Source organism: Variovorax sp. 01N429, from assembly GCF_056399425.1.
This window is the reverse complement of the sequence record NZ_JBFTRG010000004.1, coordinates 340,046-394,342: the sequence shown is the minus strand read 5'-3', so window position 1 is coordinate 394,342 and position 54,297 is coordinate 340,046. Positions and strand designations below refer to the sequence as shown.

Below are 54,297 nucleotides of genomic sequence, written 5' to 3'. Positions count from 1 at the left end.
CCCTCGATGTCGAACAGGCCGTCCTCGCGCTCCCACCCCGTGCATTCCACCCGGCGCGTATGCAGCAACGCGCGGGGTGCCGCGGGCGAGAGCTGCTTCATCCCGCCGCCGCCTCCGCGGCAGGCAGCACGGGCTGCCGCGCTGCGGCCGGCTCCAGCGCGCCACTGGCCCGAAGTGCGGCGATGCGCGCGTCGTCGTAGCCCAGCACCTCGGCCAGCACCTCGTTCGTGTGCTGACCCACCGCGGGCGCGGCCTGCGGGTCGGCCAGGGGCGTGGCGGAGTAGAGAATCGGCAGTCGCACATTGGGAATCCAGCCCAGCGTGGGGTGCTCGACGCGCGTCACCAGCCCGCGCTCCTTCGCCTCGGGCGACCGCAGCGCATCGCCGACGCTGCGCACCTCGCCGCACGGGATCTGAGCGGCTCGCATGCGCGGCTGCCAGTACGACCACGGATGCTGCACGAACAACTCTTCAAGAAGCTTGAAGATCTCCTCGCGCTTGCCCATGCGGCCATTGCGGTCGGAATAGACCGGGTCGTTCGCCATGTCCTGTCTCTCGAGCACCTGCTCCGCCAGGCGATGAAAGATCTTGTCGTTGCCGCAGTTGATATAGAAGGGCTTGTCCTGGCTCATGAACACGCCCGACGGGCAGGTGTCGGGGCTGGTGTTGCCATGGCGTTGCGGATGCGCGCCGGTGTAGAGGTGCTGCATGGCGGCGTAGCCGGTCATCAGCACCGCGTTGTCGAAGAGCGCGATCTCGATCTGCTGCCCTTGCCCGGTACGCGCACGGGCCAGCAGCGCGCCAAGAATGGCATTGCAGGCCATCATCGCGGTGCTGATGTCCACCACCGGCGACAGCGTGCGCACGCCCTGCCGGTCGGGATAGCCGTTCATCGAGATGAAGCCGCTTTCCGCCTGCGCGATCGGATCGAATCCCAGACGATCGCTGAAGGCGCCCTCGCGCCCATAGGCCGAGACGGAGCAATAGATGATCTGCGGATTGATCTTCTTCACGCTTGCATAGTCGAGGCCGAAGCGCTCCATCACGCCGGTGGAGAAGTTCTCGCACAGCACGTCGGCCTGTGCGATCAGTTCCTTCACCACCGCCACGCCGTCCGGGCTCTTGAGGTTCAGCGCGACGCTGCGTTTGTTGCGATTGCCCCATGCATAGGGCGCGCCCTGCGCTGGGGCCTCGGCGGGCACCGGCGGGTAGTGACGGAATTCATCGCCGCGGCCGGGCGTCTCCACCTTGATCACGTCCGCGCCCATGTCGCCAAGAATCATGGTGGCGAAGGGGCCGGCGAGGAAGTGACTGAAGTCGATCACGCGGATGCCCTCCAGCGCCACGGGCGCATCGGCAGGGCGCGGCGTATGCACCGGGAAGTCGTTTTCGAGGCGTTCGAACATGGAAGACGGCCTTAAAGTATCATTGGTAAGACCATTATACTTGCGAGATTCTCGCGCCGTCAACGCATTCACCCGAGGAGCACGCATGTCAGAGTCCGACCCGTCGGTGCAGCGCCTGCTGGCACTACAGGCCATCGTCGAAACCAAGGCGCGCTACTGCCGCTACATTGACACCAAGCAATGGCCAAGGCTGGCCTCGCTGTTCACGCCCGACTGCCGCTTCGAGGGATTGGGCTCGGCGCCCGCCGGCGCCGATGTGGCCACGTTCGTGCAGGGCGTCTCGACGCGCCTGGCGAACACCATCTCCGTGCACCACTGCCACATGCCGGAGATCCGCTTGCTCGGACCTGGTCACGCGCGCGTGATCTGGGCGATGGAGGACTACGTCGACTGGACCGACGGCAGCACGGTGAAGGAGGCGCCGGGCAGCCGTGGCTTTCGCGGCTACGGCCACTACGAAGAGGAGTACCGCGCGGTAGACGGCGAATGGAAGATCAGCTTCCTGCGCCTCACGCGGCTGCGCATCGATCCCGTCGACGCGGCGCAGCCCTCGGCGTTGAAAGGCCAGCGGCAGGCGAAACCCGACTGGCTCGACATCGACTGAGGCCCCTCAGACCACCGCGCCGCGCGCGATCAGCGCGTCGATTTCGCTCGCCGGCAGGCCCCACCCTTGCAATGCGGCCTTCGCATCGACCCCCGCCGCGACGCCGGCCTGAGGCATTGCGCTCGGCGTACGCGAGAAGCGGGGTGCAGGCGCCGGCTGCACATGGCCGTCAATCTCGATGAAGGTCTGGCGCGCCACGTTGTGCGGATGGGCTGCGGCCTCGCGCAGATCCAGCACGGGCGCAAAGCAGACCTCGGACGACTCCATCAGCGCGCTCCACTCGTCGCGCGTGCGCCTGCGGAATATCGCGGCCAGTCGCTCGCGCAAGGCGGGCCAGTTCGCGGGGTCGCCGCGATCCGGCAGGCGATCGCGGTCCATGCCTGTGATGCGCAGCAACTCTGCATAGAACTTCGGCTCGGCCGAGCCGACGGAAACGTATTTGCCGTCCTTCGTCTCGTACACGCCATAGTGCGGCGCCGCGCCGCCGAGCGTCGAGCGCCCGCGGCCCGGCCACTTGCCGCCTGCCATGTAGCCGTAGAAATAGGTCATCAGCGACGCGGCTCCGTCGACCATCGCGGCATCGACGACTTGCCCCCGGCCCGAGCGCGCGGCCTCGATCAGCCCGCAGGCGATACCGAAGGCGAGATACATGCCGCCGCCGCCGAAATCACCCGCCAGGTTCAGCGGCACCACGGGAGGTCCCTCCGCCGGCCCGATCGCGTCGAGCACGCCGGCCAAAGCGATGTAGTTGATGTCGTGGCCCGGCGCCTGCGCGAGCGGGCCCTCTTGGCCCCAACCGGTCATGCGGCCGTAGACCAGGCGCGGATTGAGCGAAAGGCATTCGTCGGGTCCGAGGCCCAGGCGTTCCATCACGCCGGGACGGAAGCCCTCGATCAGCGCATCGGCCTCGCCGATCAGCCGCCGCGCAAGCGCCACGCCATCCCCGGTCTTGAGGTCCAGCGCGATCGAGCGCCGGTTGCGGTCAGTGAACCAGTAGCGCTGCGGCATCGGCCGCGCAGCGGGTTCGGGTCGGTCGATGCGCAGCACCTCGGCCCCCATGTCGGCGAGCATCATCGCGGCGAAGGGGCCGGGCGCGAGGCCCGCCATTTCAACGACCCGCAGCCCCGCCAATGGGCCCTGGCGCACGGCGGCCATCAATGCGCCCCGGTGGCACCGACCGGCACGACCGTCTCCATCTGCCGCGATGCGCGCGTACGCACACTGCCCGGCACTGCGCGCACGCAGGTGCCGGTGCCGTCCACGCGATAGCCGCCGCCGGGCAGTTCATCAAGCAGGCCGCCGGTCGCGGTGAGCAGCATGTCCCACAGCTCGACCCAGGCGCCATCGCGCTCCTCCTCCCACACGTAGCGGGTGACGCGATAGGTACGGCCGCGCGCGTCTTCGACGTCGAACTGGCGCTCGGCCACGGTTCGGGTGGCGGGGGTGGTATTCATCGGCTTCATCATACACAGGCAGTGGTCTTTTGGTAAGACCTATAGACATTTGGGCCAATTCGATCGATCATGCGGGACAAGGAGACAATGTCATGTATCGCCGTACCCTCATCGCGGGCGCCCTGCTCGCTGCCCTCGCTGCAAGCGGCCCCACGCTGGCGCAAGATCGCTGGCCGGATCGCCCCATCAAGTTCATCGTGCCCGCCGCGGCGGGCGGCACCAACGACGTGCTCGGCCGCTACGTCCAGGAGCCGCTGCAGAAGATGCTCGGCCAGCCGGTGGTGATGGAATACAAGCCTGGTGCGGGCGGCGCGATCGCCTCGCAGTATGTCGCACAGCAGCCGGCCGACGGCTACACCTTCCTCTTGCATGGCAGCGGCCTGGTGACGGTGCCGCTAGTGCAGCGCAAACCGAGCTACGACGCGGTCAAGGGCTTCGTACCGGTCTCTCTGCTAGGCACTTCGCCGATGGTGCTGATGACGAATCCATCGATGCCGGACACACTCGCGCAATTCGTGCAGCAGGCCCGGGCCAAGCCCGGTTCTCTCGAGTGGGGCGCCTCGGCCTTGGGCGGCGTCGGCCAGCTCGCGATGGAGGCCTTCCACGGGGCGGCCGGCATTCGCAAGATGGTGATGGTGCCTTACCCCGGCGCGGGGCCGGCCGCCCAGGCACTGCTCGCGGGCCAGACCAAGTACATGCTCTCGACGCCGTCGTCGGTCACCGCCGGCTTCGTGAAAGACGCAAAAATGCGCATTCTGGGCGTGTCCACCGCCCAGCGCAGCCCGCTGCTGCCCGACGTGCCGAGCATCTCCGAAGTGGTGCCGGGTTACGACACACAGACCTGGTTCGGCCTGGTGGCGCGCACCGGCACACCGCCGCAGGTGATCGCGAAGATGGCCGACGCGGTCGCCAAGCTGCTCGCGCAAGCGGACATCCAGGAGAAGTTCCGCGCGGTCTACGTGGTCCCGAAGAGCGGCACGAAGGCGCTGGGCGACATCATCGTTTCCGACCACACCTTGTGGGCCAAGGTGGTGAAGGACAACAACATCACGATGGACTGAGCACCGCGGCCTCGCCCGCCAGCCCCTCCAGCCCGAGCTTTCTCGCAGCAACGGCCGCAGCCAGGCCGCCAGCGCCGCTGCCGACCACGATCACATCCACTTCGTCGAGACGCTCGCTCATGACGCCCGGCTCCCGTGTACAAGCAGCGTGACGATGCCGGCCAGCAGCGCACGCCCATCGTCTCGCAGAGGCAATCGTGCATCGGCAGAGTAGGCCTCCAGCATCGCGGCCTCGTTGGCGAAGCAAAGCTCGGCGATGCCGTCGACGCAGAGACTTTCGTGACTCGCGGCCTCTCCATCGGGGCCGAATCGCCCTGTCACCAGGCTCTGGACATAGCCGTCCACCCGCGGCAGCTTCTTCACGAGGTCGGCATGCCGTCCGAACCAGGCGTCGCGGAACGCATCAGGACTGGCCGCCGCACGGCGCAGCAGCATCCACCGGCGAAAGCCGCCCTCGACCGCGCCGCGCACCGGCGCTATCGGGATGTTGGATAAGGCATCGAAGGCATACAAACGCTCGCCCGTTTCATCGACTGCAGCCGCGAAGGCGCGCCAATCCGCACCGGCCTGGGCCCGCGCCTGCGCGGCCGAATCGCGGAAGTTGCATTCGACGATGGTGTGGATACGCTCGGCATCCGGCACGATCGGCCGCCGCGCCCGATCTTCCGTCACCGAATCGGTCGGGATGTAGCGCAGCACGCGGTAGACATGTACCTGCGCATCCGGCAGGAGCGGCAACGCGGCGCGCACGGCGGCGTCACCAGCAAGGCAAAGTATGTGGGTCGACATGAGGGGCGAGTCGATTTGGTTGCGTCATTGTATGGTTCTACCATTTGCATCACAATGCCGATCATGAAAGCCATCGTCTGTCGCAACTTCGGCTCCGTCGACCAGCTCGACTACGCCGAAATCCCCGCCCGCCCGCTGCTGCCGCACGAAGTGCGCGTCCGCGTGCATGCCGCGGGCGTCAATTTCCCCGATTCGCTGAAGGTCGAAGGCTTGCATCAGATCAAACCGCCGCTGCCCTGGATACCGGGCAGCGAAACGGGCGGCGTGGTCGAGGCGGTCGGCGCGGAGGTGCGATCCGTCAGCCCCGGCGACCGGGTGATGGGCGTGTCTGACGCGCGCGGCGGCGGCTTCGCCGAGCAGATCGTGCTGGATGCGGGGCGCGTGTTCGCCCTGCCCCCCGCCATGAGCTTCGAAGAGGCGGCTGCCACGCCGGTGGTCTATGGCACCACGCTTTATGCGCTGAAGCAGCGCGGCCGGCTCACGCCCGGCGAGTGGTTGCTGGTGCTGGGTGCAGCGGGGGGCGTCGGCCTCGCCACCGTGCAGCTCGGCAAATCCATGGGCGCGCGCGTGATCGCCGCGGCGAGCACGCCCGAGAAGCGCGCCCTGTGCCTCGAGCACGGCGCTGAACACGCCATCGACTACACGCAACCCGGCTGGCGCGAGGAGGTCAAGGCGCTCACCGGCGGACACGGCGTGGACGTGGCCTACGACCCTGTGGGCGGCGATGCTTTCGACGAAGCGGTGCGCTGCATGGCCTTCGACGGCCGCTACCTCGTGATCGGCTTTACCTCCGGCCGCATCCCCGAGATCAAGGTGAACTACCCGCTGGTAAAGGGCTTCGACATCCTGGGCGTGCGCTACGACGTATGGCGCGACGGTAGCTGGCCCGAGGCGCGCGCCAACCTGCAACAGGTGCTGGCCCACTATGAGCAGGGCCGTGTGCGTCCACTCGTCTCGGACAGCTACCCGCTGCGACGCGCCGTCGAAGCGATGCGCAGCATCACCTCGCGCGGCACCACCGGCAAGGTGGTGCTGGTTACTGGCTGACGGCCATCAGGTGGATCGCTTCGAGAGGCGATTGTGCTTCTTGTCGCGCTCGCTGATCAGGTATTCCGTCACCGTTCGCAGGTGCTCCGCCATGGCGTCCGACGCCGCTTGCGCATTGCGCTTGCGCATCAGGTCGAGCACGCGCTGACGCACCACCATGATGTCCTTGTTGGGCCGCGGGTCCACGCTCGCGAGCATCGCGCGGTACACCTCCGACAGGGCATCCACCATCATCAGCACCAACGGGTTGTGCGTGGCCTGCGCGATGAGCCGGTAGAACTCGATCACCGACTGCGTGTTGCGCGAGGCCCGCCCCAGGCGGAACAGGTCGGCGTGCAGATCGATGTCGCGCTGGATCGCATCGAACTCCTCGTTGGTCGCGCGCGGACAAGCGAGGCGGATCGCGACGCAGATGACCTCGGTGCGCGCCTCCATCACGTTCTCCAGCGAGGCCTGCGCGAGCGACACCATGTCCTGCACCGTCTGCGCGAGCCCGCCGCTGCCGCCGCTCTTGATGAAGAAGCCGCCCTGGATGCCCTTGCGCGCTTCCACGATGCCCGACACCTCCAGGCTGCGCAGCGCATCGCGTGCCGCCGCGCGACCGATGCCGAAGCGCTCGGCCAGTTCGCGTTCGCCTGGCAACTGGTCGCCCGGCTTCAGCTCGCCGCTCATCAACTGTTCGCGAATGCGATCGCACACGGCCTCGAAGCCACGGCGGGTGCGCACGGGTTGAAAGAGCGATTCGTTTGTCATGAAAGATCCTTTTGAGGGTTCTGAAGTATTGCATATTCATTGGTTGAACCATAAGATGATTCGCCATGGACCTGGACCTCACCCCCGAACAGCGTGCCTTCCGCGACGAGGTGCGCACCTTCATTCGCGAAAAACTACCTGCGGAGATCCGTGACCGCCTTCGCGCCGGTCACCCGCCGCGCAAGCAGGACACCGTGATCTGGCAGCGCATCCTCAACGAGCGCGGCTGGGCCGCGCCGCACTGGCCCAAGCGCTACGGCGGCGCCGATCTCGGCTCGATGGAACGCTTGATCCTTCTGGACGAGACCTACCGCGCGCCCGCCCCACTGCCGCAGGTGTTCAACGTCGGCATGCTCGGCCCGGTGCTGATGAAGTTCGGCACGCCTGCGCAGTGCGACCATTTCCTGCCGCGGCTGGCGAACCTCGACCTGTGGTTCTGCCAGGGCTTCTCGGAACCGGGCTCCGGCTCCGATCTCGCGTCGCTGCGCACCGCAGCGCGCCGCGAGGGCGACCACTACATCGTCAACGGCCAGAAGATCTGGACCACCACGGCGCATCTCGCCGACTGGGTGTTCGCACTGGTGCGCACCGATCCGGAAGCTCGCAAGCAGGAAGGCATCTCCTTCCTGCTGATCGACCTGCGCACGCCCGGCATCACGATCCGGCCGATCCGTTCCATTGACGGCGAGCACCACCTTAACGAGGTCTTTTTCGACGAGGTGCGCGTGCCCGTCGGCAACCTGGTCGGCCAGGAGAACAAGGGCTGGGACTGCGCGAAGTTCCTGTTGTCGAACGAGCGCACCGGCATCGCCAACGTCGGCCTGTGCCGAGAGCGGCTCGACTACGCACGCGAGGTCGCCGGATGTCACACGCAGGCCGGCAGGCCGTTGCTCGACGATCCGAAGCTTCGCGCCGATATCGCCGCGCTGGAAGCCGAGACACGCGCCCTGGAGATCACCAACTGGCGCTTCCTGCTCACGAACAGCGAGCAGCAACGCCTGCCCGCCTTCGCCTCGGTGCTGAAGCTCAAGGGCACCGAGCTGCAGCAGGAGATCAATGCCTTGCTCGCGCGCATCGCCGGCCCGGGCGGACTGGAGCGCCGCTCCGCGGACGAGGTCGCGCATGGACCGATCACGCCACGCTATTTCTATTCGCGCGCGGCATCCATCTACGGCGGCACGACCGAAGTACAGAAGGACATCCTGGCCAAAGCCATCGTCGGATAGGACACCCCCATGAATTTCGAACTGAACGAGGAACAGTCGGCCCTCGCGGAAAGCCTTTCCCGCCTGCTGGCCGATCGCTATGACTTCGAGAAGCGCCGCGCGCTCGCGGCCTCGGACGTGGCACATGACGCGAAGGCCTGGGCCGGCCTCGCCGAGCTGGGCCTGACCGCCCTGCCGGTGCCCGAGGCGCACGGCGGTTTCGGCGGCGGCGCGCGCGACCTGCTGCCCGTGATGCAGGCCTTCGGCCGCTCGCTCTCGGTGGAACCTTTCCTGGCCAGCGCCGTGCTCGCAGGCACCGCGTTGCGACTCGGCGCCGACGAGGTGATGCAGGCTCGACTGCTGCCCGGCCTGGCCAGCGGCAAACTCGTGCTGGCGTGGGCGCACGACGAGTCCGGCAGCCGGCATGCGCCGCTGTGGGTGGAGACACGCGCCGAGCGCAGGGACGGCGGCTGGAAGCTCGACGGCATCAAATCGAACGTGCTGACCGCCGGCCTGGCGCGGCACTTCGTCGTGAGCGCGCGCATCGCCGGTGCGCCGGCCGACGCGAACGGCTGTGCGCTGTTCCTGGTGGACGCGAAGGACGCGGGCGTCGCACTGCGCGAGTTCCGCCTGGTCGACGACACCATGGCGGGCGAGCTGGTGCTGAAGCAGGCCGCAGCCCAACCATTGGCCGATCCCGACGACACGACACGCGCCCGGCGTGCAATCGAGGGCGCGGTGGCAGCCGGCATCGCTGCCGTCTGCGCCGACATGAGCGGGGCCGCGCAGGCGGCCTTCGACCTGGCGATGGACTACCTGCGCACGCGCAAGCAGTTCGGCCGCCTGATCGGCGAGAACCAGGCGCTGCGCCACCGCGCGGCCGAGATGCTCGTCAGCCTCGAGATGGCGCGCAGCATGGCCATGGCTGCCGCTGTCGCGGCCGACGATGCGGGCGCGGAGGGCAGCGCCCTCGACCTGCACCGCGCGAAACTCTCCGTCGGCCGCAACGCGCGCCACGTGGCGCACGGTGCGATCCAGCTCCACGGCGGGATCGGCATGACCGAGGAATATGCGGTCGGCCACTACCTGCGTCGCATCCATGTGCTCGACCAATTGTTCGGCGACGCCGACGCCCATGCCGCCCGCCTCGCGGCAGCCCTCCATTGAGACCATATCCATGAGCATCACACCCATGATCTACCTCGACGGCCGCGGCGTGACGCGCGACGAGGTGCTGCGCGTAGCGCAGCAGGCAGCCACCGGCTTCGAGCAACTCGGCGTGCGCGAAGGCGACACCGTCGCCCTGCTGCTGCGCAACGACTTCGCCTTCTTCGAAGTGCAGCAGGCCGCCGCCGCGGTCGGAGCCTATGGCGTGCCTCTCAACTGGCATGGCCGCACGGAAGAAGTGATCTATGTGCTGGAAGACGCGAAGCCCAAGGTGCTGGTCGCGCATGCCGACCTGCTCGCGCCAATCCGCGCGCTCGTGCCGGCGGACATCCGCGTCTTCGTGGTGCCGACGCCGCCGGAGATCCAGCAGCGCTACGGCGTCTCGGCCGAACTCGCTCGGCCCGCGCCCGGCGACATGGTGTGGCGCGAATGGGCCGAGCGTTTCGAGCCGCTGCAGGCACCGCCCCGCCGCGCGCGCGCGACGATGATCTACACGTCAGGCACGACCGGCCATCCCAAGGGCGTGAAGCGCCAGCCCGCCACGCCCGAGGAGAGCAAGGCCTATGTCGAGCTGTTCGCCAGCGTCTACGGGCTCAAGCCCGGGGTGCGTGCGCTGGTGAGCGGCCCGCTCTACCACGCCTCCCCCAACGCCTATGGCCGCCAGGCGCTGATGACGGCCGACGTGCTGGTGTTGCAGTCCAAGTTCGATCCGGAAGAGACGCTGGCCCTGATCGAGAAGCACCGCATCGACAACGCGGTGATGGTGCCCACGATGTTCGTGCGCATGCTCAAGCTGCCGCCCGAGGTGCGCGGCCGCCACGACGTCCGTTCGTTGCGCTGGGTCACGCACACCGGCGCGCCCTGCCCGCGCGAAGTGAAGAAGGAGCTGATGGACTGGTGGGGCCCGGTGGTCTACGAGACCTACGGCGGCACCGAGGTCGGCACCGCCACCCTCGCCACGCCGCAGGACTGGCTGGAGCATCCCGGTTGCGTGGGCGTGCCAACGCCCGGCACGCGCATGGCCTTCTACGACGAGGCCGGGCGCCGCTTGCCCGAGGGCGAAACCGGCGAGATCTTTGCACGTGTGCCCGCCTATGCCGATTTCACCTACCTCAACCACGAGGAGAAGCGCAAGAGCGTGGAGCGCGACGGCCTCATCAGCCTGGGCGACGTGGGCTACATGAAGGCGGGGCGCCTGTACCTGTGCGACCGACGCTCGGACATGGTGATCTTCGGCGGCACCAACATCTACCCGGCCGAGATCGAGATGGCGCTGACTCAGTGCCCCGGCGTGAAGGACTGCGCCGTGTTCGGCATCCCCGACGAAGACTTCGGCGAATCGCTCGCCGCCGCGGTCGAGCGGATGCCCGATGCGCAGGTCACGGCGGAAGACATCCGGGCCTACCTGCTCGAGCGTCTCGCCAAGTTCAAGGTGCCCAAGCGGATCGACTTCCACGATTCGCTGCCACGCGAGGACAGCGGCAAGATCTTCAAGCGCCGTCTGCGCGATCCGTTCTGGCAGAACGCCGGGCGCAGGATCTGAGGGCGGGGCGATGGGCAAGTGGCTGCAATCGAGCGAGCACCTTGTGTTCGACGTGCGCGAGCGCGTCGCACGCATCACCCTCAACCGGCCAGACCGGCGCAATGCGCTCTCGTGGGAACTGCTTTCCGAGCTGCGCGCCGCGCTGCTCGAAGCGGACGACCTGCGCGCCGTGAGCGTGATCGTGCTCGAAGGCGCGGGACCCGACTTCTGCGCAGGCTACGACATGAAGTCGGCCTATGCCCGCTACGCCGCCGAAGGCGAGGCCGCACTCGACTATCGCAGCGGCAGCGGTTCCTTCGACGACGATGCGTGGAAGCTGGAGCGATTCCAGGAGCTGCTGCGCACCGCCTTCGTGGTGCACAAGCCGGTGATCGCCAAGGTGCACGGCCATTGCGTAGCCGGCGGCACCGACCTGGCGCTCTACTGCGACATGGTGATCGCGGCCGACGAGGCACGCATCGGCTTCCCCGCCACTCGCGCCATGGGCTCGCCGCCCAACCACATGTGGTTCTACAACGTCGGCCCGCAGTGGGCCAAACGACTGCTGCTGAGCGGCGACGTGGTGAGCGGCGCCGACGCGGCACGCATCGGCCTGGTGGTAGCGAGTGTTCCCGCCGCGCGGCTGGAGGAAGAAGTGTCGACCCTGGCGCACCGCCTCGCGAGCGTCGACCCTGATTTGCTGGCGACCAACAAGCGCATCGTCAACCTCGCGCTGGAACTGGCGGGCGCCGGCACCTTGCCACGTCTGGCTGCCGAGATGGATGCGCGTGCCCACCTCTCGCGCGCGAAAAAGGAGTTCGATGCCGACGTCGCCGCGCTCGGCTTCAAGGCCGCGGTGCACAAGCGCGACGAGCCTTTCGGCGACGGTATCGCCCGGCCGAGCTGGTGAAATTTTTTGGACCCACAAGGAGACAAGCATGCCTAAGCATTTCACGCGCGCGCGTCGCGCGATCCTTGCCGCCGCCCTGGCGCTTGGCGCGGTCATTCCCGCAGCGGCGCAGAACGTGCCCTTCCCGACCAAGCCGATTCGCATCGTGATTCCCACGGCGCCCGGCGGCAACATGGATGCGCTGGCGCGCTTGTATGCGGCCAAGCTCACCGAGGCCTGGGGCCAGCAGGTCATTGTCGAACCCAGGCCTGGGGCCAACACCATCCTCGCGACCTCGTACGTCGCCAAGTCGCCGGCTGACGGCTATACCGCGCTCTTCACCATCAGTGGCTTCATCCAGAACCTGGTGCTGCAGTCCAACCCGCAGTACAAGATGAGCGACCTGGCGCCCGTGTCGCTGGTGGCGAGCTTCCCCATCGCGCTCGCGGCCAATGCGGCGCTGCCGGCCAACGACCTTCCGAGCGTCGTCCGGCTCGCGAAGCAGGATCCGGAGAAGTACACCTTCGGCAGCTACGGCGTGGGCTCCGGCGCGCACCTGATCGGCGAGGGCCTCAACAAGGCGGCGGGCATCCGCATCAAGCATGCCGCGTACAAGGGCGAGGCCGCCTCCTTCGTCGACGTGGCCAGCGGAGAGATCGCGCTGGCCTATGGTTCGGTCGGGTTCTACGCCAACCAGATCGCCTCCGGCAAGGTCAAGCTGATCGCGGTGGCCTCGCCGAATCGCTTGAAGACCTTTCCGGACCTCCCCACCTTCGCCGAACTCGGCTATCCGGACATCAACCTGCCCGGCTGGGGCGCCATGTTCCTGCCCGCCGGCACGCCGGCGCCGATCGTGGAGAAGTACGTGCAGGAGATCCGCCGAATCACGGCAATGCCCGATGTGCAGGCAAAGATCTATCAGCTCGGCTACGAGCCCGTGGCGAACACCAACACGGAGTTCGCGCAGTTTCTGCAGGAAGACCTGAAGCGCTGGACCAAGATCGCGCGCGAAAACGACATCCGGCTGGACTGAAGCGACCATGAAGAACCGCATCACTGAACTGCTGGGCATCCGCTACCCGATCATCCAGGGCGGCATGCAGTGGGTCGGCCGCGCCGAGCTGGCCGCGGCCGTCTCCAACGCGGGCGGACTTGGCACGCTGGGCGCGCTCACCCAGTCCACGCCCGAGGATCTGGGCCGCGAGATCGAGCGTTGCCGCGCGATGACTGACAAGCCTTTCGGCGTGAACGTCACCATGCTGCCGACAGTGAACCCGCCGCCCTACGAGCAAATCTTCGACGTCATCGTGACGCACGGCATTCGCATCGTGGAGACGGCCGGCAATGTGCCGGCGGCCGTGTTCGAGCGGCTGAGGGATGCAGGCATCGTGATCGTGCACAAGTGCACTTCCGTGCGCCATGCGCTGGCCGCGGAGAAGCGCGGGGTGCACATCGTGAGCATCGATGGCTTCGAATGCGCGGGCCATCCGGGCGAGGAGGACGTACCCGGCCTCGTGCTGATTCCGGCCGCGGTATCGGCGCTCAGCGTTCCGGTGATCGCCTCCGGCGGCATCGCGGACGGGCGCGGCATGGCGGCGGCCCTGTCGCTCGGCGCCGAAGGCGTGAACATGGGCACGCGCTTCGTCGCCACACACGAAGCGCCGGTGCACGACAACGTGAAACAGGCCCTGATCGATGCGCGCGAGAACCAGACGCGACTGATCATGCGCACCCTGCGCAACAGCTCGCGCGTGCTGCTCAATCCGGTGTCCGAGGAAGTGCTCGAGCTCGAGCATCGGCCCGGTGGCGCAGCCTTCGATGTAATTCGACCGCTGGTCAACGGGCAGCGCGGGCGGGCAGCGCTGGAGAGCGGCGACATCACGAACGGCGTGATCTGGGCGGGCATGGTGGCCGGGTTGATCGACGACATTCCCTCCTGCGGCGAGCTGATCGAACGCATGGTCGCGCAGTGCCGCGCGCGGCTCTCGGCCGCAGCGGCGCTGGCGGGCGCATGAATGCCGAGCAGACGCGCGACGCGTTGGCGGCACTGCTCGCGCGCAACGGCCGCCATGGCGAGGTGCAGGCACTGGCTCGGCTCACCGGCGGCGCGACCAAGACGACCTGGTCCTTCGACTGGGTCGATGACGAGGGCCGCCATCCGCTGATCCTGCAGCAGACCCCGCCGCGCGCGCCCGATGCGGAAGCCTCCGCGCGCCGACCGCCGAAGCTCACGGGCGAAGAAGACGCTGCGTTGATGATCGTCGCGCGCGAAACGGACGTCGCGGCACCACGCGTGGTGCATGTGCTCGCACCCGCGGATGGACTGGGCGGCGGCTACATCACCGAGCGCATCGACGGCGAAGCGCTCGGCAAGCGCGTCGTAGCCGATGCCGCTTTCGATGCGGTGCGCCCGCGCCTCGCGGTACAGTGCGGCGAGATCCTCGCGGGCATCCACCGCATGCCCACGGGCAGACTCCCCTTCCTCTCGCGACTCAGCCCCGCCGACGAGCTCGCGATCTACGGAGGTCTGCTCAAGGAGCATGCCTTCGCGCATCCCGCGCTTTCGTATGCGCTGCGCTGGGTCGGCGAACGTCTCCCGCCGGACGACATGGCCTGCGTGGTGCACGCCGACTTCCGCACCGGCAACCTGATCGTCGACCCGGGCGAAGGCGTGCGCTGCGTGCTGGACTGGGAGATCGCGCGGATCGGTGATCCGATGCACGACCTGGGCGTGCTCTGCATGCGCAGTTGGCGCTTCGGCGGAAAGGGCGAGGTGGGCGGCTTCGGGTCGCGCGAGGACCTGTACACGGCCTACGAGCGCGCTTCGGGCAGGTCGGTCGATCCGCAGCGCGTGCGGTTCTGGGAAGCGATGTCCAACCTCAAGTGGGCCATCTCGTGCGTGCGGCGCGGCCTCGCGCGCGGCATGGATGGAGGCCCGGCGAGCAGCGAGCTCGCCGCCATCGGACGCCGGCTGGAAGAGCCGCTGTGGGACTTCATGACGCTCGCCACTGCCAAGGATTGAGGAGAACGACCCATGCCCGCCTTCGTTCCACCCGCCGCGACACTGCTGCAGGCCGCCGCCGACGATCTGGAGCGCGACGTGCTGCCGGCACTGGCCGGCTTCCCGCGCTTTCGCACACGCGTCATCGTCAACGTGCTGCGCCTCTTGACGCGCGAACTCGCGCTGGGCGATGCGGCCGACGCTGCCGAGCACGCGCGACTGCAGGCGCTGCTCGACACGGGATCGGAGGACCTGGCGGCGCTGCGCATGGAGTTGGCGCGGCGTATCGAAGCCGCCTCCGTAGATCTCGACGATGAGGCACTGGTACGGCACCTCCGCGAAAGCCTGCGCGAGGCGCTGGCCATCGACAACCCCGCCTGGACCGGCGAGCGCGCCTGAAGAACCCACGGAGACACAGCATGCAACACGGCACCCGACGTCAGGCCCTTTGCGCCCTTGCCGCCGCCTCGCTCGCATTCACCGGCACCGCCGCCGCGCAGGACGCGGCCCGCTGGCCCGACAGGCCGCTGCGCATCGTCATCCCCACGCCGCCGGGTGGCGCGCTGGACGGCACCGCGCGCCTGATCGCAGAGCGCCTCGCGGCTTCCCTCGGGCAGCCGGTGGTGGTGGACAACCGTGCCGGCGCCAACGGGGCCATTGCCTATGGCGTGGTCGCGAAGGCGCCGGCGGACGGCTACACGATGGTGCTGTCGCTCAGCAGCCTGGTGCTCACCAGCCTGATGGTGAAGTTACCAGGCTACACGCTTCAGGAACTGACGCCGGTGTCGCTGGTGGCGATGCTGCCCAACAGCTTCGCCGTGGCCAAGCATGTGCCCGCCAGCAACCTGCGCGAGTTCATCGCGTGGGCGCGCAACCGCAAGGAAGGCGTGGACTACGGCACCAGCGGCCCGGGCAGTTCGGCCAACATCCTCGGCAGCATGTTCGCGCAGCAAGCCGGCATCAGCATGGTCCATGTCCCCTTCAAGGGCGAGGCGCCCGCGGTGCAGGCTGCGCTGGGCGGCCAGATCGCCGTCGTGATCGGCGCGGCCGGCACCCTGGCCGCTCAGGCCCAGGCGGGACGCATGAAGCTGCTGGCCGTCGCGCTGCCCAACCGGCTGAAGGACTTTCCGGACGTGCCTACCTTCAGCGAGCTGGGCTATCCCGCGGTGAGCCTGTCGGGCTGGTCGGTGATGGCCATGCCTTCGGGCACGCCCAAACCCATCGTCGAGCGCCTGTCGTCCGAGATCACGCGGATCGTGCAGACGCCCGACGTATCGGCGCGCATCTTCGCCTACGGCTTCCAGCCTGAGGGCGGCAACCCCGACGCGGCCCGGCGCTTCGTGCAGGAAGAGACCACGCGCTGGACCGACGCCATCAAGGCCACCGGCATCACGATGGAGTGAGAAGACCCTCGCGAGGCCAACGCGTGGCAGCGAGCCGCCCCGAGCGCGACAGCGTGATGTACGCGTCGCGCCCGTCGTTGCCGCCGAAGCAGATGTTGGTCGTCGAGCGGTCGGGCATCGGCACCCGCTCGACCAGCGCGCCCGTCGGGTCGATCACCGTGATGCCCGCGATACCCGGCGCGCCGATGGTCGCGACGCAGACGTTGCCGCCCGCCTCCACCGCGAGCGAATCGAACATGCAGTAGACGGGCGAGGCGAACAGCATGTCCCCCGGCGTCAGCGCCGGCCAGCCATGCAGCGCCAGTTCGCCCGGCCCGCTGATCGCGAAGCGCCACACACGCGCGGTGACGGTCTCGGCCACGTACAGCCACCGGCCGTCCGGCGACAGGCCGATGCCGTTGGGCGTGAGCATGGGGAACACCACCTCGCGGATCGATGAGCCATCGGCCCGGGCATAGCAGATTCGGCCGCGATGGAGCGCATCGTGGCCCATGGACCCGAGATCGGTAAACCAGAAACCGCCGTGCGAGTCGAACACGATGTCGTTGGGGCTTTGCAGCGGTCCGCTACCTGTGCGTTCGTACAGGCGCTCGACCCGGCCGCTCGCGAGGTCGATGCGCTCGATGCGCCCGCCGTCGTAGTCGACGGCACGGCCGTGCGGATAGCGACCACCGCTCGGATCGGTGTGCCACTGCATGCCGCCGTTGTTGCAGACATAGCAGGCGCCGTCCGGCCCGATCGCCGCGCCATTGGGGCCGCCGCCGGGCGTGGCCACGGTCTCCACGCGGCCGTCGGGTCGAAGGCGGCTCAGGCGACCGGCCGCGATTTCCACGAACAGGACAGAGCCATCCTCGAGTGCCACCGGCCCCTCGGGAAATTGCAGGCCGCTGGCCAGGATCTTCAGGTCTTCATCCATCCTCTTTGCTCCTTCATGCGCCGGTCCAGCGCGGTGGTCGGTGCTCGGCGAATGCACGCGGGCCTTCGCGCGCATCGGCGCTCGCCATGACGCGGCGCCCTGCCGCATCGGCCTCGGCACGCAGCACTTCATCGTGCAGGTCGAGGGCGCGACGCGCGAGCGCCAGGCTGGCGCGCAGGGCCAGCGGCGCATTGGCCGCCGCCAGCGCCGCGACATGCATCGCTTCGGGCAGCAGGCGTTCGGGCGCGACCACACGGTTGACCAGGCCGAGACGCAGCGCCTCAGCGGCATCGATCGATTCGCCGGTGGCGATCATCTCCAGTGCCGCGCCGCGAGGGATGCTGCGCGGCAGCCGCCACACACCGCCTGCGGTGGCGGCGAGGCCGCGCTTCACCTCGGGCAGGGCGAACAGTGCGTTGGACGACGCGATAGCGAAGTCGCAGGCCAACACGAGCTCGAAGCCGCCGGCAACCGCCGCGCCGTTCACTGCCGCAATCCACAGCTTCTCGCGCGGGGCATGCACGAAGCCAGCGAAGCCGCCTTCGGACGTGGAGCGCCCGCCGGGCGCGGAACCGCTCGCGAGTTCCTTGAGATCGGCGCCAGCACAGAAGGCTATTTCACCGGCGCCGGTCAGGATCGCGACGTGCACGGCCGGATCGCGTTCGACCGCGGCAACGATTCCGGCAAGCGCCAGCGCGGCCTCCGCATTGATCGCGTTGCGCGCCTGAGGCCGGTTGATCGTGACGATCGCGAGGCCGTCCTGGTCCTCGCGCAGCACGACGCTCATTTCACAGCTCCACCCGCGCGCAGGCGAGCGATCTCTTCCTCCGCGTAGCCGGCTTCGCGCAGCACCTCATCGGTGTGTTCGCCGATACGGGGCGCATGGCGCGGAAAGGTCTTGTCCGCGCCTGCCACCTGGAAGGGGCTGCTGACCGTCAGGCCGGTGCCCGGGATGCCTTGGCCCGGCACCAGCGCGCCGCACAGGCGCATCTGCTCGTCGTCCAGCACATCTGCGCTGCGCGCGACCGCGCCGACCGTGAGGCCTTCGGCGCCGAAGCGGTCCGTCCAGTCGGCGCTGTCCCGCTCCCCCAAGACCTCGTCCAGCAGCGCAGCGAGCGCCGGTGCGTTCTCGCGTCGCGCTGGCATTGCGGCGAAGCGCGGATCCTGCGCGAGCGCGGGGCGCTCGATCGCGCGCAAGAAGGCCTCCCAGTCGCGTTCCTCCGTGACGAGGCTGAGGATGAACCAACGCCCGTCGCGGCAGCGATAGAAGTTGGTGAGCGCGTTGCGCGGCTGGCTGCGCGGCTGTCGGTACACCAACCGTCCACCGACCAGCATGCCCTGGATCGCCATCGCGTTGGCCCAGGCCCCATTCGCCAGCAGCGAAGTGCTCACCATGCCGCCCCTGCCCGTGCGCTCGCGGGCGTACAGGCCGGTAACGATGGCCGCGAACAGCGTGACCGCGGTGGGCTGATCGCCCAGGCCGTTGGCGGGGTTGGCGGGCGGGCCTTCAGGGTCGGGACGGGTCAGGTCGGCCAGCCCGCTGCGCGCCCAGTAGGTGGTGGCGTCGAAGCCGGGCTTGCCGGACTCGGGGCCGGTTTCCCCGTAGCCCGTGAGCGATGCATACACCAGGCGCGGATTGAGTTGGCGCATCGTCTCCCAGGCAAGACCCAGACGGGCGCGCACCGGCAGCGGGTAGTTGGTGATCAGCACATCAGCCTCGCACACGAGGCGGTGCAGAACCGCCTGGCCCTCCGATTTCTTGAGATCCAGCGCGATGCCTCTCCGGCTACGTGCGCCCTGCATCCAGAGATAGTTGTGATCGGAATAAGCAAGGTTGGGATTGAGGACCGTCTTGCGAAAGCCATCGCCTTCGGGCACCTCGATCTTGATCACGTCAGCGCCGAAGTCCGCGAGGATCGTCGCCGCCCCCGGCCCGGCGATGTAGCTGGCGACGTCGAGGACCCGGAGGCCGTTGAACACGCTCATTGCGCGGTGCCCGCCGGCCGCTCCGAGATCGGCACGCCGTCGTTCATCAGGTCGCAGTACTCCGTCATCCCCAGCACGGTCCGCCCTTCGCAGGTGAACTCCGTCATGCTTTCCGTGATCCGCGTGTAGGTCTTGAAGTCGTTGGCCCCCACGCGCCGGTGCCGCAGCGGCACGGTGGTCAGGATGCGCCCCTTCATCACATAGGTCTGGCGCTCGGTCGTCACCCACGCAGTGAGCCCCTGCGGAATCCACTCCGCGTCGTACTCGGTCTCGATGCGGCCGTCGATCACCGGCTCGTGCACGCCATCGCGAAGCACATTGCCACTGACGCGGTTGGGGCCCCCCTCCGGGCGTCCCTTGATCGACAGCAGGATCCCGAAGTCACGCGAGAAGGTGACGGGCAGCCACTTGTACCAAAAGAAGCTGTGCCAGTGCCGAGGCCCCCAGGACTTGTCGCGATAGCCGGTCCCGCCCACGAGATCATGCTTCACGCCATCCACGGTGATGTGTCCGTTGACCGCCATGTTCTGCTCGGTATGCCCGCGATACACCGCGTGCTCGGGATCGAGTTCGATGGGCCGGCCCTGCAGGTCGACGATCTCGCCACCATGCATCGGCGACACGCCCTCGAAGTCCAGCGCGATCGAGGCCGGCCGCTTCGGGTAGCGCTTGAAGGCCGCGCTCGGGTCCATCATGGCCAGCGGATCGTCCATCAAAAGCAAGTCACCCTCGTAGCGCACGCCATGCCGCTTGAAAGGCTCGATCACCTCGAACGCCATACCGGCCGCGGCCATCCGCTCATTGCCGGTGATGGCGGGGCGGCCGAACATGAAGCCCACGCGGCCGTCAGGCAGGTACACGCAGCAGGTCATCTCCGCATGGCCCTCGTTGGGCCGGTTGCCGACGCGAACCCATGCGCCGATGCGGCTCCCGGAATCGAAGGCATTGAAATACATGCTCTCGTTGTAATTGCCCACCGGCTCGGGCGGGTGGGTGTATTCGTCGCGTGGGTCCAGCTTGAGTCGGGTGTCGGGCGGCATGTACATGACGGGGAATCCTTTCAATGGTTCGCCAGCTCGAGGCGGGCGATCTGGTTGCGATGCACTTCGTCGGGGCCGTCGGCAATGCGCAGGCCGCGCGCCTGCGCATAGGAGCGCGCGAGGATGAAGTCCTGCGACAGGCCTGCCGCGCCATGGGCCTGGATGGCCCAGTCGATCACCTGGCAGGCCATGGAAGGCGCCGCGACCTTGATCATCGCGATCTCCTTGCGTGCGCCCTTGATGCTCACCGTGTCCATCTTCCAGGCGGCATGCAGGGTCAGCAGGCGGGTCTGGTCGATCAGCACGCGCGCCTGTGCGATGCGTTCCATGGTCACGGTCTGGTTCGCGATTGGCCGACCGAAAGCGACGCGCTCCTTCGAGCGCGCGCACATCAACTCCAGGCAACGCTCGGCGCGGCCCACCAGGCGCATGCAGTGGTGGATGCGCCCGGGGCCGAGCCGGCCCTGCGCGATCTCGAAGCCGCGGTCTTCGCCCAGAAGGATGTTCTCCAGCGGCACGCGCACGTTGTCGTACACCACTTCGGAGTGGCCGTGCGGCGCATCGTCCCAACCGAAGACCTGCAGGTTGCGCACGATGCGCACGCCCGGCGTCTCGCGCGGAATCAGCAGCATGGATTGCTGGCGATGCTTGTCCTCGCTCGCCGCATTGGTCTTGCCCATGAAGATGATGAGCTCGCAGCGTGGATCGGCGATGCCGGAGGTCCACCACTTGCGGCCGTTGACCACGTAGTGATCGCCGTCGCGCCGGATCTCGGCCTCGATATTGGTGGCGTCGGAGGACGCGACCGCGGGCTCGGTCATCGAGAAGCAGGAACGGATGCGGCCCTCCAGCAGCGGCGCAAGCCAGCGCGCCTTCTGCGCCTCGGTGCCGTAGCGCGCCAGGATCTCCATGTTGCCGCTGTCCGGCGCCGAACAGTTGAACACTTCGGGCCCGATCGGGGAGCGCCCCATCAGTTCGGCCAGCGGTGCGTAGTCCTGGTTGTTCAGGCCGGCGCCATGCTCGCTGTCCGGCAGGAACAGGTTCCACAGGCCCTGCGACTTCGCTTTGGCTTTCAGTTCCTCGATGACGGGCGGCACCTGGGCATGCCCCGAGGGCTGCGCCTGCGACTGCTCGTGCACGATGCGCTCGGCCGGGTAGACGTGCGCATCCATGAAGGCGGAAAGCCGCTCGCGCAGCTCGACGGTACGGGGGCTGTGTTCAAAGTCCATCGCGTGTGAAGAAGTGGGGCCGCAGTCCGGGACGCGGCCAGTCGAGGGCGGCAAGCCGGCCGGTGGAGGACAGCGTGACGTACGCGGTCTTCATGTCGCCCCCGCCGAAGCAGAGGTTGGTGGTGAAGCGGTCCGGCAGCGGCACATGCTCGACCGCGCTGCCATCGGGCGCGATGACGGTGATGCCGCCGTTGAAGAGCGTGGCCACGCAGATGCGACCGTCCTCCTCCATCGCCAGCGAGTCGAAGAGCTGGTAGCCCGGCAGGCCCGCGACCAGCGTGCCGCCGTGCGGTGCCAGCGAGTCCGGCGCGCGCGCGATGCGCCCCGGGCCGATCACGTCGAAGGCCCACAGCCGCCCAGGCGCAGTCTCGGCCACGTACAGCCGCTTGCCGTCCGGCGACAGGCCCACGCCATTGGGCGTGTTCATGGGAAAGATGACCTCCCGGCATTCGCTGCCGTCGGGCCGCGCCCAGCAGATCGCGCCATGGTCCATGTCGCGCTGGCGGCGCTTGCCCAGATCGCTGAACCAGAAGCCGCCGTCGGCGCCGAAGACGAGGTCGTTGGGGCCCTTGAGCGGCGCCTTGTCGCTGTGGGTGTAAAGGACCTCGACCCGGCCGGTGCGCAGGTCCACGCGCTGGATGCGGCCGCCGGCATACTCGGATGGCTGCAAGCCAGGCGTCTGCGTCCCATCCGCATGGCGATGCCATTCGAAGCCGCCGCCGTCGCACACGTAGCAGGCGCCGTCCGGGCCGATGGCTGCGCCGTTCGGGCCGCCGCCAGTCTTCGCCACCACTTCTCGGCGGCCGTCGGCGAACACGCGTGTCAGGCGCCCCGCCTGGATCTCCACCACCAGGAGCGAGCCATCCGCGAGCACCACGGGGCCCTCGGGGAAGTCCAGGTTCTCTGCAACGATCTTCATCTTCGATTCCTCGTTTGGCGCATCTACAGGCCCAGGTATGCGGCGCGCACATCCGGATGCGCAGCCAGTTCGCGGGCGCTGCCGCTCATCACCACCTCGCCGTTCTGGAGCACGTAGGCGCGATCGGCGGCGGCCAGCGCCATCTCGGCGTTCTGCTCGGCCAGCAGCACCGAGACGCCGGTCGAGCGGATGTGGCGGATGAAGGCGGCGATCTCCTGCACGATCAGCGGCGCGAGCCCCAGCGTGGGTTCATCCAGCATCAGCACGCGCGGCTGTGCCATCAGCGCGCGGCCGATCGCCAGCATCTGCTGCTCGCCACCGGACAGCGTGCCCGCCATTTGCAGCCGACGCTCGCGCAGACGCGGGAACCAGCGATACAAGCTCTCGCGCCGTTCTCGCCGCGCAGCCGGATCGCGGCCCAGATCGCCCAGGTCCAGGTTTTCCTCGACCGACAGGTCCGGAAACACCCGCCGGCCCTCGGGCGACAGCGCCAGACCGGCGGTGATGCGCTCGCGCGTGGGCAGCGTCTCGATGCGCTTGCCGGTGATCGCGACCGCGCCGGCAGCGTGTGGAACCAAGCCCAGCAGCGCATTGAGCAGCGACGACTTGCCCGCGCCATTGGCACCGACCAGTGCCACGACCTCGCGTGCACCGAGCGTCAGGTTCACGCCGACGAGCGCCCGCGTCTCGCCATAGCGCACATCGAGGCCTTCGACTTGCAGCAGCGGTGCCGTCATGCAGCCAGCTCCTCGCACGACGCGGGTGTGCTGCCCAGGTAGGCCGACACCACATCCGGCATGCGCGTCACCGCGCCCGGCGCGCCGTCGGCGATCTTCACGCCATGGTGCAGCACCACCACCCGGTCGACGAACGACATCAGCATCTTCAGGTTGTGGTCGACCACGATCAGCGTCATGCCCTTGTCGCGCAGGCCACGCAGCACCTGGGCCAGACGCGTCGCCTCGACCTGGTTGAGGCCGGCGGCTGGCTCGTCGAGCAGCAGGAGTTCAGGCTGCGTGGCCAGAGCCATCGCCACACCCAGGAGCTTCTGTTCGCCGTAGGGCAGGCTGCCCGCCACGTCATCTCGGCGCGCCAGCAGGCCGACTTCGGCCAGGCAGCCCAGCGCATGCGCGGTGCGCTGCCGCTCGCGCGCACGCCAGCGCGGCGCGCGCAACAGCGAGCCCCAGAACCCGCCCGGCCGGTGCAGGTGGCTGGCGATTGCCATGTTGGCAGCAACCGTCTGCCCGGCGCAAAGCGCGGTCTGCTGGAAGCTGCGCACCACGCCCAGCCGCGCGACACGATGGGCCGGTTGCCCCACGATGTCCCGCCCGCGCACGCGGATCGCACCGGCGCTCACCGGCAGGAAGCCCGACAGCATGCTCAAGAGCGTGGTCTTGCCGGCGCCATTGGGCCCGATGAGGCCCACGATCTCGCCGGCCCGCACGTCGAACGACACATCCTGCACCGCCTTGAGTCCCTTGAAATGACGACTCACGCCCGCGACTTCGAGCACCATGCCTTCACGATGCGGCCGGGCTGCAAGAGGCGCGGGCTGCGATGCATCGAATTCGCGCGCGGCGCGCGCGACGCGCCATCGCGGGAAAGCGGGCCGAGTGACCAACCAGCCCACCAGCCCACCTGGCAGCAGGCGCACCGCGAGGAGCAGGATGAGTGCGAAGGCCGCGAAGTTGAGATCACCGAGAAAGCGCAGCCCCTCGGGGATGATCGCGAACAGCGCCCCGCCCAGCACGGGCCCCACCAGGGTCGCCTTGCCGCCAAGGATCACGCCCAGGATGCCGGTGGCCGAGTAGCTCACGCCGAGCAGCGAGGGCGAAAGCACGAACACCTTCGGAATGAGAAGCGCCCCGGCCAATGCAGCGAGCCCACCCGACAGCGCGACGTTCAGCACGCGCGAGCGCACGGTCGCGATGCCCAGCGACTCGGCGAGCGCCGGCGCTTCGCGGATCGCAGTCCAGCCGCGTCCGGTTGCGCTGTCGCGGAGGTTGCGCAAAACCACGAAGGCGATGGCGAGCGCCGCCGCCACCGCGAACAAGTAGCCCTGCTGCGCATTCCAGCCCACGCCCTGCACGAAGGGCAGCGGCGGTGCCGTCACCATCAGCCCCATGGGACCGCGCGTGAGGTCCACCCAGTTGACCACCAGCAGCACGAGGATCTCGGCCACCACGAGCGTCGCGATGGCGAAGTAGGCACCGCTCAGGCGCGCGGACACGATACCCACCAAGCCTCCGAGCAGCAGGCCGGGCAGGATGCCCAGCGGCACCGCAAGCCAGTAGTTCCACCCGAGTTTCGTGACCAGGATGCCGACGGTGTACGCACCCAGCCCGAGGAAGGCCGCATGCCCGAAGCTCACGTAGCCCAACTGGCCAAAGGTGACCGACACGCCGAGCACGAAGATCGCGAGGACGGCGGCATAGGCGGCGACGTCCAGCAGATAGGGAGAGCGGATCACGCTCGCCAGCAGCGCCGCCGCGGCGATACCGATCAGCATGTCGCGCACGGTGCGGATCATCGCGCCACCCCTGCGAGACCCTGCGGCCGCACCAGCAGCACCACCAGCATCAGCGAATACACCGTGGCCGCGGCCAAGCCCTCTTCCATCACGAGCCCCAGCATGGCCTCGAGCACGCCCACGGCAAGTGCGCACAGCACGGCGCCGCCCGCACTTCCCAGCCCGCCGAGCACCACGATCACGAAGGCCTTGATCAGCACCGCCTGCCCCAGCATCGGCGAGTAGGAGGTGATCGGCGCCAGCAGCGCACCGCCGAGACCGCCGACCACCGCGGCCAGCAGGAAGGCGCGGGTGCCGACCGACTTGACATCGATGCCCACCACGCGCGCGGCATGCTCGCTCTGCGCGAGCGCGCGCATCTCCACGCCGAAGCGTGTGCGGCGCGCGAGCAGGCCCAACAGCACCAGCGCAGCGATGCTCGCCACGATGACGAACAGGCGCTGCGCACTGAGTCCCACGCCCGCCAGTTCGATACGGCCCTGCAGTCCGTCGACGCGCGCCGGTGCCGGCCCCCACACCGACAGCACGGCCTGGTTGAACAGCACGCCGACCGCGAAAGTGGTGAGCAGGATGTCGGTACGCCCGTCCGCACGCCGCAGCAGCGGCGACACCGCGAGCGCATCGAATATCCAGCCGACGACGGCGCCCACCAGCATGGCGAGCGGCAGCGCAGCGAGATAGGGCAGGCCCAGCAGCTTGTTCGCCAGCACCACCGTGAGCGCGCCCAGCATCACCACTTCGCCGTGGCCGAAGTTGATGATGTGCAGCACGCCGAAGGCGAGCGTGAGCCCCAGCGCGATCAGCGCATAGCCGAAGCCGATGGAAAGTCCGTTGAGCAGTTGCTGAAGCAGCGCGTCAGTCATGGCTTCGGCGTCGCTTTCGTCAATCGCCGGTCGCAATCTTTCCGTCCTTGACCTCCAGCACGACCCATTTGTCGGAGGTCGCCTGATTGCCCGGGAAGCGCACCTTGCCGCGCGGCGAGTCCCAGGTGCCCTCGCGCAGGGTGACGGCCAGCTTGGCGGTGTCGGTCACGGTGCCGGCCGAGCGGATCGCCTGCCCGAGGATCCACATGCTCTCGAAGCCGAGGAAGTCCACCTTGCCGGGCATCGCCTTGTACTTGGCCTGGTAGGCGGCGACGAATTTTTGGTTGGTTTCGGTGTTCATCGTCGGCGCCCAGATGTCCAGCGTGAACGCACCCTCTGCCGCCGCCCCGGCCACCTGCAGTAGCGCGGGCGTCACCGAGCCGGGCAGGATGCAGCGTTTCGCTTTTACGCCCGCCTCGACCAGCGTGCGCAGCAGGCTGCCGCCCTGCTCCGGCGCCGAGAAGGCCATGCACACCACGTCGGGGCTGGCCGCCTTCACGCGCGCGGCGATCGTGCTGAAGTCGGTCTGCTTCAGGATGTCGTACAGCTCGGTGGCCACGACCGCGCTGCCGAAGCTGCCCTTCATGCTCGCGATGATCGAGCGGCCGTAGTCGCCGTTCTCCACCACCACCGCCATGCGCTGCGGCTCCACCTTGTCCTTGAGGTACCGGTTGAAGACCTCGCCATCGGTGGACACCAGCGGATTGAAGCGAAATGCACGGTCGTAGTCGGTGACCTGCGGTGCCTTCGTGACGGCGGCGAGAAACACCGCGCCGCTCTGCTGCGCGACCTGCGTCACGCCGAGCGACACCGCCGTGTTGATCGCGCCGACGATCACCGGCACCTTGTCTTCGCTTAGGAGCTTGCGCGCCGCGGCCACGGCATCGGCGGGCTGGTAGTTGTCGTCGTACACCACCAGCTTGAGTGGGCGGCCGTCCAGCGCGCCGCCGTTGGCATTGATCATCTCGGCGGCAATCTCCGCGCCGTTACGGCCCTGCTGGCCGAGCATGGTCTTGATCGGATAGAGCACGCCGATCTTGATCTCCTGCGCGAACGCGGGCGCGCTCGCGAGCAGACCGGCGACAAGGCCCGCGCCAACGAGGCCGCGCACGGCGGGAGAAAAAATTCTGCGCATAGTGCTTGTCTCCTTAATGGTTCTACCATTAAAGTATCGGATCAATGGCGACCGCATCGGGGAAAGTACGGAGAGCGGCTGCTAGTGCGGCACACGAAGCCAAGCCTTGCCCACCGTGGATCGGCCTTCCAGCGCGGCCAGGGCCGCGCATGCGTCGTCGAAGGCAAACAATGGCCCGGGCATGGGGCGGATACGGCCTTCCGCATGCCACGCATAGACCTCTTGCGTGAGCTGCGCCGCCAGCGCGAGGTCGCGCTTGCGCACCTCACCCCACAGCACACCCACCGCACTGGCGTTGTGAAGCAGCAGCCGATTGGCCGGCAGCTGTGTGAGCGCGCCGGCCGCAAAGCCGATGACGAGGTAGCGCGCGCCGAAGGCGAGGCAGCGCAGGCTCTGCGCGCCGACCTCGCCACCCACCGGGTCGTAGATCACATCAGCGCTGCCGGGGGCGATCTTGCGGAAGGCATCGACCCACCCGGGATCGCCATAGTCCAGCGCGGCATCCGCGCCCGCGTCGAGACAGGCTTGCGCCTTCCGCGCCCCGCCCGCGGTAGCGATCACACGCGCACCCATCAGCTTGCCGAGTTGCAGAGCGGCGCTGCCAACACCGCCCGCGGCGGCATGCACGAGCAGCGTCTGGCCTTCTTGCAGGCGCCCCGCCACGCGCAACGCAAACAGCGAGGTGGGATAGTTGCTGCGCAATGCAAGTGCTTCCCCCGGGTCGATGTCCTGAGGGATCGCGATCGCCTCGCTGCGCGGCACCAGCGCGTACTGCGCGAAGCCGCCCTGCCTGGAAGAACTCGCCACGCGCGTGCCCACCGGCAGTTCGCCACCTTCTCCCGCCACGATGGTGCCCAGCACCTCGGAACCGGGCGTGAAGGGCAGCGGCGGCTTGATCTGGTACTTGCCGCGCACGATCAACGTATCGCCGAACGCAAGGCCGGCGGCCTCGACCCGCACCAGGTATTGGTCGGGGCCGGGCTGGGGCACCTTGACGTCGCGCAGATGCATCTGGCCACCCTCGCTGATTTCCTCGACGCGCCACGCGCGCATCGATGGAGGCAGGTTGCTCGTCATCGGGTCTCCTTTGTCGCCGCCCAGCCGGCTTCGGCAGTTGCTTGAACGCGCGCGGCAACGGCAGCCGCTCGGCTGTTGGCGGCGTTGCCGTCCAGCGCGCGACGGGCCACGCCCTGCTGGATGGCAGCAAGACGGAACATGTTGAACGCGAGGTGGTAGTGCCAGTGCGCGATGCGCGCATCGGCGCGGCCGCTTGCGCGGCAGTAGTCAGCCACATGCTGCGCTTCGGTCGGAATGCCCTCAGGCAAGGCGTCGAGCCCGGCCAGCGTGCGATGGGTTCCGAGTTGCAGCCGCCAGGCGAGGCAGTGGTAGGCGAAGTCCACCAGCGGATCTCCCAGTGTGGAGAGTTCCCAGTCGAGCACGGCGACGATGCGCGGCTCGCTCGAGTGAAACACAAGGTTGTCGAGCCGGAAGTCACCGTGCACGAGCGACGTGCTTTCCTGCGGCGGCACATGCGCCGGCAACCATTCGATCAGCCGCTCCATCGCCTCGATGCGGACGGTCTCGCTCGCGCGGTACTGGCGAGTCCAGCGCTCGATCTGACGCTCGACATAGCGGCCTTCGCGGCCAAAGTCGGCCAGACCGCGCGCACGCCAGTCCACCGCATGGAGCGCGGCCATCACGCGGGCCATCTCGGCGTAGTGCGCGCGGCGTTGGGCGGGAGCCATGCCTGGCAGGGTCTGGTCGGTGAGGATGCGCCCTTCCACAAAGTCCATCAGGTAGAAGGTGCTGCCCAGTACAGCCGGGTCTTCGCACAGCACGCATGCACGCGGCACCGGCACGTTCGATTTTTCGAGCGCGCGCAGCACACGGAACTCGCGCTCCACCGCATGGGCCGAAGGAAGCAGCATGCCGGGCGGCTTGCACCGCAGCACGAGCCGCCGTGCGCCCGCCTCGACGATGAAGGTGGGATTGGACTGTCCGCCTTCGACCTGCCGCACCCGCAGCGCGCCGTCGAAGCCAGTGATTTCGCGCCGGATGAACGCATCGAGCGCGCTCGCCTGCGCCGCATTGAACCCATTCGCCGTGATTGGAGGGGTGGATGAATCGTTCACTTTGTCGTTTAATCTATGGTTGAACCAATGATCGCACGACGATCGTATAGCAGCTGCATCCATCACACAAGGAGACACCGCCATGAACTTCACCCGACGCCAGACGCTCGCAGCCGCACTCGGCTCGCTAGGTGCGGGCGTCCTGCCGCTCGCGCAGGCGCAGTCGCAGCCCTTCCCCTCGCAGGTGATCAAGTTCGTGATTCCCACGCCGGCCGGCGGGGGCCACGACACCATGATGCGACTCATCGGCCAGAAGCTGACCGAGGCCTGGGGCCAGCCCTGCATCGTCGAAACCAAGTCCGGCGCAAGCGGCGCCATCGCCGCGGCCACGGTGTCGCAGGCGCCGGCCGATGGATATACCGTGCTGATCGGCTACAGCGCACTCCTCAGCAATACGGTGCTGATGCAGAAGCCGGGCTATCGGATGGAGGACCTGCAACCAGTGGGCATGCTGGCGCTCACCCCAATCGCGATCGGCATCCGCGAAAGCTTGCCCGCCTCTACCCTCAAGCAGTACGTGGCGCTCGCCAAGACGCGCCCCGGCAAACTCTCTTATGGCTCCTATGGCCAGGGCTCGGGCGGCCACTTCGTCGGCGAACTGTTCAACATGGCCGCCGGCATCGACACCGTGCACGTGCCGTACAAGGGCGAGACGCCTGCACTGCAGGATTTGCTGGGAGGCCAGATCGATGCGGCGGTGGTATCGGTCGGCGGCGTGAATCGCTATCCCGGCAAGATCAAGCCGCTGGCCGTCGCCAGCGCTACGCGCTTTCCCGCGTACCCCGACGTGCCGACCTTCGCCGAACTGGGCTATCCGGAAGTCGACATGCCCGGCTGGGCCGCCGCCTTCGTGCCAGCGAAGACGCCCAAGGCCATCGTCGCCAAGCTGACCGCGGAGATGGGCCGTATTCTCGTGATGCCGGATGTGCGCGCCAAGCTGCTGGAGCTGGGCTTCGAGCCGACGCCATGGAGCGCCGACCAGACCCAGCGCTTCATGAAGGACCAGCTTGCACTCACGCAGAAGCTGGTGGACGCGGGGCGCGTAAAGCTCTAGCCGAGCAAAAGCCGCTGCGACTCTGGTTGCAGCGGTTCGATCGCGGTATCTGCGTCCTTAGCAGTTGACGAGCAGGCGCGCGCACAACCTTTCGCGTGCCTGGCGATCAAGACCGAGGGGGCCTTCCAGATAGGCGTTCATCGAGCCCCAGCGACTGTCGATCTCGTCGAATGCGCATTGCATGTATTCGGCGCGCACCGCGGCCAGCAGCGCCCAGTCGCTCGAGGCGCCGTGCATGCGCCAACGTCCGTTGCTCGCCATAAAGTCATCGAACACGGCTTCGCGCGGCACTCCGAGCGCGAGCAGCAACAGCGCCGCCGCCCAGCCGGTGCGGTCCTTACCCGCGGTGCAGTGAATCACCAATGGGAGGGGCGTTGCCTCGTCGGCAACCAGCCGCAGGAGCGAGGCGAAGACAGGCGCGTGCTCGTGCGCGAAGCGGCGATAGACCTCGAACATGATGGCAGTCAGCGCGGAAGTGTCGGCCTGGCCGGCCTCGCGCAGTTGGCGCAGCGCGCCCATCGCGCGCGGCTCGATCGGCAGATGCACCTCCTGGATCCCTGACTGCACCAGGCGCGACGGCGTGTGCTTCCGCTCGTCCGTGCCGCGCAGGTCAACCACCGAGCGGAATCCAATGGCACGCAGCGCGATCAGATCGTCGTCGGGTATCGCGCCGAAATGGCTCGAACGCCAGAGCCGCCCCGGCGCGACCAGATGACCCGACGCCGTGCCGATGCCGCCCAGGTCGCGCAGGTTCGGCACGCTCGCCACGACGGGCGCTGCATGCGATGACATGTTCATCGCGCCGCAATGACGGCCCGCATCAGGCACCCAGGACAGCACGCCCGTTGGCAAGCACCTGCACGCCGCGCTCCTTCACGCTCGCACGGAAGGCGACCTCCTCCGAGCCCATGCGCCAGCAATCCAGCACCAGCGTTTCGCCGGGATAGACCGGCGAAGTCAACCGCGCGCGGATCGACTTCATGCGCGACGCATCGTGCCCGCAGAACCGGGTCAGGATGCCACGACACGCATTCCCATAGGTCGCGAGGCCGTGCAGGATCGGCCGCGGAAAGCCAGCCTTTGCGGCCACCGCGGGGTCGATGTGCAGCGGGTTGATGTCGCCGGAGAGCCGATACAGCATCGCCGCATCCGCGCGGGTCGGCAGTTCAATGGTCAGATCAGGTGCCGAATCCGGCGTTGCGGCCGGAGCGGACGGGGGTTCGTCACCGCGGCCGCTCTTCGAGAACCCGCCATCGCCACGCAGGAAGAGCACCATCTCGACCGTGGCAACCAGCCGGCCGCTGGCCTCGTCGCTGAGGGTCTTCTCCACATGCATCGTTGCGCCCTTGCCCTGGCCTTTGTCGACGATGCGGGTGACGCGGCTCTCGCCGATCAGCGTGCCGGAGGCGGGCAACGGCGAATGAATCGTCACGCCCTGCTCGCCGTGCACCAGCTTCAGGTAGTCAATGCCCAGATCCTTGCGATCACGCATCCAGAAGCCGGCCGAGGCCAGTACCGCGGCCATGGTCGGCACGGCCTGGAGTTCCTTCTCGTAGACGAAACGGAGTTCCTCCACGGCCAGCGGGTCCGCCGCGAAGCCGACGCCCAAGGCATAGAGGATGGTGTCGCGCTCGGTATAGCTCTGGCGTACAGGGCCGGAGCGCCAGGCCTTGGTCTTCTCGTAGTCGATCATGGGTTCAATCCTTGTTCGGCCAGCGGAACTGCGCCGGCTCCTTGGCGGCGAAGCGGCGGATGGCTTCGCGAAAGTACGCGCTGGACGAGGCGATCGCCTGCGAGGAAGCCTCCATGTCCAGAATGGTGTCCAGATCGCTCTGCAGCGTCGCGGCCAGCGCGCGCTTGGAGAGGCTGAAGGCAGTAGGGGACGCGTCGGCCAGGCTGCGAGCAAGTTGCATTGCACGCGGCATCAGAGCCTCCGGTGCGAGAGCCTCGAGCGCCAGGTTCATGCGCAGCGCCTCTTCGGCGCCGAACTCGCGCGCCGAGTAGATCAGGTCCTTGGCTCGCTGCAATCCCACCACGCGTGGCAACTGGTACCAGGCGCCCACATCCGGCACCAGGCCGATGCGATGGAAAACCATCGCTAACCGCGCCCGCGTGCTCACCAGCACGATGTCGGCATAGAGCGCCATGCTGAGCCCCGCTCCGAATGCGACGCCGTCGATCGCGGCAATCAGCGGCTTGTCCAGCGCCGCCAACGCGCGCGCCAGTTCGGCATAGCGGGCCATGCCCGCGCGGCGCTGCTCGAGGGTGCGCGAGCCCCCATCGGCCATGCCCTTGACGTCGCCGCCCGCGCAGAAATCGCCGCCTGCACCGGTCAGCACGACCGCGCGGATGTCATCGTCGACACGCAACGCGCGCAGGGCAGCAACGAGCGCGTCAGTGGTGGGGATGTCGATGGCGTTCTTTGCCGACGGCCGGTTCAGCGTGAGGACGGCCACGCCGTCCGCGCGCTCCAGAAGGACGTTGTCGCCCGCCATGTCAGAGACTGATGTGGAAGCCGCCGTTGACGCCCAGATGCTGGCCCGTGATATAGCTCGAGCCATCCGACAGCAGATAGCAGACGCTCTTCACCACCTCGCCCGGCGTGGACCAGCGGCCCAGCGGAATCTGGGCGAGCATCTGGTCGCGGAACTTCTCGCCGCGCACCACTTCCGTCATCGGTGTCTCCACCACGCCGAAGCAGATTGAGTTGGTGCGGATGTTGTAGCGGCCCCATTCGCGCGCCGCCGTCATCGTCATGCCCAGCATGCCGGCCTTGGCCGCCGCGTAATTGATCTGGCCGATCGAGCCCTTGCGGCCGGCGTCGGACGAGATGTTGACGATCGAGCCGCCGGTCTTGTCGCCGATCTTGGCCCGCTCGACCATGTGCCGGCCTGCGGCACGCATCCAGTAGAAGGAGCCGGTGAGGTGCACGTCGATCACCTCCTGCCATTGCTGGTCGGTCATCTTGTCGATCATGGCCGGGCGGATGATGCCGGCGTTGTTGACAAGGCCATGCACCGCCCCGAACTTCGCGACCGCATCGGCCACGGCGCGGTCGGCCACGGCCGGATCGGCCACGCTGCCCTGCACCGCGAGCACGCGCGCCTGGGGCAGCGGCGAGACCGCGGCGTCCAGCGTCTGACCATTGAGATCGACGGCTACCACGTTGGCCCCCAGGTCAATGGCCAGTTCCACGATGCCCTTACCGATGCCCTGGCCGGCGCCGGTGACGACGATGGTGCGCCCTTGCAGGCTGACGATGGGATCCACTTTGATGCTCCTTGTTGATTGTCCGATGGTTGAACCAATGATATCCTACTTGTGAACAGTGACTGGAGCAAACACATGACCATCAAACGCAAGGCCTGCATCGCAGGCGCCTACGAACACCCGACGCGCAAGGCCCCCGACAAGACAGTGGCACAGTTGCACGCAGAATGTGCCCGCGGCGCGCTGGCCGATGCCGGCCTCACCCTGCAGGACGTGGACGGCTACTTCTGCGCCGGCGACGCGCCCGGCCTGGGTGCCAACAGCATGGCCGACTACCTGGGCCTGACCCGGCTGCGCCACGTCGACAGCACCGACACCGGCGGATCGGCCTACCTGATCCACGTGTCGCACGCAGCGCAGGCCATTGCCACCGGAAAGTGCGATGTCGCGCTGGTGACTCTTGCGGGCCGCCCGCGCAGCGAAGGATCGATCGGCGTCGCGCCGCGACTGGTCACGGCCGACACGCCGGACGTGCCCTGGGAGATGCCGTACAACCCCGTCACCGTGAACATGTACGCGCTGGCCGCAGCCCGCCACATGCACGAGTACGGCACCACCAGCGAACAGCTCGCCTGGATCAAGGTAGCCGCCGCCGCCCACGCACAGCACAACCCGAATGCGATGCTGCGTGAGCCGGTGACCGTGGAGGAGGTGCTGGCCTCGCCCCTGATCTCCGACCCGCTGCACAAGCTGGACTGCTGCGTGGTGAGCGACGGCGGTGGCGCGCTGGTCGTGGTGCGGCCCGAGATCGCTGCGCGTCTGAAACGCCCGGTGATCAATGTGCTCGGCGCAGGCGAGACCATCAAGGGCCAGCTCGGCGGCCAGGTCGACCTGACCTGGTCCGGCGCGGCGATCTCCGGTCCCATCGCGTTCAAGGAGGCGGGCGTGAGTCCGAGCGACATCCAGTACGCATCGATCTACGACAGTTTCACCATCACGGTGCTGATGCAGCTGGAGGACCTGGGCTTCTGCAAGAAGGGCGAAGGCGGCCGTTTCGTGGCCGATGGGAATCTGATCTCGGGCGTCGGCAAGCTTCCCTTCAACACCGATGGCGGCGGCCTGTGCAACAACCATCCGGCCAACCGAGGCGGCATCACGAAGGTGATCGAGGCCGTGCGCCAGCTGCGCGGAGAAGCGCACCCGAAGGTCCAGGTGCCCGACTGCACCCTGGCCCTGGCCCAGGGCACCGGTGGCCTGCTCGGCTCGCGCCACGGCAGCGCAACCCTGATCATGGAAAGGCAATAAGCGATGACCACTCCCTTCACCGACCGGGCGCTGGCGGCTCCGCATGTCGACGCCGCCACCAGGCATTTCTGGACACAAGCCAAGGAAGGCCTGCTGTGCACGCGGCACTGCACCAGTTGCGGCAAGGTCCATTGGTACCCGCGCGTCCTCTGCCCCTTCTGCATGGGCGAGACCGAGTGGTGCAGCCTCTCGGGTCGAGGCACGATCTACAGCGTGAGCGTCACGCGCCGCGGCGGCCCCATCCCTTACGCGATCGCCTATGTCACCCTCGACGAGGGCATCACGATGCTGACCAACATCGTCGACTGCGATCTCGATGATCTGAAGATCGGCCAACGCGTCGAGGTCACGTTCAAGCCCGCCGAGGGCGGCGCGATGGTCCCGATGTTCAGGCCGGCCTGAGTGGACATGGAAACGCTCGACTTCTCATTGGAGAACGCGGTCGGCTGGGTTCGCCTCGCCCGACCCGAGATCCACAATCCGCTGGACGTTGCGCTGCGCGCCGATCTGATGGCGGTGCTGGAGCAGGTACGCAATGACCCGGCGGTGCGTGCGCTCGTCCTTACCGGTGGCGCGGGCGCCTTCTGCGCCGGTGGAAACCTCCACGCACTGCAGGAACATGCGGATGCGGGCCCCGCCTACTGGCAGCGGCGAATCAACGCCGGTCTTCGGCTCACCGACGACCTGTTGAATGTGGGCTGCCCCGTGATCGCCGCCATCGACGGTCCGGCCATCGGCGCGGGCTTCGCGCTGGCGCTGTGCGCGGACATGATCATCGCCAGCCCGCGCGCCAAGTTCGCCATGGCCCATTTGCGGCTGGGTTTGGTGCCGGACCTCGGCGCGCTCTACCTGCTGCCACGCGTGGTCGGGTTGCAGCGCGCGAAGGAACTGGTGTTCTCCACCCGCGACGTCGGCGTCGAGGAAGCCCGCGAATTCGGGATCGTGATGGAAGTGCACGCGAGCGAAGCGCTCGAAACGCGTGCGCGAGAGATGGCCGAGCGCATGGCCCAGGCTGCGCCGACCGCGGTGGCACTGTCCAAGGCGATGCTGAATGCCTCGCTCGACGGCGACCGGCAGAGCGCCTTCGCACTCGAAGCGGCGAGCCAAGCCGCCGCCTTCGCGGCGCCAGAACCGGCTGCGCAGATCGAGGCCATTCTCGGGAAGCAACGCCCCGCCTTCGGCGGCCTGAAGTCCGCGCGGGGCTGACGCCCGTCAGCCGAAATGAGATGAGAAGAAGGCCTCGGCCTTCTTCGCTGCGCGTCGTGCGCGCTCAGCGGGCGGTAACGCAGCGTCGGCAACAACCGGCGTTTCCAGCTCGATCTCGGCATCCGGCGGCAGGGCCGCCACCAGCCCCCGCAGATCCAGGCCGCCGTCCCCCAGGTACATGCGGCCTGCCATCGCCTCATCGAACAGGGTTGTCGCTGGCGAACGCACCGCAGGCGCATCGCACAGTTGCGTGAGATAGATGCATTCAGGGTCGAGCGCACGCACATCGGCCACGCCCGCGCCCGAACGCGCCAGATGGAGCGAGTCGATCAACAGGCCCACATTGCGGCCGCCGCTGTCGGCGATCACGCGCTGCGTATCGGCGATCGACTTGAGCGTGCTCATGGGCATGAACTCGAGCGCGATGCGCACGCCCGCATCGGCGGCAGTGCGCGCGTAGTCGCGCAGCAACTCGCCGACACGCGCCAGGTCGGGCTCGAAGCATCCCTGCGAGATCAGCGGCGCGCCGAGGCGGCGTGCGGCTTCCACGTTCGAGAGCAGGTGCGACAGGTTCGTTTTCTCCGAGATGTAGTAGCCGGAGATGCTGGAGACGCGGACCGACAACGCCTCGGCCTGCGCGCGTAGCTGCTCGAAGCCATCTCCGTCTGCACCGGGTCCCGGCCACGGGTCGCCGGGATTGCGCCCACTGATGCGCAGTCCCGCCGCGCCGAAGCTGGCTTCGGCAGCCGCGGCGAGAACATCCAGCGGCGCCGCTTGCGCACCGAGCGAGAGAAAGCCGAACGTGAGCGCGCGGACTTCCCGGCAGCGGCGATTGCTGCTCATGCCGGCAGCACCTCAGCGGCCTGCAGCTCGCGCAGGCGCTGCACCAGCGTCGCATCGGTCTCGATGCAGTCGTGGAAGCCGGCGCGCCGGATCTTCGCCGTCGCCAGCACGATGTCGTGCGCCTGGCGCAGCATGTAGTCCATCCATCGCCAGTCGACGATCTGGCCGATGTCGATCGTCCGCAGACGGTGACGCTGCGCGATGCGATCCCACACGGCTTGCTGCGCCGGCATCAGGTCCGCAAGCGGAAGCGTCTTCGGCTCGGCGCAAGGCATGGCGAGCGCTTCGGCAATCACCGGCCAGGTCTGTCGCCAGCGCGCCGGATCTCCGTTGGTGACATTGAAAGCCTCGTCCTCCGCCGCGGGCGCATCCGCGGCCCACGCTGCGGCGGCGCCGATCTGGCGCGCGTCCGCGATCTGGTGCAACGCCTCGTAGGCACGCGCGCTTCCGGGGAAGCGCAGCGGCATGCCCAGTTCCTTGCAGACAGCGGCATAGAGGCCGATGCCGAGCACCAGGTTCATCGGGTTGCCGATGGCGTAACCGGAGACGAAGGGAGGAATCAGGTTGACCCAGCGCCAGCGTGCGCCGCGGCCGGCCTCGCGCAGCCAGTCCTCCTGGTCGTAGTAGAAGTTTGGCGGCAGTTGTCTCGGATCGCTCTCGCGACAGGGCGTGGGGCTCGCACCCCACTGGATGCCGTAGAACTTCGCGCCCGTGACCAGCACCACCTTGCGCAGCGCCGGCGAGGCCCGCTGCACCGCCTCCACCACATTGCGCAGCATCGCAAGATTGGGTGCGACTTCCGCCGCGCGGCTGGGCGACGGCTGGAAGGCTGCGTGGAATACGTGCGTGATCCCCGTATGCGGCGCGACAGCCCGCGCGCAGGCGGCCGCATCCACCAGGTCCACGGCCACGCCTTCGGTTCCGGACAAGGCGCCGCCGCCCGAACGGCTCGCGCACAAGACGCGCCAGCCCTCGCCCACCAGTCGCTCGGCAATGCCGCGCCCCACGATGCCGCTGGCGCCGGCGATCAGCGCCGTCTTCTTCTGTTGCATGCGGAACCCTCAGCTGCTGAGCGTGATGCCAAGTCGCTTGATGAGATCGCCCCATGTCTGACTGTCGCTCAGCGCGAGCTTGCGGAAGGCATCGCCGTGCACCTGCGACGGCACGCCTCCGCCGCGCCGCACGGCCTCCTGGAACGCAGGATCAGCCTGCATGTCCGCCACAGCCTTCAGAAGTTTCGACGTCACCGGCGCAGGCATGTTGGCCGGGCCCACCATGCCGAAGAGCTGATCCGGGATCCGCGCCTGCAGACCGGACTCCTGAAGGTTAGGGACGTTCGGCAAGGCAGGATCGCGGCCCTCGCCCGTCACCGCCAGCGCCTTGATGCGCCCGGCCTGGATCAGCGGAAGCGAGGTGGCGAGCGACGCGATCGTATATTGCACTTCACCGGCCATCATGGCGGTGTCGGTCTCGTTGCCCGTCTTGAAGGGCACATGCACTGCCTTGATGCCCGCGGCCGCGTTGAACTGCTCCACCGCCAGATGGATGCTGTTGCCCACACCGCTCGAGCCGAAGTTGAGCGTGCCGGGTTTGGCCTTGGCCAGTGCAATGAAGTCCTGCAGCGTGTCCACGCCCAGCTTGGGCGACACCGTCAGCACCTGGCGCGAAGTCTGGATCAGGCCCAGGTAGGTGAACGACTTCTCGACGTCGTAGCCGGGGTTCTTGATGAGATGCGGTGCGGAGGTTAGCGATGTGGTCGTGCCCATTCCAATCGTGTAGCCGTCGGCATGTGCACGGGCCACCGCCGCCATACCGATGGTTCCCGAGCCGCCAATCTTTTGATCCACGACCACCGTCTGTCCCAGGCGCCGGCCAAGATCGGCCGCGATCAGGCGGGCCAGGATGTCAACGGCACCGCCGAAGGGCGTGATCAGCGTAATGGGGCGCTCTGGCCAGGTCCCTTGCGCGAGCAGGCGGCCGGGAAAGGCGCCAAGGGCGGCAGCACCCGCCGCGATCTGAAACAGGGCGGCGCGACGGCTGGGGCGCGGAGCGGGCATTACAGGACTCCTAAAGTGATCAATTGGCCAAAATCATAATGGACAGACCAATGGACATTGTTAGGCATTACCCCGAATCGCGACGACGTTTTCCCCCTTTCCATCACTTGGTTAACTATTATAATGGTCTAACCAATATGCCAATTATTCAACTTTTACGGAGCTCCCATGCTCACCCCTGAAGACAACGAAACGCTCGTGCGCGTCGGCCCGGGCACCGCCATGGGCAGCCTGATGCGGCTGTTCTGGATTCCCTTCCTTCCGACAAGCGATCTGCCGGCCGGCGGCATGCCCCAACGGGTGCGCCTGCTCGGTGAGGACCTGATCGCGTTCCGCGACAGCGAAGGCAAGCTCGGCCTCGTGGACCATGCCTGTCCGCACCGTGGTGCGCCGCTGGTCTTCGGCCGCAACGAGGATTGCGGCTTGCGTTGCGTCTATCACGGCTGGAAGTTCGGCACCGACGGCCACGTGCAGGACCTGCCGGCCGAGTTGCCAGAGAGCCGCCTGAAGGACAAGGTCCGGCTCAAGGCCTACGCCTGCCAGGAACGAAACGGCATCGCCTGGGCCTACATGGGCCCGCAGCAGGACAACCCGCCGCCGCTGCCGGAGATGGAATGGAACCTGGTGCCCGCCGAACGCGTGCATGTGAGCTTCCGCGTCCAGGAATGCAACTGGCTCCAGGCAGTTGAAGGGGAGATCGACTCCGCCCACGCGCCGATCCTGCATGGGCGCATCGACGCGCAGGGTGCCATCAGCGACTGGATCGCGAAGCGTGACCTGCGCCCGACCTTCCAGTGCCAACGTCAGCCATTCGGCATGAGCATCGCCTCCCGCCGCAAGCTGGACGAAGAGACCAGCTATTGGCGAGTGAACCAGTTCCTCCTGCCCTTCTGGACGCTGGTGCCGCCGCAATCGCAATACCCTGAACTGTCAGGTCACGCCTGGGTGCCGATCGACGACTACAACTCGCTGTGCATCATGTTCTCCTATCACCCCTCGGAGAAGCTCTACGACAAGTCGCGCGCACTGTTCGAGAAAGGTCATGCGGGGCGCGAGACCGGCCATGCCAGCAACGACTCCTTCGCGCCGCGGCCGGCCACGGAGCCCTTCGCCAAATACTGGACCAAGTACAACCGCCAGAACGGCTACCTTTTCAACTACGACGCTCAGACCAAGACCTGGTTTTCCGGCCTGCCCGGACTGTGGGTTCAGGACGCGGCATGCCAGTCGGGCGTTGCCGCCATCTACGACCGCAGCAAGGAAAACCTCGGCATCAGCGACACGGGCGTCGCGATGACGCGGCGCCTTTTGCTGGACACCGTGCGCAACCTGCAGGGCAACGGCACCCAACCGCAGGGCGTCAATGACCCGGCGACCTTCATGGTGCGCGCGGCGTCGCTCACACTGCCCGCCGGCGTGCAGTGGCAGGACCACGCCGAGCACATGACGGCACGCCTGGATGCGGGCTTCGGCTACACCCCGTGAACGGACCGCAACTGCTGCTGCGCCAGCTTCGCCGCGAGGCGGAAGGGATCGTTTCATATGAGTTCGTCTCCGCCGACGGTGCGCCGCTGCCGCCCTTCACGGCCGGCGCGCACATCGACCTGCAATTGCCAGGTGGCTTGCAGCGCAGCTATTCGCTGGTGAACGATCCGGCAGAACGGCACCGCTATGTGGTCGCGGTGGACCGTGCCGCCGACAGCCGCGGCGGATCAGCCTGGTTGCACAGCATGCCGCGCCCTGGCGACCATCTCTCGAGCAGCACGCCCGTCAACAACTTCCCACTGCATGAAGGCGCGCCACTTTCGATCTTCATCGCGGGCGGGATCGGCATCACGCCCTTCATGACGATGGCCGCCCGGCTGAACTCGCTTGGCCACGCCTGGCGGCTGCATTACGCAGTGCGTTCGCGGCATCGAGCGGCCTACGTCCAGGAACTGAACGCGCTGGACCGCAGCGGCAACGCGGTGAAGCTGCACTGCACCGGCGAAGACTTGGAGCGACCGGACATCGCCGCCATCGCGCGCGAGGCGGCGGCCGGATCGCATCTGTACTGCTGCGGGCCAAGCGGCATGCTGGATGCCTTCATCAATGCCTGCAGCGGCCTCGCGCCGCAGCGCGTCCATTTGGAGCGCTTCAGTGCCACCCAGGAGGCGGCCACTGCCGGCGGCTACGAGGTGCAGTTGGCCCGCAGCGGCAAGACGCTCAGCGTGGAAGTCGGAAGGACGCTGTTGGACACGCTCCTCGATGCCGGCGTGCCTGTCCAATACGCCTGCTCCCAGGGCGTCTGCGGCACCTGCCGCACGCCGGTGCTGGAAGGCACGCCCGATCACCGCGACGACTACCTCACCCAGGAGGAAAAGGCGACCAACCAGACGATGATGGTTTGCTGCTCGGGCAGCCTCACGCCGCAACTGGTGCTCGACATTTGAGCGCATCGATCCTGAGCTGAGAGCAATTGGCATCTATCGTCGTACGAAACTGAAATCTTCCCTGAGCGACCGCCAGCTTGGCCGAGGTGGACGACATCCCGGCAGGCACCTTCCGCGAATCCGGTACCGAGGTGGCAACTGTCCTCCTGAAGATAGACCCTGCAACTTCTCGTGGCACCCGCCGATCTCGCCGAAGAAGAAGTCGACGAATCGGAAGAGCTCGCGGAAGCGCCACGGGAGTGACACAGATGCTCACCGACCTGATCGCCCGCGACCTTCTGACCGCCGCCCTTGCCCCTCTCGTTGCGCCCGACACGACGGCCACGATCCTCGGGATGGAGATCGCCTGCCGCCGTGACGGCGGCGCGATGGTGGTCCGCGACCCTGACGCCCACGTGCTGGCGCGCCTCGCATCCCGAGCTTCATCCGCGCCGACGCGCACGACGCGCTCACTCCATCCGACGAGTCCAGCAGCTCTCCCGCATCCGCAACGGCATGGGCCCGATGCCAGCGTTCAACGCGCTGACCGATGCGCAAGTGAATGCGTTGGCGCGCTATGTCTCCACGGTCACCAAGTCCAAATCCGCGCGAAGATCGGCGCGCAGTCATCTCGTCTCGACGGCGGCCCACAGATTGAATGCCATCTCCTTAGATGCCTTTTTCGGTCGAGCCGAAAAGCATTTGTCGGACCCGCTCACCCACTTTCGCTAGTCGGCCTCTGACGGTGGTTGCAGCCGCCCTCCGAGACCGGTGTGCTTCGCGTTCATGGCGTAGAGCGGCATTGAAGGTCTTGAGGGTTTGCGGGTTGCGCTTCCAGACCCCGCTCACCATGAAATTGCCCCGATCCGAGGGCACGAAGTTGGGGACGACGTTGATCTGTTGAGCGCCGATCCCATGCAGGAGCCGGGTACGGGCCCTCGCGACCTTGAGGAAGTCGTCGCGTCCTTCAATGGGCGAACTCAACGAGACCCTGATCGTTCTTACTGCCGGGAAATGTTCAGCCAGGAATGCGACTGCTTCAACGAGCACAAGGCTCCTCGGCACCCAGTGATGCCGCATTTGGATGACTGCGGGCACGAAGCGGTCGAGGTGAACCTCGTGCCCACCGCGCAATACGACCACCGCCCCGATCGTTCCGACATGTGTCTCGCCATCGTAGACATACATGAGTTGGCCGAGTTGGTACGGCGCCAAATCGGGCCCTGTGATGCGGAGCTCGGCGAACGTCGGCGATTGCGTTGTGGCAACCGGCGAGGGAATGTGGCTCAAGCAGGCCCTCCGTGACCCACGGACCGCCAGGCGCCCACAGCGTTGGGCGCGAGTTCGCCGTGCTGCGAGCTTTGGCCGCGGACCAGGAGCGAGACACAAGCGCGAGCGATCTCACCGTGCCCGGATCCGTCGCGCGATGGCATCAGTCCACTGAAATTTTGCGCGTGCGAATCACGTCGGCCCATCGGGCGGCTTCCTTCTGGATAGTGGCGTCGAGCTCGCGCGGAGTGCCACCGCCGACCTCCAATCCGACAGCAGCCAGCTTCTCTTTCAACAAGGGGTCTGCCAGCACCTCGTTCGTCTGGCCGCTGATCTGCTGCAACACTTCGGGCGGCGTGCCCGCTGGAGCCATGAGGGCATACCAGGACACGGCTTCGAATTTCGGGAAGCCCAACTCCGCGATGGTCGGCAAGTCGGGCATTGCAGTGGAGCGCTTCGCGCTGGCGACGCCGAGCGCATGGAGCTTGCCAGACTTGATGAAGGGAAGTGCCGTCGACAGCGGTGCGAACATCATCGTCACCTGGCCGCCAACCACGTCAGTCAGCGCCACGCTGAGACCTTTGTAAGGCACGTGGATCAGCTTGATGTTGGCGTCGAGCTGGAGCATTTCGCCCGCCAGGTGGGCCTGGCTGCCAGCACCCGCGGATGCAAACGTGAGCTGTCCCGGCTTCTGGGCTGCCAGCTTGAGTAGCTCACTCAGAGTCAGCGCTGGCACGCTGGAGCCTGTGACCAGCACGTTCTCCGCTCTCGCGAGCATGGTCACCGGCACAAGGTCTGTCGTCTTGTACGGCAAGTTCGGCATCAAGCTGGGATTGACCGCGATATTGCCCACGGGAACGACCCCCAGCGTGTATCCGTCAGGCGCAGATTTGGCGACCTGGCCCACCCCGATTGAACCGGCCGCACCCGCCTTGTTTTCCACCAGGACGGGTTGTCCCCATGGCTTGGACAATCCCTCCCCCACGATCCGGCCAATGGCATCGGCCGGGCCACCGGGTGCAAAGGGCACCACCAAGTGAACCGGCTTGGCGGGATAGACCTGCGCGGATGCCAGCAGCGGCATGCAAGCCATGAGGATGGCGATCAGGAAGCGCTTCATGGAAATCTCCGATGGGTCTGGAAAGGGTCTCAAGCTATAACAGTGGGGATGTCGCCCGTTAATGCGAAGTCTGCCGCGTCAGCACGGTCAGCGTAGCCGGCCAGCACAGCGTAGTCCGACTCCTCCACGGGCGCGAAGCGAGCCAGAGCCAGTGTCGCCATCTGCACGGCGGCTTCTGCATCGCGATGCAAGTCGAGCAAGGCGGCACGCATGCGAGCGACCGTGTCGCCGCTGATGTCATCTGATGCGACCAGCGGCGGAATCGGCGATGCCGGCGTCACCGCCACCGTCTTGAGGTGCCTCAGACGCTCTGGCGAGTGCAGGCGCAACAGATCCAGTACATAGCTGTCGACGACGCCGACTTCCGCCTGGGCGCTCGCCACCGCATCGATCACCTCCAGCGGCGTCGGCGTTGGCGAAGTGGTCGACCGGTAGAGCGCTCGTGCGCCTGCCGCTGCGTGATTCAGCAGATAGTGGCGGGGCGCGTTGTGGCCCGAGTTCGATTCCCGCAGCATGCAAGCGAGCCGACCGCCGAAGGTCTGCGCAAGCGAATGCACATTCGCGTCGGTCCGCACGATGAACTCGGTGAAGTACACCGGGCGGTCGCCGTACCGAGGAAGTGATGGAACCGGCCCAGCCAGGAGTTGAGGACGCCTCGCGCTGGTGACATACGGCAGACCGCACATGAACACGCAGCCGCAATCAGGACGGGCCCACAAGGCGCTGATGGGTGTCGGCGGCGCGTGCTCGACGTAGCTCAACGCAATGCCGGCGCGTTCCGCCAGGCGCGCGAAAAGTGCCCGCCATGCCAGCGCGACCGGCTTGCTCACGTCATACATGCGCGCGTTGGCGATCATGCGTACAGCAGCCTCTGCCCGAGGCCCATGCGCTCGGCCTTCTGCAGGATGGCATGACCCAGGGCAATGTCGCTCAGGGAAAGGCCACGATGCCAGAACAGATTGATCTCGTCGTCGCTCTGCCGACCAGGCTTGCGGCCCGCGACGATCTCGCCAAGCTCGCCATAGAGGGTCTGCTCCGAGAGCTTGCCCGCCTCGACGTGTGCGCGCAGCGAGCCGAAGATGCCGCCCTTGCATTGGCTCCAGTCGTCGACCACCATTTTGTCCATGATGTCGGTGAGCGAGAGTTCGACGGCACTCATCGTGCCGTAGGGCACCACGAACGCGCCCGGCTTGATCCATTCGGTCTTCAGCATCGGACTCGGACGCTCCAGCCGCGACGCCTCCACCACGATGTCGGCACCCCGCACGCAAGCTTCCCAGTCCTCCGTGACCACGATTTTCTTGCCAAGATCTCGCTCCAGGCGAGCGGCAAAGGCGTTGCGACTTTCCGGGCGGCGCGAATGCACGCGGATCTCATCAAAGTCGAACAAGCTGTCAAGCAGCCGGACGTTCCAGTAGGAGGTACCACGCGCTCCGACATGCCCGAGCACCTTGCTCTCGCGGCGAGCCAGGTGCCGGGCCCCGAGAGCAGTCATAGCCCCGGTGCGGGCGTCCGTGATGAAGGTGGCATCGATCATCGCGACAGGGACTCCCGTCCTTGGATCGAAGAGATTGAGCATGGCCATCTCCGACGGTAGCCCGAGCTTGTAGTTGTCAACGTAGTCGCCAACGATCTTGACGCCGGCCAGGCCAAGCGGCGCGACGTATCCGCGCAGCACATTGAAGTGCCCGTTGAAGGCCGGATCGGGAATCAGGTGCACGCGCGGCTCGATCACCGTCTCGCCCCTGCCTTGCGCAATGAGCGCTCGCTCCACGGCGACAAGGATCTCCGCATTGGTCATCGCCACCTTTGCGATGTCCTTGCCGTTGATATACGTCAGATAAATCTCGTTCATTCCATCTCCAGTCTTCGAAGGGGCTGCCATCACGACCGCGCCGGGATGAATGCAAGTCTAGGTTTCGCATCCATAAATGTCGTATGCTTTTTCGTCCGTTGTTCTTAACAGCAGGTTATGCAATGAAGTTGAACCTTCGGCAGATCGAAGTCTTCCGTGCCGTCATGCTGACCGGCTCGATCAGCGCCGCTTCAAGGCTCTTGTACGTGTCGCAGCCAGCCATCAGCCGGCTGATGTCGCACACGGAGCAACGCCTGGGACTTGAACTGTTCCGGCGCATCAAAGGGCGCCTGTATCCGACGCCGGAGGCACGGCGGCTGATGGGCGAGGTGAACGCCGTCTATGAGGGCGTCGAGCGCGTCAACGAGGTCGCGGAGGATCTCGCAGCCAACCGAATCGGCAGCTTGCGACTTTCATGCAGTCCCAGCCTTGGTCAGACCGTCCTGCCTCTGGCGATCGCAGCATTCAAGCAAGCGCATCCGGGAGTGCGCATCGTGGTGCGTACGCAGATTCCTAGCACCATGCTGCGCGCGTTGCTTTCTGGACAGGCGGAACTCGGCGTGTCCAACATGGCGTTGGCGCATCCCAACCTGGAAGCGCGCCTGTTGGTCAAGAACCCTATCGTTGCCCTGATTCCGAAAGGCAATCGACTTGCCGCGCGCTCTTTCGTGCGACCCGAGGAGCTGGCCAAGGAGTCTCTGATCGGCTATGAAGCCGATGTTCCGTTCGGACTGCTGGTGCGTGAAATATTTGGCGACGAAAAGAATCAGCCCGACATGAGCATCCAAGTCGAGCAAGCGCACGTGGCTCGGGCGCTGGCACAGGCGGGGGCGGGTATCGCGCTGGTCGACGCCATGACCGTGTTTGGGCAGACGTGGCCGAATATCGTCGTGGTTCCCGTCAAGACGAAGGTCAACGCCTCGGTCCAGATTTCCCATGTCCAGACCGAACCGCTATCGCGCCTATCGATGAACTTCGTGGAAGCGTTGACGGCAAGGATGGAGCGGTGAAGGGAAGCCAGCTGAGTTTTCAGTCAATCAACGTAGATTTCAGTAAGCGCCTTCTATTCGCTACCTACTTTTCAGTGAGCGTCACTGGCGAGCAATCGCCCGCTTGTCCGCTTTCCGTGACCTGCCCCCGCCCAGCCGTACCAGCGCAATGGCAGTGAAGTCCGTCAACTTGGAGAATGACGGACATGAGAAAGAGCAGATTCATCGAAGAGCAAATCATCGGTTTCATCAAGCAGGCCGAATCTGGTTTGCCGATCAAGGACCTGTGTCGCAAGGGCGGCTTCAGCCACGTCAGAAGAATTCCTAATCCTAGAAGCAGCACATACCAACAAGTTTTCTTTGACGACCAAGAACTCATTCTGTCTCCTGAACAAGCGGCATGAAATAGCGAATCAATGCGAAGCGGGCCATCTTTGCCCTGATGGGGTCAGGTCATGCGAGAGCCCGCGGCGGGCAGGCAGTGGGAAGGGCCCCGCGCGATCAGGCCGTCCGTTTTCCCTTTCACTCATGAGCGCTACATCGGCGTCTTCCAGACTTCCTTCATCACGCGCAGCCAGTTTTCACCCATGACCAAGGCGATATCCGAGTCGGAATAGCCCTTGCCCAAGAGCGCATCCACCACTTCGGGCATTGCATCGAGTTCCACCTGCTTCATGTCGCTGCGCGTGTAGCCGCCGTCTGGCGGCAGCTTGTCAGCGTGGGCTGCTGCGTCGGCTGTGATCGCAGGCAAATCGACGATGTAGTCGAGCCCCAGGCCGACATGTTGGGGCCCGACCAACTGAGCGATGTAGTCGATCTGGTCGGCTAACTTCGAAGGCGATGCCTCATCGTCTCCAGTGAAGATCGAGAGACCCGTCAGTCCAAACACCCCGCCGCTGGCCGCTACCGCCTTGATCTGATCGTCTCGGTAGCAACGCGGATGTTGATGGATGTTCCAGATATTGCCGTGGCTGCAGATCACCGGGCGATCGGAGTACTCGATGGCCTCCATGCAGGAGCGATAGCCGGCATGGGCAACGTCCACGAGCATCCCGACCCGGTTCATCTCGGTGACCAGCGTTCGCCCGAATCTGCTGAGCCCACCCTCACCCAGTTCGTGGCATCCATCCGCCACGAAGTTCTTCTGGTTGTACGCCAACAGCATGTGGCGGATCCCCAGCTTGTAAAAGACCTCCACCATCGAGAGGTCCCGACCGACCGGAACCGACCCTTGAAAATGGAAGCCCACGGCAAGCTTGCCCTCCTTCCTTGCTCGTTGGATGTCGTCCACTGTGTTGACGAGGGTGCAGAGATCGCTCTGGTCAAGGAAGAATTTCCGATACGCCGCGATGGCCTGGATCGCACCGATCGTGTCGCAGTTGTCTGCCACCAGTGTGAAAGAAACATAGGTGAAGCCGTCGTTGATGAGCCGTGAAACGAACGCATTCTTGAGCCGTTGGTCCGCGGGAGCGCAGAAGGGCGAGGTCATATCGCACACGAGTAGGCGGGAATACAGTTCGCGCGCTCGGTCTGATGCGGGGGGTTTCATTGCATTGGATGCATTGGGCATGATGCTTTTCCTGAGAGGCTGGGTTGTGGGACTCGATTTCCTGCCGACCATCGCTGTCAGACCTTGAAGTCCGAGCCGGGTCGATGAAGCGCAACCAGGACGACCCAGAAGACGGCCGTCACGGCGACCACGTAAAAGGCAGGCACCAGGGGGCTTTGGACAGCATTCAGCAGCACTGTGATCGCATACAACGAGAAGCCTCCAAAAATGGTTGCACTCAGGTTGTAGGAGATCGCCATGCCTGTGGAGCGAAGTTCAGGCGGAAAGAGATACGCCATCAACTTCGGATAGACCGCGTTGGAGGCCGACGTCACCGTAGTGAATATTGCCGAGCAGACGATGAACTTGGTCGTCGTTGGCCCGGAGGTCATCCAGACATAGAGCGGCACGATCAGCAGAATCAGTGCGCCAAGGCTGATGTGCAGCTGCCTTGTCGCACCCATCCTGTCAGCGACCATTCCCAGCAGCGGTGTCAGGACAGTTCCGATGCTGCCACAGACCAACAGAGCCAGAAACGGAACATGGGCCGGCAGCTTGAGTTCACGCACGGCATAGGTGGGCGCATAGACGAGGAGGACGTATTGCACCGACGTGCCGATCGCCGCCAGAGAGAGCGCGACCATGAGTGCACGGCGATGGTCTCGAAAGACGATTTGAAGCATCTCGATAGTTCCCCGGGCGCCAGCGTGTTTCTCGAACGCTTCGGACTCCGGGAGGTATCTTCTGATGTAGTAACCAACCGGAGCAATTAGCAGGCCGAAGGCGAAGGGAACCCGCCATCCCCAGCTGTCTCTGGATTCTGGTGACATCACCTGGGTCATCAACAGCCCGACAAGAGCTGCCATGACGGTCGCTAGCAGTGGTCCGCTGTTGTAAAGACCGCTGTAGAGGCCTCGTTTTTTTGCTGGAACGGACTCCAGAAGGTAGGTCGCGGCACTCGCGAACTCGCCACCCGCCGATAGCGCCTGAAGGATGCGCGCGATGACCATCAACACTGTGGCGGTCACCCCGATGGAGGCGTAAGAGGGCACGAAGACCATGATGAGCATCGACACGGTCATCGACGCCATGATGAAGCTCAGCGCGGGGCGTCGCCCGAAGCGATCGGCATACAGACCGATCAATACGCCACCAATCGGCCTCACGACGAAGGAGAGAGCGAAGGTCGCGAAGGTCAACAAGAGCGCTGCTGCGTCATCGCCGGCCGGAAAGAACTGCTTGGCGATGAAGACCGCCAGAAACCCATAGACGATGAAGTCGTACCACTCCAGCGCGTTGCCGATGATGGCAGCGACCAGCGCCCTTTTCTTGTGAGCCGCTTGAAGAGAAGCCTCTGCCGCCTGCGATGGCGCTTGCAATTGGGCAATGTCTTCGATATGGACAGTTTTCATGACAGCAGTTCGCATTCCTGAGATAAGGGGACCACGCGAATCTCCCACTGGCAGTCGAGCTGTCAGTGCGGCAGCCTCAGCGCTTGATGGTCGGCTTGCAGAGTCTGCATGGTACGTTTGGAGCCCGCATAAAACAATAAGCGTTTAACGTAACATGTATAGGGTTTACGCGACCTCCGGAGCTTTGAATACAATGCGCGGAAGATGGCTACCTCCTCATACAAACCCCGGCGCGTCGTCAGAACCCAGGCGGAGCGCAGCGAGACGACTCAGCGTCGCATCCTGAATTCAGCCATATCGCTGATTCGGCGACAGGGTTTCCAGAAAGCCAACCTGCAGAACATTGCATCCGGCGCGAAGGTCACGCTCGGCGCGCTGCAGCATCATTTCGGGACCCGGCAGGCCCTGCTGGAGCAAGTCGTGGAAGAGGTGATGGCCCCGCTGTCAGACAGGGGGCCTGTGTGGCCGGACGCAACGACCCCCCTCAGTGAGCGGGCTACGGAGTTCGTCGAACGCGCTTGGTTGCACATCTACGGTGCAGACTCGTATGTGGCTGCCTGGGGATTGTTCTTCGGTTGCAAGTCGATTCCCTCGCTCTTCAAGCGCATCGATGCGAAACGACAGACGGAAGACCCGGTATCGTTCGCCCATTTCCTAGCGCTCTTCCCTGAGATCTCTAGGAGCCATAGCGATCCCAACGGGTTCGCCGAAATGGTGTTCTCCACGCTTCGCGGGATCGCGGTGTTCAGGTTGTTTCCGGTGACGGAAGAATCCATCGCCTCTCAACTCGAATGCCTTTCAGGGATGATCGTTGCCGCGGGCCAGGAGAAGCCGCGGAAGACGGGCAAGTCGTAGCCCTCCCCAAGCCCGAGTCTAGTTCGTCACGAAGAAGAGCCGGGCTTGGCGCCCGAAGTATCTGACCGTGGTCCCCTCGCAGATTTCGATCACGTCGCCGGGGCCACCTTCAACGCGCTCTCCGTCGCCGGTCTCGACACCGAAGACGCCCTCCAGCACCAGGATGATTTCGTCATAGGCGAGCGTCTTCGGCTCACAGGCTGCCTCGTGCCACCGACCGAAGCCGCAGGGCAGCGCAGCGCCTTCGCTATCCTTAACCACCCAAGAGATTTCAGCCACGCCGTCGGATGCGCCCCCGCGCGCCTCGGAGGCGATCGTGTGTCCCGGGATGAGGCGAAGAGAAGTCATTCAGGTGCTCCGTGTGAGAAAAATGAGACATTCCGGGCCCTGCCGCGTCGTCGACGACGACGTCATCGTTCGCCTCGCCCGGTCCACACGCCAGAGGAAAGGGCCAAGCTGACGCCGATGTCGCGCAGCGGGCGTGGAGGGATGTAGCTGGCGGTTCCTTGCGAAAGAAAATCTGCCATCAGAGAATGCTCCAGGCCAAGGGCGAGGTCCGCGATGAACATGCCCGCCGCGGTGTGCCGCACGATGCCGGACCCGTTGCAGCACGAGGCGGCAAACGAACGCGGCCCCATGCGACCGAATGCAGGCGCGTGGTTCTGCGACACGGCAAGCCAGCCAGCCCAGAAGTGTTCCAGCTCGATCGGGCCGAGCTGAGGAAATCGCCGACGCAGGAGCGCCAGATTGGTCTGCCGTGCCTTCGCGCGTCGGGCATCAGTGGTGCGCAATGATGGCGAGTACTCGAATCCCTGGCGAATCATCAGCCGACGCTCTCGCGTCAGCCTCAGCGTCGATCCGGCCATGGCATGCGCCGGCGTCACGCCCCAGGTCGACTCGCTGCCGAGCTGGCCGAGTTGTTCATCGCTCAACACGGGCGTCAGGCTCGCGAACAGCAATATCGGAATCTGACGCGCCCTATAGACGCCGAAGGACTGCGAGAAGGCGTTGACCGCGAGGATGAGGGCGCTCGCGCGAATTCGGCCGTGCGGGGTCCGCACGGAAGGCGTCCGGCTGCGGATGTCCGCTTCGATCACTGGTGAGTTTTCGAAGAGCCTGACCTGGGGAGGAAGGTTGTCGGCCAGCCCGCGGATAAGACTCGCCGGATTGACGAGGTAGGTGCCCGGGGTGTGAATGGCAGCACAGTAGTAGGCGGTGCCCAGTGCTTCTCGCAGTTCGCCTCGATCAACCCATCGGTACGGCTCTTGCCAAGCCTTGAGATTGGCCTCGTACGTTGCGAGAGAATGCTTCGCAACCTCTTCCGTGACCGCAACGTGGTATCGCCCACGCTTCTCCCAGCCGCAATCGATGCTGTGCGCCTTGACAAGGCGATCCAGTTCGTCGAGCGCGAAGCGTCCCACGCGGATCGCGCGGCGGCCTTGCTCCGTCCAATGTTCCGATATCCCTGGCGTGTGCGGAAGATCGATCGCAAAGCCGGAGTTCCTGCCGGAAGCGTTCTCCCCGACCACGCCGGCTTCGACAAGAGCGATGGATGCGCTGGGCTGGAGCCGCGCGAGTTGCCGGGCTGCAGCGACGCCCACATACCCTGCGCCGACCACCACCCAGTCGAAGTCCAGCTCGCCCTGTACAGCGGCCTTTGCCCGTCGCGTCGGCAGCAATGCGCTCCATCCATTGCTTTGATCATCTATGGGCAAGCGCCCAATGCGAACCGCCATGTTGGATCCCTGAGTAGGCCCCGCAATGCGCCCCCAAAGCCTAAGACCGGGGGTGAGCGTCAATCCGGGACAGATATAACATTAAGCATGTAATGTATATTAACCGAACGAAGGCATGCAATCACAGTTTTGACCAGCTTATTGAGGCTGCAGGTAGGGCGCGTCGTGGCCTCACACGGACTACCAGCCGGGGGTTGATTCGCAGGAGCGACGATGATGATGCGGGGGGCATCGCTCGGGCCGGGGTGGCGGCGCCCGGCAGATCCTGGCAATCCGGATGCATTTCGCACGGGACGAACTTCACCTGCGAGTTCTGGCGCAGGTACTCAATGACGTTAGGCGTCTTCCAGCTGCGGATTCACCCGGTCGATGCAACACACTGATGACTGCCGTTGGAATAAGGAGTGTTGCAGATGACGACCCGACACGAACCTACTACACAGTCAGCCAGAAGGCATTGATGTGGGAGCGATGGAGGCAGGGATGGACCAACTCCGGGAAACCCGGAGCGCGCTTTTCGGCGATGGCTCGGCGCCCTTCCAGTCGGTCCTCGCTATCCCGGTCGAGCCGGACTACTTCGCCCCCGCCCCCCTCTCCTTCGCACAAGCTCCCCGGGCACATTCCAATCCGTCGATGGCTATGGGCGGAAACGACTCTGCCGCCGCACTGGTGGAGGCTCTACAACCACCGGCAGTTGAACCTGTTGGTCGCGCGGGCGCTGGAACACAACACCGACCCGCGGCAGGCCGTTACCAACCTGGAGCGCGATCAAGCGCTGGAGTCCGAGTTGCACTGAAGTGAGAGAACGACGGTGACGGTTAGAGGCGGCCCGGGTTTGGACACGTGTCGGGCTTGAGTCTCCTGCAGAGCGACTACGAGCCGCCCACCCACGGCACATACAGCGCGGGGGTTTCCTTGTCGTATCAACTGGACCTGTTCGGTCAACTGCGTCGCGCCATCGAAGCGGCTGAGGCAGGCACCGGCGCTGCGCAGGCGGCGCCGCATTTCTCTATTTTCTGTTGAGCTCTTCTTGCAATGCGCGCACGAGATCTTCAGTAGGCATGACGTCAGCATACTTGCTTGCCATGTCGAACAGATTCACGGCATGCGACGTCTGCGACCTGTCGTACACCGCATCCTCGGGCACGACCACCTTGAAGTTCAAAGCGCACGCATCGATGACCGTCGCACGCACACAGCCGCTGGTCGTGCACCCCGTCACAATGACGGTATCGACTCCCAGGCCGATCAGATGACTGGTCAGGGGCGTGCCATGGAAGGCGCTGGCCTGGAACTTGGGAATCAGGATGTCCGCCTGAGCGGGCGAAACCTCGGCAACGAAGTCGTAGCCGTGCTTGGGGATGCGCATGACGCCAGGCACCTTCAGTTCGAATTGACCTCGGTTCTGGGGCCCCTTGGGCGCAACGTACGGGTAAAGAACAGGCGCCCCCATGTTCCTGAATGCCGCCAAGAGCCTTGCAATGTGGGGCACTGCACGCCAGCCGTATTCACCGCAACTCGTTGGCAGCGTCGTGATCGCCTCTTCAATCGGCATGGGTTGATCACCCATCGAGCGATATTGCACGTCGATCACCAGCAGAGCCGGGCGCTTGCCAAGACCGGTGGGCGTACCCCAGCCGGTCTTTCGGTAGATGGCCTGCTCGTCTTCGGGAATGACGCCGTCCCATGGCCGGCCGTGAGTTTCTGCAGCAGCGAGCATTTCAGACCTCCACCTTCGTCGCGTCGTAGGCGAGCAGCCAGTCGTAGCGCTGGCGCACAACGTCGGGGGCCCAGTTTTCTTCGATATAGGGCCGGGCAGTTTCGATTTGCTCCAGTGCCGGGTTGTGGAAGATTTTCAGCATTTCCATCGATTTGGCCTTCGTCAGATTGGTGCGCTCGATGCGCGCCGCGTCATAGCGGGAAAGCGCCCCCCGGATGTCGCCTGGCTGGTCCGCCAGGCAACGAGCCAGAACATACGCGTCTTCCATCGTGACGTTCACGCCCATGCCCAGATAGGGCGTCATCGAGTGGCATGCGTCGCCGACCAGCGTCACGCGCCCATTGGACCAGCGCTCCAGCGGATCACGGACGAACAGGCCCCATCGGAAGAGGTTTTCAGAGTGAATGAAGAGGTCAAGGATGTCCTGATTCCAACCTTCAAAATCCTCCAGCGCATCGGCCAGTTCGCCGCGCTCGGACCATGATTCGGTCTGCCACACTTCGCTGTCTACCTGGGCCGAAAAGCTCACGAATTGCTCGCCGTTGCGCTGCACCGGATAGCAAGTCACGTGAGCCGTCGGGCCCACCCAGGTCGACGCCAAGGCACGCTTGTGTTGAGCTTTCAGACTCGACATCGGCGCCAAGCCGCGCCAGGCC

The 54,297-nt window shown here is 66.2% G+C and carries 57 protein-coding genes and 1 pseudogene (2 of these 58 only partly in view); 22 read left to right on the top strand and 36 right to left on the bottom strand.

Annotation, left to right across the window (positions count from 1 at the left end; genetic code table 11):
• Together AC1DSF_RS10180 and AC1DSF_RS10175 are read right to left on the bottom strand one after the other, a co-directional pair.
• A protein-coding gene (locus AC1DSF_RS10180; protein WP_478143865.1) for a DUF2889 domain-containing protein crosses the window boundary here: on the bottom strand, window positions 1–101 show its start. Its footprint begins 463 nt before the window's first position; 101 of the gene's 564 nt are visible here — the first part of the coding sequence; the start codon lies at window positions 99–101; the stop codon falls past the left edge of the window.
• Complete coding sequence (locus AC1DSF_RS10175; RefSeq protein ID WP_478182776.1) at window positions 98–1,405, bottom strand: CaiB/BaiF CoA transferase family protein; 1,308 nt, start codon at window positions 1,403–1,405, stop codon at window positions 98–100. Before AC1DSF_RS10175 ends, AC1DSF_RS10180 begins: the two co-directional genes overlap by 4 nt.
• Window positions 1,406–1,490: 85 nt before the next feature.
• Here AC1DSF_RS10175 and AC1DSF_RS10170 point away from each other — a divergent pair, with 85 nt between their 5' ends.
• Window positions 1,491–2,009 carry a nuclear transport factor 2 family protein gene (locus AC1DSF_RS10170; protein WP_478124621.1) on the top strand — a complete coding sequence of 173 codons (519 nt, stop codon included), beginning with the start codon at window positions 1,491–1,493 and terminating at the stop codon, window positions 2,007–2,009.
• Between the two features lie 6 nt (window positions 2,010–2,015).
• Here AC1DSF_RS10170 and AC1DSF_RS10165 read toward each other — a convergent pair whose 3' ends face one another.
• The gene (locus AC1DSF_RS10165; RefSeq protein WP_478182775.1) at window positions 2,016–3,164 is read right to left on the bottom strand and encodes a CaiB/BaiF CoA transferase family protein; all 1,149 of its coding nucleotides are present in this window, start codon (window positions 3,162–3,164) and stop codon (window positions 2,016–2,018) included.
• The gene (locus AC1DSF_RS10160) at window positions 3,164–3,463 is read right to left on the bottom strand and encodes a hypothetical protein (RefSeq protein WP_478124619.1); all 300 of its coding nucleotides are present in this window, start codon (window positions 3,461–3,463) and stop codon (window positions 3,164–3,166) included. Before AC1DSF_RS10160 ends, AC1DSF_RS10165 begins: the two co-directional genes overlap by 1 nt.
• A gap of 92 nt (window positions 3,464–3,555) precedes the next feature.
• Between AC1DSF_RS10160 and AC1DSF_RS10155 the strand changes: the two genes are divergently transcribed.
• Complete coding sequence (locus AC1DSF_RS10155; protein WP_478182774.1) at window positions 3,556–4,524, top strand: Bug family tripartite tricarboxylate transporter substrate binding protein; 969 nt, start codon at window positions 3,556–3,558, stop codon at window positions 4,522–4,524.
• On the opposite strand, the gene AC1DSF_RS10150 is transcribed toward AC1DSF_RS10155, so the two are convergent.
• On the bottom strand, window positions 4,511–4,645 hold the full coding sequence (locus tag AC1DSF_RS10150; RefSeq protein WP_478124617.1) for a hypothetical protein: 135 nt from the start codon (window positions 4,643–4,645) through the stop codon (window positions 4,511–4,513). The two genes, AC1DSF_RS10155 and AC1DSF_RS10150, sit on opposite strands and share 14 nt — an antisense overlap.
• Complete coding sequence (locus tag AC1DSF_RS10145) at window positions 4,642–5,313, bottom strand: EthD domain-containing protein (protein WP_478182773.1); 672 nt, start codon at window positions 5,311–5,313, stop codon at window positions 4,642–4,644. Before AC1DSF_RS10145 ends, AC1DSF_RS10150 begins: the two co-directional genes overlap by 4 nt.
• A gap of 63 nt (window positions 5,314–5,376) precedes the next feature.
• On the opposite strand from AC1DSF_RS10145, the gene AC1DSF_RS10140 reads away from it, so the two are divergent.
• Window positions 5,377–6,360: an NADPH:quinone oxidoreductase family protein gene (locus AC1DSF_RS10140; RefSeq protein WP_478182772.1), complete on the top strand. Its 984-nt coding sequence runs from the start codon at window positions 5,377–5,379 to the stop codon at window positions 6,358–6,360.
• Between the two features lie 6 nt (window positions 6,361–6,366).
• Here AC1DSF_RS10140 and AC1DSF_RS10135 read toward each other — a convergent pair whose 3' ends face one another.
• The gene (locus AC1DSF_RS10135) at window positions 6,367–7,113 is read right to left on the bottom strand and encodes a FadR/GntR family transcriptional regulator (RefSeq protein WP_478124614.1); all 747 of its coding nucleotides are present in this window, start codon (window positions 7,111–7,113) and stop codon (window positions 6,367–6,369) included.
• 65 nt (window positions 7,114–7,178) lie between these two features.
• On the opposite strand from AC1DSF_RS10135, the gene AC1DSF_RS10130 reads away from it, so the two are divergent.
• From AC1DSF_RS10130 to AC1DSF_RS10090, 9 genes are read left to right on the top strand one after another with little or no spacing between them, the layout of a single operon-like run.
• A complete protein-coding gene (locus tag AC1DSF_RS10130; RefSeq protein ID WP_478124613.1) occupies window positions 7,179–8,339 on the top strand; it encodes an acyl-CoA dehydrogenase family protein in 1,161 nt (386 codons plus the stop codon).
• 9 nt (window positions 8,340–8,348) lie between these two features.
• Complete coding sequence (locus AC1DSF_RS10125; RefSeq protein WP_478182771.1) at window positions 8,349–9,485, top strand: acyl-CoA dehydrogenase family protein; 1,137 nt, start codon at window positions 8,349–8,351, stop codon at window positions 9,483–9,485.
• Window positions 9,486–9,495: 10 nt separating this feature from the next.
• Window positions 9,496–11,028, top strand: a complete 1,533-nt coding sequence (locus AC1DSF_RS10120) for an acyl-CoA synthetase (protein WP_478124611.1) — start codon at window positions 9,496–9,498, stop codon at window positions 11,026–11,028.
• Window positions 11,029–11,038: 10 nt separating this feature from the next.
• Window positions 11,039–11,917, top strand: a complete 879-nt coding sequence (locus AC1DSF_RS10115; protein WP_478124610.1) for a crotonase/enoyl-CoA hydratase family protein — start codon at window positions 11,039–11,041, stop codon at window positions 11,915–11,917.
• A 28-nt stretch (window positions 11,918–11,945) separates the two neighbouring features.
• Window positions 11,946–12,929: a tripartite tricarboxylate transporter substrate binding protein gene (locus AC1DSF_RS10110; RefSeq protein ID WP_478124609.1), complete on the top strand. Its 984-nt coding sequence runs from the start codon at window positions 11,946–11,948 to the stop codon at window positions 12,927–12,929.
• Window positions 12,930–12,936: 7 nt separating this feature from the next.
• The gene (locus AC1DSF_RS10105) at window positions 12,937–13,911 is read left to right on the top strand and encodes an NAD(P)H-dependent flavin oxidoreductase (RefSeq protein ID WP_478124608.1); all 975 of its coding nucleotides are present in this window, start codon (window positions 12,937–12,939) and stop codon (window positions 13,909–13,911) included.
• Entirely contained in the window at window positions 13,908–14,918 is a 1,011-nt protein-coding gene (locus AC1DSF_RS10100) for a phosphotransferase family protein (protein ID WP_478124607.1), read from the top strand. Before AC1DSF_RS10105 ends, AC1DSF_RS10100 begins: the two co-directional genes overlap by 4 nt.
• Before the next feature lie 12 nt (window positions 14,919–14,930).
• Window positions 14,931–15,296, top strand: a complete 366-nt coding sequence (locus AC1DSF_RS10095; protein ID WP_478124606.1) for a DUF6285 domain-containing protein — start codon at window positions 14,931–14,933, stop codon at window positions 15,294–15,296.
• Window positions 15,297–15,316: 20 nt separating this feature from the next.
• Entirely contained in the window at window positions 15,317–16,300 is a 984-nt protein-coding gene (locus AC1DSF_RS10090) for a Bug family tripartite tricarboxylate transporter substrate binding protein (RefSeq protein WP_478182770.1), read from the top strand.
• Here AC1DSF_RS10090 and AC1DSF_RS10085 read toward each other — a convergent pair.
• From AC1DSF_RS10085 to AC1DSF_RS10030, 12 genes are all read right to left on the bottom strand, one after another.
• Window positions 16,287–17,216 (bottom strand): SMP-30/gluconolactonase/LRE family protein, encoded by a 930-nt coding sequence (locus tag AC1DSF_RS10085; RefSeq protein ID WP_478124604.1) that lies wholly within the window; start codon window positions 17,214–17,216, stop codon window positions 16,287–16,289. The two genes, AC1DSF_RS10090 and AC1DSF_RS10085, sit on opposite strands and share 14 nt — an antisense overlap.
• 13 nt (window positions 17,217–17,229) lie before the next feature.
• Window positions 17,230–18,003 (bottom strand): enoyl-CoA hydratase-related protein, encoded by a 774-nt coding sequence (locus tag AC1DSF_RS10080; RefSeq protein ID WP_478124603.1) that lies wholly within the window; start codon window positions 18,001–18,003, stop codon window positions 17,230–17,232.
• On the bottom strand, window positions 18,000–19,202 hold the full coding sequence (locus tag AC1DSF_RS10075) for a CaiB/BaiF CoA transferase family protein (RefSeq protein WP_478124602.1): 1,203 nt from the start codon (window positions 19,200–19,202) through the stop codon (window positions 18,000–18,002). The genes AC1DSF_RS10080 and AC1DSF_RS10075 overlap by 4 nt, the downstream gene beginning before the upstream one ends.
• On the bottom strand, window positions 19,199–20,248 hold the full coding sequence (locus tag AC1DSF_RS10070) for a DUF7064 domain-containing protein (protein ID WP_478124601.1): 1,050 nt from the start codon (window positions 20,246–20,248) through the stop codon (window positions 19,199–19,201). The genes AC1DSF_RS10075 and AC1DSF_RS10070 overlap by 4 nt, the downstream gene beginning before the upstream one ends.
• 14 nt (window positions 20,249–20,262) lie before the next feature.
• Complete coding sequence (locus AC1DSF_RS10065; protein WP_478182769.1) at window positions 20,263–21,471, bottom strand: acyl-CoA dehydrogenase family protein; 1,209 nt, start codon at window positions 21,469–21,471, stop codon at window positions 20,263–20,265.
• Window positions 21,461–22,390 carry an SMP-30/gluconolactonase/LRE family protein gene (locus AC1DSF_RS10060; protein ID WP_478143852.1) on the bottom strand — a complete coding sequence of 310 codons (930 nt, stop codon included), beginning with the start codon at window positions 22,388–22,390 and terminating at the stop codon, window positions 21,461–21,463. Before AC1DSF_RS10060 ends, AC1DSF_RS10065 begins: the two co-directional genes overlap by 11 nt.
• Before the next feature lie 23 nt (window positions 22,391–22,413).
• Window positions 22,414–23,127, bottom strand: coding sequence for an ABC transporter ATP-binding protein (locus AC1DSF_RS10055; protein WP_478124598.1), 714 nt, complete (start codon window positions 23,125–23,127; stop codon window positions 22,414–22,416).
• Window positions 23,124–24,920, bottom strand: a complete 1,797-nt coding sequence (locus AC1DSF_RS10050) for a branched-chain amino acid ABC transporter ATP-binding protein/permease (RefSeq protein ID WP_478124597.1) — start codon at window positions 24,918–24,920, stop codon at window positions 23,124–23,126. Before AC1DSF_RS10050 ends, AC1DSF_RS10055 begins: the two co-directional genes overlap by 4 nt.
• Window positions 24,917–25,783, bottom strand: a complete 867-nt coding sequence (locus tag AC1DSF_RS10045; RefSeq protein ID WP_478124596.1) for a branched-chain amino acid ABC transporter permease — start codon at window positions 25,781–25,783, stop codon at window positions 24,917–24,919. The genes AC1DSF_RS10050 and AC1DSF_RS10045 overlap by 4 nt, the downstream gene beginning before the upstream one ends.
• A 19-nt stretch (window positions 25,784–25,802) precedes the next feature.
• Window positions 25,803–26,894 (bottom strand): ABC transporter substrate-binding protein, encoded by a 1,092-nt coding sequence (locus AC1DSF_RS10040; protein WP_478182768.1) that lies wholly within the window; start codon window positions 26,892–26,894, stop codon window positions 25,803–25,805.
• 105 nt (window positions 26,895–26,999) lie between these two features.
• Window positions 27,000–27,995 carry an NADPH:quinone oxidoreductase family protein gene (locus tag AC1DSF_RS10035; protein ID WP_478182767.1) on the bottom strand — a complete coding sequence of 332 codons (996 nt, stop codon included), beginning with the start codon at window positions 27,993–27,995 and terminating at the stop codon, window positions 27,000–27,002.
• Window positions 27,992–29,050: a phosphotransferase gene (locus AC1DSF_RS10030; RefSeq protein ID WP_478182766.1), complete on the bottom strand. Its 1,059-nt coding sequence runs from the start codon at window positions 29,048–29,050 to the stop codon at window positions 27,992–27,994. Before AC1DSF_RS10030 ends, AC1DSF_RS10035 begins: the two co-directional genes overlap by 4 nt.
• 82 nt (window positions 29,051–29,132) lie before the next feature.
• Between AC1DSF_RS10030 and AC1DSF_RS10025 the strand changes: the two genes are divergently transcribed.
• Entirely contained in the window at window positions 29,133–30,104 is a 972-nt protein-coding gene (locus tag AC1DSF_RS10025) for a Bug family tripartite tricarboxylate transporter substrate binding protein (RefSeq protein WP_478124592.1), read from the top strand.
• A gap of 57 nt (window positions 30,105–30,161) precedes the next feature.
• Here the strand turns inward: AC1DSF_RS10025 and AC1DSF_RS10020 are convergent, their stop codons facing one another.
• The 4 genes from AC1DSF_RS10020 to AC1DSF_RS10005 are packed head-to-tail and all read right to left on the bottom strand — an operon-like array spanning window position 30,162 to window position 33,374.
• On the bottom strand, window positions 30,162–30,872 hold the full coding sequence (locus tag AC1DSF_RS10020; RefSeq protein ID WP_478182765.1) for a tyrosine-protein phosphatase: 711 nt from the start codon (window positions 30,870–30,872) through the stop codon (window positions 30,162–30,164).
• A gap of 52 nt (window positions 30,873–30,924) precedes the next feature.
• Window positions 30,925–31,797, bottom strand: coding sequence for a MaoC/PaaZ C-terminal domain-containing protein (locus AC1DSF_RS10015; RefSeq protein ID WP_478124590.1), 873 nt, complete (start codon window positions 31,795–31,797; stop codon window positions 30,925–30,927).
• A gap of 4 nt (window positions 31,798–31,801) precedes the next feature.
• Window positions 31,802–32,599, bottom strand: a complete 798-nt coding sequence (locus AC1DSF_RS10010) for an enoyl-CoA hydratase/isomerase family protein (protein ID WP_478182764.1) — start codon at window positions 32,597–32,599, stop codon at window positions 31,802–31,804.
• Between the two features lies 1 nt (window position 32,600).
• A complete protein-coding gene (locus AC1DSF_RS10005) occupies window positions 32,601–33,374 on the bottom strand; it encodes an SDR family NAD(P)-dependent oxidoreductase (RefSeq protein WP_478124588.1) in 774 nt (257 codons plus the stop codon).
• A gap of 75 nt (window positions 33,375–33,449) precedes the next feature.
• On the opposite strand from AC1DSF_RS10005, the gene AC1DSF_RS10000 reads away from it, so the two are divergent.
• From AC1DSF_RS10000 to AC1DSF_RS09990, 3 genes are read left to right on the top strand one after another with little or no spacing between them, the layout of a single operon-like run.
• The gene (locus AC1DSF_RS10000; RefSeq protein WP_478124587.1) at window positions 33,450–34,619 is read left to right on the top strand and encodes a thiolase domain-containing protein; all 1,170 of its coding nucleotides are present in this window, start codon (window positions 33,450–33,452) and stop codon (window positions 34,617–34,619) included.
• A gap of 3 nt (window positions 34,620–34,622) precedes the next feature.
• Window positions 34,623–35,021 (top strand): Zn-ribbon domain-containing OB-fold protein, encoded by a 399-nt coding sequence (locus AC1DSF_RS09995; RefSeq protein ID WP_478124586.1) that lies wholly within the window; start codon window positions 34,623–34,625, stop codon window positions 35,019–35,021.
• 6 nt (window positions 35,022–35,027) lie between these two features.
• Window positions 35,028–35,825 carry an enoyl-CoA hydratase/isomerase family protein gene (locus AC1DSF_RS09990; RefSeq protein WP_478124585.1) on the top strand — a complete coding sequence of 266 codons (798 nt, stop codon included), beginning with the start codon at window positions 35,028–35,030 and terminating at the stop codon, window positions 35,823–35,825.
• A gap of 6 nt (window positions 35,826–35,831) precedes the next feature.
• Here the strand turns inward: AC1DSF_RS09990 and AC1DSF_RS09985 are convergent, their stop codons facing one another.
• From AC1DSF_RS09985 to AC1DSF_RS09975, 3 genes are read right to left on the bottom strand one after another with little or no spacing between them, the layout of a single operon-like run.
• On the bottom strand, window positions 35,832–36,668 hold the full coding sequence (locus AC1DSF_RS09985) for a sugar phosphate isomerase/epimerase family protein (RefSeq protein WP_478124584.1): 837 nt from the start codon (window positions 36,666–36,668) through the stop codon (window positions 35,832–35,834).
• Window positions 36,665–37,720 carry an SDR family oxidoreductase gene (locus tag AC1DSF_RS09980; protein WP_478124583.1) on the bottom strand — a complete coding sequence of 352 codons (1,056 nt, stop codon included), beginning with the start codon at window positions 37,718–37,720 and terminating at the stop codon, window positions 36,665–36,667. The genes AC1DSF_RS09985 and AC1DSF_RS09980 overlap by 4 nt, the downstream gene beginning before the upstream one ends.
• A gap of 9 nt (window positions 37,721–37,729) precedes the next feature.
• Window positions 37,730–38,725 carry a Bug family tripartite tricarboxylate transporter substrate binding protein gene (locus AC1DSF_RS09975; protein WP_478124582.1) on the bottom strand — a complete coding sequence of 332 codons (996 nt, stop codon included), beginning with the start codon at window positions 38,723–38,725 and terminating at the stop codon, window positions 37,730–37,732.
• Window positions 38,726–38,893: 168 nt separating this feature from the next.
• On the opposite strand from AC1DSF_RS09975, the gene AC1DSF_RS09970 reads away from it, so the two are divergent.
• Entirely contained in the window at window positions 38,894–40,210 is a 1,317-nt protein-coding gene (locus tag AC1DSF_RS09970) for a Rieske 2Fe-2S domain-containing protein (protein WP_478124581.1), read from the top strand.
• The gene (locus tag AC1DSF_RS09965; protein WP_478124580.1) at window positions 40,207–41,157 is read left to right on the top strand and encodes a PDR/VanB family oxidoreductase; all 951 of its coding nucleotides are present in this window, start codon (window positions 40,207–40,209) and stop codon (window positions 41,155–41,157) included. The genes AC1DSF_RS09970 and AC1DSF_RS09965 overlap by 4 nt, the downstream gene beginning before the upstream one ends.
• 648 nt (window positions 41,158–41,805) lie before the next feature.
• Here AC1DSF_RS09965 and AC1DSF_RS09960 read toward each other — a convergent pair.
• From AC1DSF_RS09960 to AC1DSF_RS09945, 4 genes are all read right to left on the bottom strand, one after another.
• Window positions 41,806–42,426, bottom strand: a complete 621-nt coding sequence (locus tag AC1DSF_RS09960) for a hypothetical protein (protein WP_478124579.1) — start codon at window positions 42,424–42,426, stop codon at window positions 41,806–41,808.
• Between the two features lie 142 nt (window positions 42,427–42,568).
• Window positions 42,569–43,525, bottom strand: a complete 957-nt coding sequence (locus AC1DSF_RS09955) for a tripartite tricarboxylate transporter substrate binding protein (protein ID WP_478124578.1) — start codon at window positions 43,523–43,525, stop codon at window positions 42,569–42,571.
• Between the two features lie 29 nt (window positions 43,526–43,554).
• A complete protein-coding gene (locus AC1DSF_RS09950; protein ID WP_478124577.1) occupies window positions 43,555–44,382 on the bottom strand; it encodes a phosphate/phosphite/phosphonate ABC transporter substrate-binding protein in 828 nt (275 codons plus the stop codon).
• Complete coding sequence (locus AC1DSF_RS09945) at window positions 44,379–45,380, bottom strand: ornithine cyclodeaminase family protein (RefSeq protein WP_478124576.1); 1,002 nt, start codon at window positions 45,378–45,380, stop codon at window positions 44,379–44,381. Before AC1DSF_RS09945 ends, AC1DSF_RS09950 begins: the two co-directional genes overlap by 4 nt.
• Window positions 45,381–45,502: 122 nt before the next feature.
• Here AC1DSF_RS09945 and AC1DSF_RS09940 point away from each other — a divergent pair, with 122 nt between their 5' ends.
• Complete coding sequence (locus AC1DSF_RS09940; RefSeq protein ID WP_478124575.1) at window positions 45,503–46,390, top strand: LysR family transcriptional regulator; 888 nt, start codon at window positions 45,503–45,505, stop codon at window positions 46,388–46,390.
• A gap of 185 nt (window positions 46,391–46,575) precedes the next feature.
• A pseudogene (locus tag AC1DSF_RS09935) lies at window positions 46,576–46,677 on the top strand (transposase); the annotation flags it as partial.
• Window positions 46,678–46,904: 227 nt separating this feature from the next.
• Here AC1DSF_RS09935 and AC1DSF_RS09930 read toward each other — a convergent pair.
• Together AC1DSF_RS09930 and AC1DSF_RS09925 are read right to left on the bottom strand one after the other, a co-directional pair.
• Complete coding sequence (locus AC1DSF_RS09930) at window positions 46,905–47,858, bottom strand: dipeptidase (RefSeq protein ID WP_478124574.1); 954 nt, start codon at window positions 47,856–47,858, stop codon at window positions 46,905–46,907.
• A 137-nt stretch (window positions 47,859–47,995) separates the two neighbouring features.
• Entirely contained in the window at window positions 47,996–49,330 is a 1,335-nt protein-coding gene (locus AC1DSF_RS09925; protein ID WP_478124573.1) for an MFS transporter, read from the bottom strand.
• Between the two features lie 204 nt (window positions 49,331–49,534).
• Here AC1DSF_RS09925 and AC1DSF_RS09920 point away from each other — a divergent pair, with 204 nt between their 5' ends.
• Window positions 49,535–50,185, top strand: coding sequence for a TetR/AcrR family transcriptional regulator (locus tag AC1DSF_RS09920; protein ID WP_478124572.1), 651 nt, complete (start codon window positions 49,535–49,537; stop codon window positions 50,183–50,185).
• An 18-nt stretch (window positions 50,186–50,203) separates the two neighbouring features.
• Here the strand turns inward: AC1DSF_RS09920 and AC1DSF_RS09915 are convergent, their stop codons facing one another.
• A complete protein-coding gene (locus AC1DSF_RS09915; protein WP_478124571.1) occupies window positions 50,204–50,533 on the bottom strand; it encodes a hypothetical protein in 330 nt (109 codons plus the stop codon).
• A 62-nt stretch (window positions 50,534–50,595) separates the two neighbouring features.
• Window positions 50,596–51,921, bottom strand: a complete 1,326-nt coding sequence (locus AC1DSF_RS09910) for an NAD(P)/FAD-dependent oxidoreductase (protein WP_478182763.1) — start codon at window positions 51,919–51,921, stop codon at window positions 50,596–50,598.
• A gap of 852 nt (window positions 51,922–52,773) precedes the next feature.
• On the opposite strand from AC1DSF_RS09910, the gene AC1DSF_RS09905 reads away from it, so the two are divergent.
• Window positions 52,774–52,944: a hypothetical protein gene (locus tag AC1DSF_RS09905; RefSeq protein WP_478124569.1), complete on the top strand. Its 171-nt coding sequence runs from the start codon at window positions 52,774–52,776 to the stop codon at window positions 52,942–52,944.
• On the opposite strand, the gene AC1DSF_RS09900 is transcribed toward AC1DSF_RS09905, so the two are convergent.
• Complete coding sequence (locus AC1DSF_RS09900; RefSeq protein ID WP_478124568.1) at window positions 52,931–53,641, bottom strand: isochorismatase family protein; 711 nt, start codon at window positions 53,639–53,641, stop codon at window positions 52,931–52,933. The two genes, AC1DSF_RS09905 and AC1DSF_RS09900, sit on opposite strands and share 14 nt — an antisense overlap.
• 1 nt (window position 53,642) lies before the next feature.
• A protein-coding gene (locus AC1DSF_RS09895; protein ID WP_478124567.1) for an FAD-dependent oxidoreductase crosses the window boundary here: on the bottom strand, window positions 53,643–54,297 show its 3' portion. 566 nt of this gene lie beyond the right edge of the window; the window shows 655 of its 1,221 coding nt (coding positions 567–1,221); its start codon lies beyond the right edge, outside the window; its stop codon occupies window positions 53,643–53,645.

What these genes read in the sequence shown, in the direction of transcription:
- AC1DSF_RS10175 (WP_478182776.1), bottom strand. Translation starts at nt 1,405, where the DNA reads ATGTTCGAACGCCTCGAAAACGACTTCCCGGTGCATACGCCGCGCCCT.
- AC1DSF_RS10170 (WP_478124621.1), top strand. Translation starts at nt 1,491, where the DNA reads ATGTCAGAGTCCGACCCGTCGGTGCAGCGCCTGCTGGCACTACAGGCC.
- AC1DSF_RS10165 (WP_478182775.1), bottom strand. Translation starts at nt 3,164, where the DNA reads ATGGCCGCCGTGCGCCAGGGCCCATTGGCGGGGCTGCGGGTCGTTGAA.
- AC1DSF_RS10160 (WP_478124619.1), bottom strand. Translation starts at nt 3,463, where the DNA reads ATGAATACCACCCCCGCCACCCGAACCGTGGCCGAGCGCCAGTTCGAC.
- AC1DSF_RS10155 (WP_478182774.1), top strand. Translation starts at nt 3,556, where the DNA reads ATGTATCGCCGTACCCTCATCGCGGGCGCCCTGCTCGCTGCCCTCGCT.
- AC1DSF_RS10150 (WP_478124617.1), bottom strand. Translation starts at nt 4,645, where the DNA reads ATGAGCGAGCGTCTCGACGAAGTGGATGTGATCGTGGTCGGCAGCGGC.
- AC1DSF_RS10145 (WP_478182773.1), bottom strand. Translation starts at nt 5,313, where the DNA reads ATGTCGACCCACATACTTTGCCTTGCTGGTGACGCCGCCGTGCGCGCC.
- AC1DSF_RS10140 (WP_478182772.1), top strand. Translation starts at nt 5,377, where the DNA reads ATGAAAGCCATCGTCTGTCGCAACTTCGGCTCCGTCGACCAGCTCGAC.
- AC1DSF_RS10135 (WP_478124614.1), bottom strand. Translation starts at nt 7,113, where the DNA reads ATGACAAACGAATCGCTCTTTCAACCCGTGCGCACCCGCCGTGGCTTC.
- AC1DSF_RS10130 (WP_478124613.1), top strand. Translation starts at nt 7,179, where the DNA reads ATGGACCTGGACCTCACCCCCGAACAGCGTGCCTTCCGCGACGAGGTG.
- AC1DSF_RS10125 (WP_478182771.1), top strand. Translation starts at nt 8,349, where the DNA reads ATGAATTTCGAACTGAACGAGGAACAGTCGGCCCTCGCGGAAAGCCTT.
- AC1DSF_RS10120 (WP_478124611.1), top strand. Translation starts at nt 9,496, where the DNA reads ATGAGCATCACACCCATGATCTACCTCGACGGCCGCGGCGTGACGCGC.
- AC1DSF_RS10115 (WP_478124610.1), top strand. Translation starts at nt 11,039, where the DNA reads ATGGGCAAGTGGCTGCAATCGAGCGAGCACCTTGTGTTCGACGTGCGC.
- AC1DSF_RS10110 (WP_478124609.1), top strand. Translation starts at nt 11,946, where the DNA reads ATGCCTAAGCATTTCACGCGCGCGCGTCGCGCGATCCTTGCCGCCGCC.
- AC1DSF_RS10105 (WP_478124608.1), top strand. Translation starts at nt 12,937, where the DNA reads ATGAAGAACCGCATCACTGAACTGCTGGGCATCCGCTACCCGATCATC.
- AC1DSF_RS10100 (WP_478124607.1), top strand. Translation starts at nt 13,908, where the DNA reads ATGAATGCCGAGCAGACGCGCGACGCGTTGGCGGCACTGCTCGCGCGC.
- AC1DSF_RS10095 (WP_478124606.1), top strand. Translation starts at nt 14,931, where the DNA reads ATGCCCGCCTTCGTTCCACCCGCCGCGACACTGCTGCAGGCCGCCGCC.
- AC1DSF_RS10090 (WP_478182770.1), top strand. Translation starts at nt 15,317, where the DNA reads ATGCAACACGGCACCCGACGTCAGGCCCTTTGCGCCCTTGCCGCCGCC.
- AC1DSF_RS10085 (WP_478124604.1), bottom strand. Translation starts at nt 17,216, where the DNA reads ATGGATGAAGACCTGAAGATCCTGGCCAGCGGCCTGCAATTTCCCGAG.
- AC1DSF_RS10080 (WP_478124603.1), bottom strand. Translation starts at nt 18,003, where the DNA reads ATGAGCGTCGTGCTGCGCGAGGACCAGGACGGCCTCGCGATCGTCACG.
- AC1DSF_RS10075 (WP_478124602.1), bottom strand. Translation starts at nt 19,202, where the DNA reads ATGAGCGTGTTCAACGGCCTCCGGGTCCTCGACGTCGCCAGCTACATC.
- AC1DSF_RS10070 (WP_478124601.1), bottom strand. Translation starts at nt 20,248, where the DNA reads ATGTACATGCCGCCCGACACCCGACTCAAGCTGGACCCACGCGACGAA.
- AC1DSF_RS10065 (WP_478182769.1), bottom strand. Translation starts at nt 21,471, where the DNA reads ATGGACTTTGAACACAGCCCCCGTACCGTCGAGCTGCGCGAGCGGCTT.
- AC1DSF_RS10060 (WP_478143852.1), bottom strand. Translation starts at nt 22,390, where the DNA reads ATGAAGATCGTTGCAGAGAACCTGGACTTCCCCGAGGGCCCCGTGGTG.
- AC1DSF_RS10055 (WP_478124598.1), bottom strand. Translation starts at nt 23,127, where the DNA reads ATGACGGCACCGCTGCTGCAAGTCGAAGGCCTCGATGTGCGCTATGGC.
- AC1DSF_RS10050 (WP_478124597.1), bottom strand. Translation starts at nt 24,920, where the DNA reads ATGATCCGCACCGTGCGCGACATGCTGATCGGTATCGCCGCGGCGGCG.
- AC1DSF_RS10045 (WP_478124596.1), bottom strand. Translation starts at nt 25,783, where the DNA reads ATGACTGACGCGCTGCTTCAGCAACTGCTCAACGGACTTTCCATCGGC.
- AC1DSF_RS10035 (WP_478182767.1), bottom strand. Translation starts at nt 27,995, where the DNA reads ATGACGAGCAACCTGCCTCCATCGATGCGCGCGTGGCGCGTCGAGGAA.
- AC1DSF_RS10025 (WP_478124592.1), top strand. Translation starts at nt 29,133, where the DNA reads ATGAACTTCACCCGACGCCAGACGCTCGCAGCCGCACTCGGCTCGCTA.
- AC1DSF_RS10015 (WP_478124590.1), bottom strand. Translation starts at nt 31,797, where the DNA reads ATGATCGACTACGAGAAGACCAAGGCCTGGCGCTCCGGCCCTGTACGC.
- AC1DSF_RS10010 (WP_478182764.1), bottom strand. Translation starts at nt 32,599, where the DNA reads ATGGCGGGCGACAACGTCCTTCTGGAGCGCGCGGACGGCGTGGCCGTC.
- AC1DSF_RS10000 (WP_478124587.1), top strand. Translation starts at nt 33,450, where the DNA reads ATGACCATCAAACGCAAGGCCTGCATCGCAGGCGCCTACGAACACCCG.
- AC1DSF_RS09995 (WP_478124586.1), top strand. Translation starts at nt 34,623, where the DNA reads ATGACCACTCCCTTCACCGACCGGGCGCTGGCGGCTCCGCATGTCGAC.
- AC1DSF_RS09990 (WP_478124585.1), top strand. Translation starts at nt 35,028, where the DNA reads ATGGAAACGCTCGACTTCTCATTGGAGAACGCGGTCGGCTGGGTTCGC.
- AC1DSF_RS09985 (WP_478124584.1), bottom strand. Translation starts at nt 36,668, where the DNA reads ATGAGCAGCAATCGCCGCTGCCGGGAAGTCCGCGCGCTCACGTTCGGC.
- AC1DSF_RS09980 (WP_478124583.1), bottom strand. Translation starts at nt 37,720, where the DNA reads ATGCAACAGAAGAAGACGGCGCTGATCGCCGGCGCCAGCGGCATCGTG.
- AC1DSF_RS09975 (WP_478124582.1), bottom strand. Translation starts at nt 38,725, where the DNA reads ATGCCCGCTCCGCGCCCCAGCCGTCGCGCCGCCCTGTTTCAGATCGCG.
- AC1DSF_RS09970 (WP_478124581.1), top strand. Translation starts at nt 38,894, where the DNA reads ATGCTCACCCCTGAAGACAACGAAACGCTCGTGCGCGTCGGCCCGGGC.
- AC1DSF_RS09955 (WP_478124578.1), bottom strand. Translation starts at nt 43,525, where the DNA reads ATGAAGCGCTTCCTGATCGCCATCCTCATGGCTTGCATGCCGCTGCTG.
- AC1DSF_RS09950 (WP_478124577.1), bottom strand. Translation starts at nt 44,382, where the DNA reads ATGATCGCCAACGCGCGCATGTATGACGTGAGCAAGCCGGTCGCGCTG.
- AC1DSF_RS09945 (WP_478124576.1), bottom strand. Translation starts at nt 45,380, where the DNA reads ATGAACGAGATTTATCTGACGTATATCAACGGCAAGGACATCGCAAAG.
- AC1DSF_RS09940 (WP_478124575.1), top strand. Translation starts at nt 45,503, where the DNA reads ATGAAGTTGAACCTTCGGCAGATCGAAGTCTTCCGTGCCGTCATGCTG.
- AC1DSF_RS09930 (WP_478124574.1), bottom strand. Translation starts at nt 47,858, where the DNA reads ATGACCTCGCCCTTCTGCGCTCCCGCGGACCAACGGCTCAAGAATGCG.
- AC1DSF_RS09925 (WP_478124573.1), bottom strand. Translation starts at nt 49,330, where the DNA reads ATGAAAACTGTCCATATCGAAGACATTGCCCAATTGCAAGCGCCATCG.
- AC1DSF_RS09920 (WP_478124572.1), top strand. Translation starts at nt 49,535, where the DNA reads ATGGCTACCTCCTCATACAAACCCCGGCGCGTCGTCAGAACCCAGGCG.
- AC1DSF_RS09915 (WP_478124571.1), bottom strand. Translation starts at nt 50,533, where the DNA reads ATGACTTCTCTTCGCCTCATCCCGGGACACACGATCGCCTCCGAGGCG.
- AC1DSF_RS09910 (WP_478182763.1), bottom strand. Translation starts at nt 51,921, where the DNA reads ATGGCGGTTCGCATTGGGCGCTTGCCCATAGATGATCAAAGCAATGGA.
- AC1DSF_RS09900 (WP_478124568.1), bottom strand. Translation starts at nt 53,641, where the DNA reads ATGCTCGCTGCTGCAGAAACTCACGGCCGGCCATGGGACGGCGTCATT.